This window comes from Nonomuraea sp. NPDC004186 (assembly GCF_053603495.1).
Window position 1 is genome coordinate 1 of record NZ_JBSGFQ010000037.1, and the last position, 55,677, is coordinate 55,677.

At 70.1% G+C, this 55,677-nt stretch carries 54 protein-coding genes (1 of these 54 only partly in view); 24 read left to right on the forward strand and 30 right to left on the reverse strand.

The window, feature by feature from the left end; translation table 11 throughout:
* Positions 1-689: 689 nt before the first annotated feature.
* Both ACWEPL_RS27955 and ACWEPL_RS27960 read right to left on the reverse strand, forming a co-directional pair.
* Positions 690-1,322: a TetR/AcrR family transcriptional regulator gene (locus tag ACWEPL_RS27955; protein WP_355190564.1), complete on the reverse strand. Its 633-nt coding sequence runs from the start codon at positions 1,320-1,322 to the stop codon at positions 690-692.
* 62 nt (positions 1,323-1,384) lie between these two features.
* A complete protein-coding gene (locus ACWEPL_RS27960; protein ID WP_452437888.1) occupies positions 1,385-1,678 on the reverse strand; it encodes a putative quinol monooxygenase in 294 nt (97 codons plus the stop codon).
* Between the two features lie 100 nt (positions 1,679-1,778).
* On the opposite strand from ACWEPL_RS27960, the gene ACWEPL_RS27965 reads away from it, so the two are divergent.
* Complete coding sequence (locus tag ACWEPL_RS27965; RefSeq protein ID WP_452437889.1) at positions 1,779-2,390, forward strand: NAD(P)-dependent oxidoreductase; 612 nt, start codon at positions 1,779-1,781, stop codon at positions 2,388-2,390.
* Positions 2,391-2,548: 158 nt separating this feature from the next.
* Here the strand turns inward: ACWEPL_RS27965 and ACWEPL_RS27970 are convergent, their stop codons facing one another.
* From ACWEPL_RS27970 to ACWEPL_RS27990, 5 genes are read right to left on the reverse strand one after another with little or no spacing between them, the layout of a single operon-like run.
* On the reverse strand, positions 2,549-3,544 hold the full coding sequence (locus ACWEPL_RS27970) for a quinone oxidoreductase family protein (RefSeq protein ID WP_452437890.1): 996 nt from the start codon (positions 3,542-3,544) through the stop codon (positions 2,549-2,551).
* Between the two features lie 44 nt (positions 3,545-3,588).
* Positions 3,589-4,419, reverse strand: coding sequence for a helix-turn-helix transcriptional regulator (locus ACWEPL_RS27975; protein ID WP_350731376.1), 831 nt, complete (start codon positions 4,417-4,419; stop codon positions 3,589-3,591).
* Positions 4,420-4,466: 47 nt separating this feature from the next.
* Entirely contained in the window at positions 4,467-4,799 is a 333-nt protein-coding gene (locus ACWEPL_RS27980; RefSeq protein WP_452437891.1) for a YciI family protein, read from the reverse strand.
* Between the two features lie 54 nt (positions 4,800-4,853).
* Positions 4,854-5,567: a helix-turn-helix domain-containing protein gene (locus ACWEPL_RS27985; protein WP_452437892.1), complete on the reverse strand. Its 714-nt coding sequence runs from the start codon at positions 5,565-5,567 to the stop codon at positions 4,854-4,856.
* 54 nt (positions 5,568-5,621) lie between these two features.
* Positions 5,622-6,770 carry an FAD-dependent oxidoreductase gene (locus ACWEPL_RS27990; protein WP_452437893.1) on the reverse strand — a complete coding sequence of 383 codons (1,149 nt, stop codon included), beginning with the start codon at positions 6,768-6,770 and terminating at the stop codon, positions 5,622-5,624.
* Positions 6,771-6,880: 110 nt separating this feature from the next.
* Between ACWEPL_RS27990 and ACWEPL_RS27995 the strand changes: the two genes are divergently transcribed.
* The 3 genes from ACWEPL_RS27995 to ACWEPL_RS28005 all read left to right on the forward strand — a co-directional run bounded on the left by ACWEPL_RS27995 (position 6,881) and on the right by ACWEPL_RS28005 (position 10,824).
* The gene (locus ACWEPL_RS27995) at positions 6,881-7,564 is read left to right on the forward strand and encodes a TetR/AcrR family transcriptional regulator (RefSeq protein ID WP_452437894.1); all 684 of its coding nucleotides are present in this window, start codon (positions 6,881-6,883) and stop codon (positions 7,562-7,564) included.
* Positions 7,561-7,761, forward strand: coding sequence for a hypothetical protein (locus ACWEPL_RS28000; RefSeq protein ID WP_452437895.1), 201 nt, complete (start codon positions 7,561-7,563; stop codon positions 7,759-7,761). Before ACWEPL_RS27995 ends, ACWEPL_RS28000 begins: the two co-directional genes overlap by 4 nt.
* Positions 7,762-8,013: 252 nt before the next feature.
* Positions 8,014-10,824 (forward strand): BTAD domain-containing putative transcriptional regulator, encoded by a 2,811-nt coding sequence (locus ACWEPL_RS28005; protein WP_452437896.1) that lies wholly within the window; start codon positions 8,014-8,016, stop codon positions 10,822-10,824.
* Positions 10,825-10,840: 16 nt separating this feature from the next.
* Here ACWEPL_RS28005 and ACWEPL_RS28010 read toward each other — a convergent pair whose 3' ends face one another.
* Both ACWEPL_RS28010 and ACWEPL_RS28015 read right to left on the reverse strand, forming a co-directional pair.
* Complete coding sequence (locus ACWEPL_RS28010) at positions 10,841-11,689, reverse strand: ABC transporter permease (RefSeq protein ID WP_452437897.1); 849 nt, start codon at positions 11,687-11,689, stop codon at positions 10,841-10,843.
* The gene (locus ACWEPL_RS28015; RefSeq protein WP_452437898.1) at positions 11,686-12,693 is read right to left on the reverse strand and encodes an ATP-binding cassette domain-containing protein; all 1,008 of its coding nucleotides are present in this window, start codon (positions 12,691-12,693) and stop codon (positions 11,686-11,688) included. The genes ACWEPL_RS28010 and ACWEPL_RS28015 overlap by 4 nt, the downstream gene beginning before the upstream one ends.
* Positions 12,694-12,757: 64 nt before the next feature.
* Between ACWEPL_RS28015 and ACWEPL_RS28020 the strand changes: the two genes are divergently transcribed.
* The 5 genes from ACWEPL_RS28020 to ACWEPL_RS28040 all read left to right on the forward strand — a co-directional run bounded on the left by ACWEPL_RS28020 (position 12,758) and on the right by ACWEPL_RS28040 (position 16,291).
* Positions 12,758-13,366: a TetR/AcrR family transcriptional regulator gene (locus ACWEPL_RS28020; protein ID WP_452437899.1), complete on the forward strand. Its 609-nt coding sequence runs from the start codon at positions 12,758-12,760 to the stop codon at positions 13,364-13,366.
* 145 nt (positions 13,367-13,511) lie between these two features.
* Complete coding sequence (locus tag ACWEPL_RS28025; protein ID WP_452437948.1) at positions 13,512-13,955, forward strand: RNA polymerase sigma factor; 444 nt, start codon at positions 13,512-13,514, stop codon at positions 13,953-13,955.
* 11 nt (positions 13,956-13,966) lie between these two features.
* Complete coding sequence (locus ACWEPL_RS28030; RefSeq protein WP_452437900.1) at positions 13,967-14,890, forward strand: hypothetical protein; 924 nt, start codon at positions 13,967-13,969, stop codon at positions 14,888-14,890.
* 353 nt (positions 14,891-15,243) lie between these two features.
* On the forward strand, positions 15,244-15,717 hold the full coding sequence (locus ACWEPL_RS28035; protein WP_363962356.1) for a nuclear transport factor 2 family protein: 474 nt from the start codon (positions 15,244-15,246) through the stop codon (positions 15,715-15,717).
* A 25-nt stretch (positions 15,718-15,742) separates the two neighbouring features.
* Positions 15,743-16,291, forward strand: coding sequence for a TetR/AcrR family transcriptional regulator (locus tag ACWEPL_RS28040; RefSeq protein ID WP_452437901.1), 549 nt, complete (start codon positions 15,743-15,745; stop codon positions 16,289-16,291).
* Between the two features lie 297 nt (positions 16,292-16,588).
* Here ACWEPL_RS28040 and ACWEPL_RS28045 read toward each other — a convergent pair whose 3' ends face one another.
* Complete coding sequence (locus ACWEPL_RS28045) at positions 16,589-19,237, reverse strand: cellulose binding domain-containing protein (RefSeq protein ID WP_452437902.1); 2,649 nt, start codon at positions 19,235-19,237, stop codon at positions 16,589-16,591.
* Between the two features lie 207 nt (positions 19,238-19,444).
* On the opposite strand from ACWEPL_RS28045, the gene ACWEPL_RS28050 reads away from it, so the two are divergent.
* A complete protein-coding gene (locus tag ACWEPL_RS28050) occupies positions 19,445-20,212 on the forward strand; it encodes an SDR family NAD(P)-dependent oxidoreductase (RefSeq protein WP_452437903.1) in 768 nt (255 codons plus the stop codon).
* Here the strand turns inward: ACWEPL_RS28050 and ACWEPL_RS28055 are convergent, their stop codons facing one another.
* The 6 genes from ACWEPL_RS28055 to ACWEPL_RS28080 form a co-directional block, all read right to left on the reverse strand.
* The gene (locus ACWEPL_RS28055) at positions 20,213-20,677 is read right to left on the reverse strand and encodes a DoxX family protein (RefSeq protein ID WP_452437904.1); all 465 of its coding nucleotides are present in this window, start codon (positions 20,675-20,677) and stop codon (positions 20,213-20,215) included. It abuts the gene before it with no gap.
* Positions 20,678-20,790: 113 nt separating this feature from the next.
* The gene (locus tag ACWEPL_RS28060) at positions 20,791-23,670 is read right to left on the reverse strand and encodes a glycoside hydrolase family 3 C-terminal domain-containing protein (RefSeq protein ID WP_452437905.1); all 2,880 of its coding nucleotides are present in this window, start codon (positions 23,668-23,670) and stop codon (positions 20,791-20,793) included.
* A gap of 13 nt (positions 23,671-23,683) precedes the next feature.
* On the reverse strand, positions 23,684-24,505 hold the full coding sequence (locus ACWEPL_RS28065; RefSeq protein WP_192790081.1) for a carbohydrate ABC transporter permease: 822 nt from the start codon (positions 24,503-24,505) through the stop codon (positions 23,684-23,686).
* Positions 24,502-25,365, reverse strand: a complete 864-nt coding sequence (locus ACWEPL_RS28070; RefSeq protein WP_363962350.1) for a carbohydrate ABC transporter permease — start codon at positions 25,363-25,365, stop codon at positions 24,502-24,504. Before ACWEPL_RS28070 ends, ACWEPL_RS28065 begins: the two co-directional genes overlap by 4 nt.
* On the reverse strand, positions 25,366-26,673 hold the full coding sequence (locus ACWEPL_RS28075; RefSeq protein ID WP_452437906.1) for an ABC transporter substrate-binding protein: 1,308 nt from the start codon (positions 26,671-26,673) through the stop codon (positions 25,366-25,368).
* A 17-nt stretch (positions 26,674-26,690) separates the two neighbouring features.
* On the reverse strand, positions 26,691-28,979 hold the full coding sequence (locus ACWEPL_RS28080; protein ID WP_452437907.1) for a TIM-barrel domain-containing protein: 2,289 nt from the start codon (positions 28,977-28,979) through the stop codon (positions 26,691-26,693).
* Between the two features lie 195 nt (positions 28,980-29,174).
* Here ACWEPL_RS28080 and ACWEPL_RS28085 point away from each other — a divergent pair, with 195 nt between their 5' ends.
* Both ACWEPL_RS28085 and ACWEPL_RS28090 read left to right on the forward strand, forming a co-directional pair.
* Positions 29,175-30,041, forward strand: coding sequence for an SDR family NAD(P)-dependent oxidoreductase (locus tag ACWEPL_RS28085; protein WP_363962347.1), 867 nt, complete (start codon positions 29,175-29,177; stop codon positions 30,039-30,041).
* Positions 30,038-30,934 (forward strand): RNA polymerase sigma-70 factor, encoded by an 897-nt coding sequence (locus tag ACWEPL_RS28090; protein WP_452437908.1) that lies wholly within the window; start codon positions 30,038-30,040, stop codon positions 30,932-30,934. Before ACWEPL_RS28085 ends, ACWEPL_RS28090 begins: the two co-directional genes overlap by 4 nt.
* Before the next feature lie 48 nt (positions 30,935-30,982).
* On the opposite strand, the gene ACWEPL_RS28095 is transcribed toward ACWEPL_RS28090, so the two are convergent.
* Positions 30,983-31,804, reverse strand: coding sequence for an NmrA family NAD(P)-binding protein (locus ACWEPL_RS28095; protein ID WP_452437909.1), 822 nt, complete (start codon positions 31,802-31,804; stop codon positions 30,983-30,985).
* 126 nt (positions 31,805-31,930) lie between these two features.
* On the opposite strand from ACWEPL_RS28095, the gene ACWEPL_RS28100 reads away from it, so the two are divergent.
* Entirely contained in the window at positions 31,931-32,362 is a 432-nt protein-coding gene (locus ACWEPL_RS28100) for a MarR family winged helix-turn-helix transcriptional regulator (protein ID WP_355190518.1), read from the forward strand.
* Between the two features lie 5 nt (positions 32,363-32,367).
* Here the strand turns inward: ACWEPL_RS28100 and ACWEPL_RS28105 are convergent, their stop codons facing one another.
* Positions 32,368-33,756, reverse strand: coding sequence for an NAD(P)H-quinone dehydrogenase (locus ACWEPL_RS28105; RefSeq protein WP_350731339.1), 1,389 nt, complete (start codon positions 33,754-33,756; stop codon positions 32,368-32,370).
* A gap of 227 nt (positions 33,757-33,983) precedes the next feature.
* Between ACWEPL_RS28105 and ACWEPL_RS28110 the strand changes: the two genes are divergently transcribed.
* Positions 33,984-34,475 (forward strand): gamma-glutamylcyclotransferase, encoded by a 492-nt coding sequence (locus ACWEPL_RS28110; RefSeq protein ID WP_313044612.1) that lies wholly within the window; start codon positions 33,984-33,986, stop codon positions 34,473-34,475.
* Here ACWEPL_RS28110 and ACWEPL_RS28115 read toward each other — a convergent pair.
* Complete coding sequence (locus ACWEPL_RS28115) at positions 34,472-35,773, reverse strand: MFS transporter (RefSeq protein WP_452437910.1); 1,302 nt, start codon at positions 35,771-35,773, stop codon at positions 34,472-34,474. The two genes, ACWEPL_RS28110 and ACWEPL_RS28115, sit on opposite strands and share 4 nt — an antisense overlap.
* 111 nt (positions 35,774-35,884) lie before the next feature.
* Here ACWEPL_RS28115 and ACWEPL_RS28120 point away from each other — a divergent pair, with 111 nt between their 5' ends.
* The 4 genes from ACWEPL_RS28120 to ACWEPL_RS28135 are packed head-to-tail and all read left to right on the forward strand — an operon-like array spanning position 35,885 to position 40,616.
* Positions 35,885-36,877, forward strand: coding sequence for an Lrp/AsnC family transcriptional regulator (locus ACWEPL_RS28120; protein ID WP_452437911.1), 993 nt, complete (start codon positions 35,885-35,887; stop codon positions 36,875-36,877).
* Positions 36,874-38,178: a M20/M25/M40 family metallo-hydrolase gene (locus tag ACWEPL_RS28125; protein WP_397371150.1), complete on the forward strand. Its 1,305-nt coding sequence runs from the start codon at positions 36,874-36,876 to the stop codon at positions 38,176-38,178. The genes ACWEPL_RS28120 and ACWEPL_RS28125 overlap by 4 nt, the downstream gene beginning before the upstream one ends.
* Positions 38,179-38,181: 3 nt before the next feature.
* Positions 38,182-38,985, forward strand: a complete 804-nt coding sequence (locus tag ACWEPL_RS28130) for a purine-nucleoside phosphorylase (RefSeq protein WP_363962342.1) — start codon at positions 38,182-38,184, stop codon at positions 38,983-38,985.
* Positions 38,982-40,616 (forward strand): phospho-sugar mutase, encoded by a 1,635-nt coding sequence (locus ACWEPL_RS28135; protein WP_452437912.1) that lies wholly within the window; start codon positions 38,982-38,984, stop codon positions 40,614-40,616. Before ACWEPL_RS28130 ends, ACWEPL_RS28135 begins: the two co-directional genes overlap by 4 nt.
* A 2-nt stretch (positions 40,617-40,618) precedes the next feature.
* Here the strand turns inward: ACWEPL_RS28135 and ACWEPL_RS28140 are convergent, their stop codons facing one another.
* Complete coding sequence (locus ACWEPL_RS28140; RefSeq protein ID WP_452437913.1) at positions 40,619-41,377, reverse strand: helix-turn-helix domain-containing protein; 759 nt, start codon at positions 41,375-41,377, stop codon at positions 40,619-40,621.
* Positions 41,378-41,622: 245 nt separating this feature from the next.
* Between ACWEPL_RS28140 and ACWEPL_RS28145 the strand changes: the two genes are divergently transcribed.
* On the forward strand, positions 41,623-42,852 hold the full coding sequence (locus ACWEPL_RS28145) for a serine hydrolase domain-containing protein (protein ID WP_363963093.1): 1,230 nt from the start codon (positions 41,623-41,625) through the stop codon (positions 42,850-42,852).
* Positions 42,853-42,894: 42 nt separating this feature from the next.
* On the opposite strand, the gene ACWEPL_RS28150 is transcribed toward ACWEPL_RS28145, so the two are convergent.
* Positions 42,895-43,380, reverse strand: a complete 486-nt coding sequence (locus ACWEPL_RS28150) for a GyrI-like domain-containing protein (RefSeq protein ID WP_452437914.1) — start codon at positions 43,378-43,380, stop codon at positions 42,895-42,897.
* Between the two features lie 52 nt (positions 43,381-43,432).
* The gene (locus ACWEPL_RS28155) at positions 43,433-44,248 is read right to left on the reverse strand and encodes a MerR family transcriptional regulator (protein WP_363962338.1); all 816 of its coding nucleotides are present in this window, start codon (positions 44,246-44,248) and stop codon (positions 43,433-43,435) included.
* 81 nt (positions 44,249-44,329) lie between these two features.
* Here ACWEPL_RS28155 and ACWEPL_RS28160 point away from each other — a divergent pair, with 81 nt between their 5' ends.
* From ACWEPL_RS28160 to ACWEPL_RS28170, 3 genes are read left to right on the forward strand one after another with little or no spacing between them, the layout of a single operon-like run.
* Complete coding sequence (locus tag ACWEPL_RS28160) at positions 44,330-45,034, forward strand: TetR/AcrR family transcriptional regulator (RefSeq protein ID WP_452437915.1); 705 nt, start codon at positions 44,330-44,332, stop codon at positions 45,032-45,034.
* Complete coding sequence (locus ACWEPL_RS28165) at positions 44,994-46,454, forward strand: AMP-binding protein (RefSeq protein WP_452437916.1); 1,461 nt, start codon at positions 44,994-44,996, stop codon at positions 46,452-46,454. The genes ACWEPL_RS28160 and ACWEPL_RS28165 overlap by 41 nt, the downstream gene beginning before the upstream one ends.
* On the forward strand, positions 46,451-47,179 hold the full coding sequence (locus ACWEPL_RS28170) for an enoyl-CoA hydratase/isomerase family protein (protein WP_452437917.1): 729 nt from the start codon (positions 46,451-46,453) through the stop codon (positions 47,177-47,179). Before ACWEPL_RS28165 ends, ACWEPL_RS28170 begins: the two co-directional genes overlap by 4 nt.
* Here the strand turns inward: ACWEPL_RS28170 and ACWEPL_RS28175 are convergent.
* Genes ACWEPL_RS28175 through ACWEPL_RS28190 form a run of 4 tightly spaced genes read right to left on the reverse strand, consistent with a single transcriptional unit; the run spans position 47,169 to position 49,813 of the window.
* Positions 47,169-47,780 (reverse strand): PH domain-containing protein, encoded by a 612-nt coding sequence (locus ACWEPL_RS28175; protein WP_363962334.1) that lies wholly within the window; start codon positions 47,778-47,780, stop codon positions 47,169-47,171. The two genes, ACWEPL_RS28170 and ACWEPL_RS28175, sit on opposite strands and share 11 nt — an antisense overlap.
* The gene (locus tag ACWEPL_RS28180) at positions 47,777-48,850 is read right to left on the reverse strand and encodes an adenosine deaminase (RefSeq protein WP_350731313.1); all 1,074 of its coding nucleotides are present in this window, start codon (positions 48,848-48,850) and stop codon (positions 47,777-47,779) included. Before ACWEPL_RS28180 ends, ACWEPL_RS28175 begins: the two co-directional genes overlap by 4 nt.
* 32 nt (positions 48,851-48,882) lie before the next feature.
* Positions 48,883-49,233, reverse strand: coding sequence for a cupin domain-containing protein (locus tag ACWEPL_RS28185; RefSeq protein ID WP_350731311.1), 351 nt, complete (start codon positions 49,231-49,233; stop codon positions 48,883-48,885).
* Positions 49,234-49,237: 4 nt separating this feature from the next.
* Positions 49,238-49,813 (reverse strand): AMIN-like domain-containing (lipo)protein, encoded by a 576-nt coding sequence (locus ACWEPL_RS28190; RefSeq protein WP_452437918.1) that lies wholly within the window; start codon positions 49,811-49,813, stop codon positions 49,238-49,240.
* An 89-nt stretch (positions 49,814-49,902) separates the two neighbouring features.
* Here ACWEPL_RS28190 and ACWEPL_RS28195 point away from each other — a divergent pair, with 89 nt between their 5' ends.
* Positions 49,903-51,717 (forward strand): hypothetical protein, encoded by a 1,815-nt coding sequence (locus ACWEPL_RS28195; RefSeq protein ID WP_452437919.1) that lies wholly within the window; start codon positions 49,903-49,905, stop codon positions 51,715-51,717.
* Positions 51,718-51,771: 54 nt separating this feature from the next.
* Here ACWEPL_RS28195 and ACWEPL_RS28200 read toward each other — a convergent pair whose 3' ends face one another.
* Positions 51,772-53,178, reverse strand: a complete 1,407-nt coding sequence (locus ACWEPL_RS28200; RefSeq protein ID WP_363962330.1) for an MFS transporter — start codon at positions 53,176-53,178, stop codon at positions 51,772-51,774.
* 87 nt (positions 53,179-53,265) lie between these two features.
* On the opposite strand from ACWEPL_RS28200, the gene ACWEPL_RS28205 reads away from it, so the two are divergent.
* On the forward strand, positions 53,266-53,652 hold the full coding sequence (locus ACWEPL_RS28205; protein ID WP_350731306.1) for a MarR family winged helix-turn-helix transcriptional regulator: 387 nt from the start codon (positions 53,266-53,268) through the stop codon (positions 53,650-53,652).
* A 140-nt stretch (positions 53,653-53,792) separates the two neighbouring features.
* On the opposite strand, the gene ACWEPL_RS28210 is transcribed toward ACWEPL_RS28205, so the two are convergent.
* The 3 genes in view from ACWEPL_RS28210 to ACWEPL_RS28220 are tightly spaced (each overlapping or abutting the next) and all read right to left on the reverse strand, a layout consistent with a single transcriptional unit that may run on beyond the window.
* Positions 53,793-55,073, reverse strand: coding sequence for a thymidine phosphorylase (locus ACWEPL_RS28210; RefSeq protein WP_363962329.1), 1,281 nt, complete (start codon positions 55,071-55,073; stop codon positions 53,793-53,795).
* A complete protein-coding gene (locus ACWEPL_RS28215; RefSeq protein WP_363962328.1) occupies positions 55,074-55,472 on the reverse strand; it encodes a cytidine deaminase in 399 nt (132 codons plus the stop codon).
* Positions 55,469-55,677: the 3' end of an ABC transporter permease gene (locus ACWEPL_RS28220; RefSeq protein ID WP_452437920.1), read on the reverse strand. 1,072 nt of this gene lie beyond the right edge of the window; only the last 209 of its 1,281 coding nucleotides appear in the window; the start codon falls outside the window, past its right edge; it ends in the stop codon at positions 55,469-55,471. Before ACWEPL_RS28220 ends, ACWEPL_RS28215 begins: the two co-directional genes overlap by 4 nt.

A 55,677-nucleotide genomic window follows, 5' to 3' on the forward strand; every position in this document is an offset into this window, starting at 1 on the left:
GGGTCTCGCGGCTTCGCCACGAGACCCCGGGCGAGAGGGCTTCCCAGCCCTCTCGTGCTCTCCCGGGCATTGGCCCGCATGAATTGCAGGGCCTCACCGGATGACCCGGCCCTGGAGTCGTACTGGACCGAGCGGCGTCGCAAGGGACCCCCTCCACCGGTCGACGGCACGGCCGTGCGCCTGCTTCAGACCCAGCACGGTCGCTGTCCGGCCGGTGGAGGACTCCTGCTGCACGCCGACCACCCGCCGAGAAGCCCCCAGGAATGAGCTGACGAGTCCAGCATCTTCTCCGGCCCGCGAGCCCTCGGGGCTTGCTTGAGCCGTGTGCGGTGAACAGCTGCTTGCACGGTTCTAAGGGGCGGGGACGCAGCGATGCGTCCCCGCTACCCGACTCGAGCGCCACGACCGGATGGCCCGGGTCCGGCAAGCGAGACGGGAAGGTGGACGAGAGGAACCAGTGCTGTCACGCCCCTTAAGTTTCCCGCCGGCTCGAAATCCGGTGGATGTGGGCTGGATCGCGGTGCGCCCGTCCCCTCATCACGGGGCGGGGAACTCCTGGGCCGGTATTGAGGTCGCCGGTCGGGAGGCCACGGTGAAGGTCTGCGGCGTAGCCGTGGGGAAACCGCAGGGGTATAGCTGGCCACCTGTTCCTGGAACCCCTGGTCAAGGCAGCGTTCGTGCTGGTTCCTTTAGGGTCGCGGGTGGGCGCGGAGCCCTTCGCAGATGATCGAAATCATGCGCTGCCGTGCAGTGTCGTCGATGCCGTCGCGTTCACGGGCCAGGCAGCCGACGACCAGCGCCTTGACGTCAGCGGCATCAACGTCCTGGCGTACCGCGCCGGCTTCTTGCGCCCTGGCGAGCAGACCGCCCAGGGCATTCCCGAAGTCCCGGCTCGCGGCCGATGCGGCGGCTTGGATGTCGAAACCTGCGTTGCTGAGCGCATCGCCGACTGAGTGGTCGGCTGCGCCTTCTTCCACCAGGACCGCGAAGAAGGTGAAGAACGCGGTGGCCGGGTCGTTGTCGGCGGCGAGTTCGTCGGCCCGCTGGACGAGTTGCCCGATGCGGTTGAGTACGACGGCCCTGAACAGCGCGTCTTTGGTCGGGAAGTGCCTGCTGAAGGTGCCGGTGCTAACGCCCGCTCGCCGTGCGATCTCACGCACGGAAACGGAGGCGCCGTGTTCGGCGAAGGCGGCGAAGGCGGCCTCCAGAAGCCGCGCCTGGTTGCGACGACCGTCGGCGCGCTGGCGCCTGACCGGGCTCAACGTGGCCTGCTCATCTGTCGCGCCCGATCCTGGCTCGCCTGAGTATCGTTCCTGTGCCATTGACGCCGATCATAGACACCGCGCTGCCCATCGACGGCGCCCACCGTCGATGGGCAGCGCGGCTATATCTGGACGGGCAAGGAAGCGGCGATCTCGTACTGCGTGATCTCGATGCCGAGTACGGCTGGGGTGGGCTGCGCCGGTCGGGCCATCGCTGCCAGGTGGGCTGCGAGGTGTTCCTTGGACTCCCACCGCTCGTACACGTTGACGCGGCCGGGTTCGACAGGATCGGCGGCTACTACGTAGTCCAGGCATCCCGGTTCAGCTCGTGCCTGTCGCAGAGACGCTTCCAAACCCGCGAGCAACGCTTCGCGGTGCTGCGGATCGACGTAGCCCTTGCCTGCGACGATCAACATGTTCGACCTCCGTTTTGCGTGGCGTTGCACGGCACGATAACACTTAAGCGGGACAGGTGTCCCGTATAATTGTGGCGTACCACCCCAGAGAGGCGACACCATGCATCTGGCCATCTTCGGCGCAACCGGTCGTACCGGTCGCGTTGTCCTCGATCAGGCTCTCGAACGTGGACATCAGGTAACCGCCCTGAGCAGGAGCCCGGCGACGATCCCGCAGCACGAACGCCTCCGCGTGGTGACCGGTGACGTGCGCGACTTCGCGCCCGTCGCGCAGACCATCGAGGATGCGCACGCCGTTGTCAGCACCCTCGGCAGGCAGCGACGCGGACCAGCGATCTGTACCGAAGGAACCCGCACGATCCTGTCGGCAATCGCCGCCGGCCGACCGCGCCGGCTCCTCATTCTCAGCAACTACGGCGTCGCCGAAAGCCGTCACCGCAGCCTCTACGTCGCCGTCTCCTGGCTCTTGGAACGGTCAGTGCTGCGCGACAAAGAACACATGGAAGCCCTGGTACGACCCAGCGAGACCGAGTGGACCCTGGTCCGGGCGCCGATCCTGACCAGCGGACCGCGGACCGGCCGCTACCGTACCGGTTCGGACCTCCGGCTGACTTTCACCTCCAAGGTGTCCCGCGCGGACATCGCCGAGTTCATGCTGTCCGAACTCGAAGACAACACCTACCTACGCCAAGGCGTCGCCATCACGTCCTGAAACAGACCCCGGGGGCGCACAAGTGTGCACTCGACGAGCGCGGCGAACGGATCGTGGTGTTCCTTACGGACCTGTCCGATCGTGCGGCCCAGGCGGAGACGTCCAGCGGCAGCCCTCAAAAGGATTCACCCCTCGAATACGCCCAGCTGTCCGAGCGGTCAGGCGACTGCCTCGTCAGCTCCGCTCAACTCCTGGATTCGTTCGACTTCGAGTACGAGCTTGCCGGTGGTCCGGCCGGACTCGATGCGGCGGTGGGCCTGCGCGGCCTGCTCCAGCCGTAGCGACTCGACCTGCACCCGAAGCTCCCCGCCGGCGGCCGCGGCCACAGCCCGACGCAGCGCCCGGCCTGCTTCCGCGGGGAAAGCGGCGGAGAAGGCCGCCAGGTTGAACCCGGACACCGTCTTGTTGGTGAACCACAGTTCGTTGGCCGAGATCCCGACATCTTCGGCGCCGGAGGCGTTGCCCATCACCACCATCCGGCCCATCGGCGCGAGCAGGTCCAGGCTGCCGCGCCGGGCCGGACCGCCGACCATGTCCACCACGACGTCGAACCGACCGGCCTCGGCCACCTGGTCGCGCAGGACGACCTCGTCGTAGCCGAACGCCTTGGCGGTCTCGATCTTGGCGGGGCTGCCCACGGTGCCCACCACGCGGCCCGCGCCCAGCAACCGGGCGGCCTGGCCGAGCTGGCTGCCCACGCCTCCGGCGGCGGCGTGCACGAGCACGCTTTCCCCGGGTTCGATGCGGGCCACCCGGTCGAGCACGAGGAACGCGGTGGTGCTGTTGGAGGGCAGCGCCGCCGCGATGCCCAGCCCCAGGTCGTGGCCGTCCAACGGGGCCACCAGGTCCGCGGAGGTGACCACCACCTCCGCGTAGCCGCCGCTGTCGACGATCGTCAGGGCGGCGACCGACTGGCCCACGCGCAGGCCCTCGACGCCGGGGCCGAGCGCCCGGATGCGGCCGGACACCTCGATGCCGGGTACGAAGGGCAGCGGTACGTCCACCACGCCCTGCCGGTAGAGGATCTCGGCGAAGTTCGCGCCCGCGTAGGCCACGTCGATGGAGACCTGCCCAGGCCCGGGCTCGGGGAGCTTGACCTCGTCGAGGCGGAGGACGTCCGCGCTGCCGAATTCGGGGATCGTGATTGCCTTCATGCCGTCCATCGTGGTGGGACGGCTTTCGGTAAGGCAGTGTCAGCTCATCCTGGGTGTGCCACCACCAGGCTCTCCACCTTCGCCTTGGTGTCGGTGTCGGGATGCGGCGTGTGCAGCACCACGTTGAGGTCCGTACGATCCGGCAGCCGGAACAGCGAGTACTCGAAGACGAGGTCCCCGGCTTCGGGATGGGTGATCGCCTTGATCCCCTGGGAGCGGGAGCGGACATCCGGCCGGGCCCACAACTCGGCGAACTCCGCACTGGCGCCGCACAGCTCTTCGGCGATCTGCCCGAAGAGCGGATCGTCGTGATAGCGGGCCGCACTGGCACGGAAGTCGGCCACCATGTCCGGGGCGAACTCGTGCCATGCGGTGAACCTGCCGCGGTAGATCGGATGGGTGAAGAACGCCACCATGCAGTTGCGGACCTCGCCGTCGAATCCGAACACCCACCTGGCCGCGTCGTTCATCGCCACCAGGTTGTAGTGCCGATCCAGCACGTGCGCCGGGTTGGGCATCCAGGCGTCGAGCACCGCGCGCAGCTGCTCGCTCACCGGCGCGCCCGGCCGGCCCGCGGGGTCCGGCGGGTTCAGCCCGGCGAGCACGTACAGGTGTGCCCGCTCCGCCTCGTCGAGCTGCAGCGCTCGGGCGACCGCGTCCAGCACGGCGTCGGAGACCTTGATGTCGCGTCCCTGCTCCAGCCAGGTGTACCAGGACACTCCCACCCCGGCGAGCACCGCCACCTCTTCCCGGCGCAGTCCCGGAGTGCGGCGGCGCCCTCCGGCGGGCATTCCGGCGTCGGCGGGGGTGAGAGCCTCCCGCTTGCCACGCAGGAACTCTTTGAGCTGGTCACGGCGGCCTTGGCTGGCAGTCACCAACACACCATAGGCGACCATAGACCGCCACCCCTCCTACTCGACTCCTACTCGACGACGGGGCGCACGTCCACGCTGCCGTAGCGGGCGGTGGGGATCCTCTCCGCCCACGAGGTGGCGGCGTTGATGTCCGCGACGTCGACGACGTACAGGCCGGCGACGATGGCCCCGGACGTCGGCGCGACCCCGTCGTCCACGACCGCGGCGCCGTCGCGCACGCTCACCGTCCGGCCGCTGCTGGCCTCGTGGAAGCCGGCCTCGTACGCGAGGACGCCGGCCTCTCGCACCTCCTTGTCATAGGCGAACCAGTCCGGCACCTCTCCCTCGGCCGGGCCCGTCGCGGCGGGGTCGTACTGGTAGATGAGGGCGAACTTGGGCATGGTCCCGCTCCTGTGCCAACTGAGGTGGGTAGGTGGTTGCACGCTATGGGAGATTCACTGCCCGGACTTGTACAGAAGCGACAGGGGCTCGTCCGGGTCCGGATGCTGCAGCTCGGTCGCCGTACGGCCCATGAACCGGGTGAGCGAGCGGGCAAGATGCGGCTGGTCGTAGTAGCCGAGCCGGTGCACCACGTCCAGCGGCGCGACGCCCTCGCCGAGGAGCATGGCCGCCTCCCGGGCGCGCTCGATCTGCCGGATCGCCCCCTGCGTCAGCCCGGTGGCGGCGACCACCCGGCGCTGCACCGAGCGGGCGCTCAGCCGCGGGGCGTCGTCGCCCGCGACGACGTCGGTCACCAGCGGGTCGCGCACCAGGATGCCGGAACGCACGAGCCGGTCCACGAAGACCTCGGCGTTGTCGAAGCCCGGCAGCTCCCACTCCTCCCCCTGCAGCACGAACGTGTCCGAGGTCACGTGCGGGGACAGCACGGCGGAGTCGACCAGGCCCTGGACGGGCAGGTGCGGCATGGCCGCACCGTGGGCGAAGATGATCCCGAACGCGGACCCATCGGGGCTCATGTCCACCGTGGTCGGCCTGGTCTCCGGCCCGCGGATCGCGACGTGCGCGCGCCCGCAGTGCTCCCAGATCACCAGCTCCCAGTTGGAGTTGGCGACCGAGTGCATCCGCTTGACCGGGGAGACGCCCTCGCTGCGGTAGACCCGCTCGATGTAGGGCGAGTCCGACATCCGGTCCTCGTTCTCCATCACCATCGCACCTCCCCCCGCCGGTCATCATTCTCGCCAGATCGCCGGAGAACGCGCCACTCAGGCGGGGAGGGGGTCCTGGCCGAGCAGGCGGTGGCCGTTCTCGGCGGAGGCGCGTACGGCGGCGAAGCCGTAGGCGGTCATCGCGGACTCGTACTCGGCCAGCGCCTGGAGGAGCGGCCGGCCCGCGGCGGCCGCGCCGAGGGCGGCGGTGAGCGCGCTCGCGTCGCGCAGGGCGGTGTTCGCGCCGATCCCGCCCGCGGGGCTCATCGCGTGGATGGCGTCCCCGAGCAGCGTGACGTTGGTGGCCGGCCAGGGCTCGATCGGCACGCTGGTACGGAGCACCAGGGCGAAGACCGTGGAGGTGTCCCAGTGGTCGATGATCGCCCGGACCCGGGGGTGCCAGTCCTCGATCGCCCGCAGGGTCAGGGCGCGCAGTTCGGTCCCCGGCATGGCGCGCAGTTCGTCGTCGGGCGGCAGGAGCTCGCGGCGGGCACCGAAGGAGCAGGTCATGTAGTCCTGGGTGACTCCTGATTCGGCCGGCACGGGCTCGGGGAACTCCACCGGGGCGACGCCGACGAAGCTGCCGTCCGGGCCGATGATCGGGGTGAACACGGCGAACATGTCGTCCAGGAACAGCTCGCGGGTCCGCGCCGTGAGCGGCACCTTGCCGTACAGCTGCCGCAGGCCCGTGTCCACCACGCGCGCGTGCGGCAGATACTGCCTGCGCACCGGGGAGTTGACGCCGTCCGCCGCCACGAGCACGTCGCCGGTCGCGGTGCTGCCGTCGGCGAAGTACGCGGTGACCCGGCCGTCGGCGCCGGTGCGGTAGTGCGTGAACCGCTTGCCGAACCGGACCGTGTCCGTCAGGCCGGAGAGCAGGATCCGCCGCAGCGTCAGCCGGTCGACCGCCAGGTGCACGCCACCGTCGGACGGCTCCAGGACCGTGAGCCGCTCAAGACGGTGGTCGAAGACAGGCGTGCTGGTACGCGGCCGTCCGGCCGTGGCGCGGAACAACCGGTGCAGCCGCTCGGGCAGGTTCGCGGCCAGGGCCCCGTCGCCGTGCTCGTCGATGTGGATGCGGTAGCCCTGCTGCCGCGAGGTCAGGGTTTCGTCGCTCTCGTACACGGCGACGCTGATGTTTTTCTGCCGGAGTCCCTGTGCGAGGCACAGCCCGCCCAGCCCCGCACCGATGACGATCACATGCATGTCCGCAGTCCTCTCGTCGGCCTTCCCTAGCAGTGCGAGGGAAACTCTAACATCGCTAGGGATTGCCTTGCACTGCTAGATTGGTGCGTGGCAGACGGAGGAGTTCGCGCATGGCACGTCAAGATCCCGGCTTTCCCGGCGGCATCGAGGAGACCGAGCCGAGGCTGGACCGCGCTCAGATCGCCCAGGCGGCCCTCGATCTCCTGGACGAACACGGTTTCGACGCGTTCAGCATGCGCAAGCTCGCCGTGGCGCTCGACATCAAGTCGCCGTCGCTCTACTGGCATGTACGCAGCAAGGACGAGCTGTTCGACCTGCTGATCGACGTGGTCCTGGGCAAGTGCCGGCTGCCGGCCGACGACGACGGCCCCTGGACCGAGCGGCTGGCCGGCATCGGGCTCGAACTCCGGGAGGTCCTCCTCGCCCACCCCGCGGCCACCCGGCTCCTGCCGGGCAGGGTGCCCTTCGGGCCGAACGGGCTGCGGCTGGCCGACCACATCATCGGCATCCTGCGCCAGGCCGGGTTCGACAACCGGCTGTCGAGCTACGGCTACCTGCTGCTGCTGTTCTACGTCACCGGTTTCGCCGGCCAGGAGATCGCCTTCGGCAAGGGCCCCGACAACCCCGCCCGCCTCGCCCAGATCACCCGTTTCCTGCGCGAGCTGCCCGCCGACCGCTATCCCCACGTGACGGCCGTGGCCGACGAGCTCACCGGCACCCCCGGCCTCACCCGCCGCTTCGAGCTGGGCCTGGCCGGGATCCTCAACGAGCTGGACCGCGAACGCCGTGAATGACCGCGGAAGACGAAGACCTGGCCATTTGCGGCCAGGTCGTCATCAGGTCTGAACTACGCCTCGCTCAACGGCGACGGCGGCTGCGGCGGCGGTTGGAACGGCTGCTGCTGTCGCTGTTGATCCTCTTCTTCGGCCCCAGCGGATTGGGCCCAGGAGGCTCCATGGCCACGGGCAAGATCCTCGCAGCTGACATGTAGCGCGGGAAGATCATGATTCGCTCCTTTCGAGAATGCAACGGAGCGGTCGAGGGACTGGAGCGCACATCCCCAACCAGCTATTCGGACATACCCCTCATACAGCCACATTACCCCGCAAAGCATTCCCCGGCTCTGACGCGTCCGAAGCATGAGCCTTGAGAGCCCTTGGGGCGTTCAGCCCGCTGCAATCCGATTGCATGGCCGGTTAAAAATACTCCCAAATGTCAGAGTCGGCGGAGGGGGATGCGACGGATGCGGTTCGCGGTGCTGGGGCCTGTGCGCCTCTGGCGAGGAGACGTCGAGCTGAACTCCGGTCCCCCGCAGCAACGAGCCCTGTTCGCCCTCCTGCTGGCGTACGCGGGACGGCCCGTGAGCCTGGACGAGATGGTCGACGTCCTCTGGGGGCAGGACCCGCCGTCCAGCTCGATCAACGTCGTCCACAGGTACGTGGGCAACCTGCGCAGGTTGCTGGAGCCGGGGCTGCCGCCCAGGGCGGAGGGCGATTGGCTGCTCCGGGGCGCGGGCGGGTACCGCCTGAAGGCCGACGCCGGCACGCTCGACCTGCTGCGCTTCCGCCACCTGGCCGGACAGGCCCGCTCGGCCGCCCCGGCGGAGGCGGTGGAGCTGTACGCGGAGGCGCTGGCCGTATGGCAGGGGGAGGCGGCGGCGGGCATTCCAGCCGAGGTGCGGTCCCTGCCCGTGTTCGCCGCTCTGGAGCAGGAGCGGATCATGGTCGCGCTGGAGGCGGCCGACGTGGCGCTGGAGCACGGCGGGATGGTCGGGCTGCTGCCCGCGCTGAGGGCGGCGGCCACCCGGCATCCGCTGGACGAGCGGCTCCAGGCCAGGCTGGTGCTCGGCCTGGCCACCACCGGCCGCCAGGCCGAGGCGCTGGACACCTGGCAGGCGGTCCGGGACGAGCTCGCCGAGGAGCTGGGCGTCGAACCGGGCCAGGAGTTGCGCGCCGCCCAGCAGCGCGTACTGACCGAGCCCGCCGACGGGCTCGCGACGGACACGGCGGACACGGTGGTGCGGCCCGCGCAGCTGCCCGCCGATCTCGCCGTCTTCGCGGGCAGGCGGGCCGACCTGGCCAAGGCCCTCGCCCTGCTCGACGGCGACGCGCTGAGAACGGTCGTGATCAGCGCCATCGGCGGCATGGCGGGCGTCGGCAAGACGACGCTGGCGGTTCACTGGGCACACCAGGTGGCCCACCGCTTCCCGGACGGCCAGCTGTACGTGAACCTACGCGGCTTCGACCGCCAGGGCTCCGCCATGGACCCCGCCGAGGCCCTGAGGAGCTTCCTGGAGGCGCTCGGCGTGCCGCCGCACCGGATCCCGGTCGCGGTGGACGTGCAGGTCGGGCTGTACCGGAGCCTGCTGGCCAAGCGCCGGGTGCTGATCCTGCTGGACAACGCCCGCGACGCCGAGCAGGTACGCCCGCTGCTGCCCAGCAGCCCCGGCTGCCTGGTGCTGATCACCAGCAGGGACCGGTTGCCGGGCCTGCTGGCGACGGAGGGGGCGCTGCCGATGACGCTGGACCTGTTCCCGGCCGAGGACGCCCGGGAGTCGCTGGCCCGGCGGCTCGGCGAGGAGCGCCTCGCGCGGGAGCCGCAGGCGGTGGACGAGATCGTCGAACGGTGCGGCGGCCTGCCGCTGGCCCTGGCCGTGGTGGCCGCCCGCGCCGCCGCCAACCCGGCCTTCCCGCTGTCCGCGATCGCCGCCGAGCTGCGCGGGACGCCCGCGACGCTGGACGCCTTCGCGGACGGCGATCCGGCCGTCGACGTGCGAGCGGTGTTCTCGTGGTCGTACCGGTCGCTCAGCGCGGAGGCGGCCCGCCTGTTCCGGCTGCTGGCGCTGCATCCGGGACCTGATATCAGTGCCGGGGCGGCCGCCGCCCTCGCGGGTGAGCCCGTACGGCGTGCGCTGAACGAGCTGACCAGGGCCAGCCTGCTCACCGAGCACGCCCCCGGCCGGTATGCCGCGCACGATCTGCTGCGCGCGTACGCGACCGAGCTCGTGGCGGACTCCGAGGACGATCGGGACGCGGCCATGGGACGGCTGCTCGACCACTACACGCAGCAGGCGCACGGGGCCTGCAGGAAGTTCGCGCCGTTCTGGGTACGGCCGGAGCTGGGCCGGCCCGTGCCGGAGTTCGATGACGACCGGCAGGCGCTGGCCTGGTTCACGGCCGAGCACCCCGTGCTGATGTCCGTGGTGGAGCTGGCGGCCCAGGGCGGGTTCGACACGCACAGCTGGCAACTGGCCTGGGCGCTGGAGCGCTTCCTCGACCAGCAGGGCCACTGGCGCGACTGCGCGACCGTACAGCGCCATGGACTCGCCGCCGCCCAGCGGCTGGGGCACCGGGGCGCGCAGGCGCACCTGCATCGGGCGCTGGCCCGCGCCTCCGCGCGCCTCGGGGACTATCACGTGGCCTGGCCCGGCATCCGGCGTTCGCTGGAGCTGCACGAGGAGCTGGGCGACCTGGCCGGGCTGGCCACCGCCCACCGCAGCCACGCGTGGCTGCTCGACCAGGTCGGCCGGTACGAGGAGTCGATCCAGCAGGCCGAACGGGCGCTCGCCCTGTACGCGGCCACCGGCAACCCCGCCGGCGAGGCCAGCATGCTGCACGCGCTCGCCTGGACCCACATCAGGCTGGACCAGGACTGCCGGGCCGCCACGTACCTCCAGGACGCCTTGATCAAGCTGAACGGCCTGAGCAACCGCTACGGCGACGCGGGTGTCCTGGACGGCCTCGGCTACGCCCTCCACCGGATGGGCGACTACGACCGGGCCATCGTCTACTACCGGCACGCCCTGACCCTCTACCGGGACGTCGGCGACCGCTACAACGAGATCGGCACCCTGCGCCACCTCGGCGACAGCCACCGCGAGGCCGGCGACCATGAAGCGGCCCGGGATTCCTGGCAACATGCCCTGGACCTGGTCGACGAGGTCGTCGACCCGTCGACGGCCGACGAGATCCGCTACAAGCTCCTCCGCCTCGACATGCCCGACCTGGTGGGCGCCGAGAGAGGCGTCAGACGCTCCTGCCGCGGCGGGCCCTGACCACGCGCCCGGCGCGTCAGCCCCGCTTGTTGTAGAGGTGGAGGGCGAGCGGCGCGCACACCGCGGCGATGGCAACCGTCGCGATGAGCGACCAGACGAGAGATCCCCCGGTGCCGGCGGCGTTGTTCATCAGGCCCCTGGCCGCGGCGGCGACGTGGCTGAGCGGGTTGACCTCGACGAAGGCCTGGAGCCAGCCGGGCATGGTGCCGGGCTGGACGAAGATGTTGCTGGCGAACGACAGTGGCATCAGCACGACGTTGGCGATGCTGATGACGACGGCCGGATCGGGCACGAGCAGGGCGACCGTGGCCCACAGCAAGGACAGGGAGAGCCCGAAGGCGACGATCAGGGCTACGGCGGCGAGCACGCCGGGCGCGCCACCTTCGGGCCGGTAGCCCATGATCAGCCCGAGGACCACCACGATGCCGGAGGCGAACAGGTAGCGGGCGGCATCGCTGAGCAGGCCACCGAGCACGAAGGCGCCGCGCCAGACGGACAGCGAACGGAAGCGGTCGAAGGCTCCGGTGGTCACGTCCTTGGCGAGCCGGGCACCGCCGTACATGGTGACGATGGCGATGCTCATGCTCAGCGTGCCGGGCAGGAGGAAGGTGAGGTAGTCGCCGGTCGAGCCGCTGACGGCGCCGCCGAACAGGTAGGTGAACAGCACGGTGAACAGGATCGGGATGGCGATCGAGTCCACGAGCTGTTTGGGGTCGTGCTTGATCTTGAGCATGGCTCGCCGGCCGAAGGTCGCGGAGGCGGCCAGCGCCCCGGCGCGGCGGTGTTGCCGGCCGGTGGCGAGCAGGATGTCGATCGGGGAGGTCCGCGCCGCGGCGGGGCGCGTGACGGCGGCCGGGGTGCTCATGCGTTCACGTCCTGGTGGTCGGTGGTGGCTGGGTGGCCGGTCAGGGCGAGGAAGGCCTCGTCCAGGCTGGGCTGGCCGAGAGCGACCTCGGCGACGCCCACCCGGGCGTCGGCGAGCCGGGTCATGGCGTGTCCGACCAGCCGGCTCACGTCTGTCGCGTCGGCCGGGGTGGCGAGCAGCATGGACAGGGAGAGCGGGTCGGCGGCGAGACGGACCGTCCCGTTCAGGGTGGCGGCCAGGATCTGCCGCGCTCGCGGACGCTGCTCGCCGTCGAGGAGCCGGACGCGCAGGGTGCCCGAGCCGACCCGGGATTTGAGCTGGGCGCTGGTGCCTTCGGCCACGACCCGGCCGCGGTCGATGACCACGATCTGCTCGGCGAGCCGGTCGGCCTCCTCGAGGTATTGGGTGGTGAGCAGCACCGTGGTGCCGGCCGCGGCGATCTGGCGGACCAGCTCCCAGACCTGGGTACGGCTGCGCGGATCGAGCCCGGTGGTCGGCTCGTCGAGGAACAGCAGGTCGGGGGTCACGATCAGGCTGGCCGCGATGTCCAGCCGGCGGCGCGTCCCGCCGGAGTATCCGCCCACCGGGCGGCCGGCCGCGCCGGTCAGGTCGAAGGCGGCCAGCAGGTCGTCGGCTCGCTGCCTGCCGGCGGCGCGGGGCAGGCCGTGGAGGCGGGCGAGGACGGTCAGGTTCTCGTACCCGGTCAGGTCCTCGTCCAGGGCGGCGAACTGGCCGGTCACGGCCACCCGGGCGCGGATCGCGTCCCGCTCGCCGATCACGTCGTGGCCGAGGACGCGGGCGGTGCCGCCGTCAGGCCGGGTCAAGGTGGCCAGGATGCGGATCGTGGTGGTCTTGCCCGCCCCGTTGGGGCCCAGGAACCCGAACACCTGACCGCGCCGGACCGTGAGGTCGATCCCGTCCAGTGCCCGGTTCTCGCCGTAGACCTTGACCAGGCCGTACGCCTCGATCGCCGGCTGCTCCTCAACCGCGCTTTTCTTTGACATGCCGTAAGACTTATTTATCTCTTACAGATTGTCAAGGTTATGCCGAGCCGATATCATCGCTGCGATGGCCGACACACTCGACCCCGCCAGGCCCGCCCGCCGTCGCCGGTCCGACGCCCGGCGCAGCATCGACGCGATCCTCAACGCGGCCCGCATCGCGCTCGGCGAGCGACCCGACGCCAGCATGGAAGAGATCGCCACCGCGGCGAACGTCAGCCGCCAGACCGTCTACGCGCACTTCCCCTCACGCGACGCCCTCATCGACGCCCTCATCGAGACGGCGGCCGCCGAATACTCCGCCCTGCTCGACGCCGCCGGCCTCGAGACCGCGCCGCCCGCCGACGCGCTGGCCCAGTTCCTCGACGCCGGCTGGCGGTTCCTGAGCCGCTACCCCCTCCTGCTCGACCCCACCACGACCTCCGTCCACCGGCCCAAGAGCAACGATCCCCACGACGTCGTGCCACCGCGCCTCGAACGGCTCATCCGGCGAGGCCAGGACACGGGCGACCTCGACCCGTCACCCCCGGCCGCCTGGCTCGCCGCCGCCGTCATCGGACTCCAGCACGCCGCCGCGGCGGAACTCGCCCACGGCCGCCTCACCGCCGATGAGGCGGCGGCTCTCTGCCTGGAAAGCACGCTGCGCCTCTGCGTCCGGCCGCCCGCGAGCCGCTAGGACGGGTGCGGTGGGTCGGTTCCGTACGGCGGATGGGCCGTGGAACCGGACTCCGGTCGGCAAGCCGTGTGACCATTCCCGCCCCGGTCGCGTCTGCATGTGACGTGACAATCGAAACCGTTCGGGGGGCGACATCATCGAGGAGCTGTACCGCGAGCACTGGCCGCTCGTGTGCGGGTTCCTCCTGCGCAGGACCCGCGATCCGCATCTCGCCGAGGACCTGGCGCAGGAGACGTTCATCAAGGCGACCAGGGCGCTGCTCGGCTGGCGTGGGGAGAACGCGGCGGCCTGGCTCCTCACGATCGCGCGCAACACCCTGCTGGATCACGTCCGCAGGAGCCGCCGCGAACTGGCCCTCCCGAACCCCGACGAACTGGGCGTACCACCGCTGCACGTGGAATCGCTGGACGTGCGCGACGCGCTCGAGCGGCTGCCCGAGCAGCAGTGCCGGCTGCTCAAACTGGTCTACTTCGAAGGCTTCTCGATGGTGGAAGTCGCCGCGATGACCGGCAGGTCCCACAACTCGATCAAGACCGCGGTGTGGCGGGCGAGGGCCGCCTTCGCCGACCTTTACCAGGAGAGCCCATGAACATGCCCGAGATGCCTGATATGCCAGACCTGCCGGACTTCGACCCCAAGCGCACCCGGCGCGCGGTGCGGCGGGGGCTGTTCCGGACGGTCGCCATCGTCCTGGCCGTGCTGGCGCTGCTCGCGGTGGCCGCGACCGAGGGCTCGTCCCTGGTGCAGACCCGCGGCGACCGGGAACAGCGCATGCAGGCCGTGCTCGGCACCGCCTTCCAGATCTACAACCCGGCCTATGCGGTGACGATCGGCTCCTGCTGCCAGACCACACCCGTCTCGATGTCGTTCGAGGTGGCCGCGCGTCCCCTGGGGCCGGTCGGGGCCTGGCCGGTCGGGAGCGAGTCGTACACGCTCAGCCAGGACTTCTTCGGCCGCGTGGGCCGCCTGCCGCTGGGCCACACCGCCAACACCAGGCTTTCCCAGTCCCTGTTCGACCTCGGCACCACGCTGACGACCAAGGACGAGGTGCGCGCGGTGCTCGCCCGGCTGCCCGCCGACCTCAGCGCGCTGGCGGTGGTGGAGTTCGAGCAGCCGCTCGGCGAGGCCGAGCTGAAGGCGTTCGTGAAGCAGTACGGCACCTGCGCCGAACGGGTCGTGTACGAGCGCAGACCCGGCTCCCTCCCGATCACCTGGAGCTTCGACTACTGGGCCGACGCGACGGACCTCGGCAAGGGCGGCGACATGACGGATGAGGCGTGCGGCGGCAGCCTGCCACGGTTCCGCAAATGGACCGGCCTGCTGCGTGACCACGACAACGCCAACCTGCGCTCCTTCGACCTGTCCCTGGACCGGCTGCGCAAGGCGGCCTCGGCCGGGCTCGCCTACGGCTATGTGGACCAGCTCAGCTCGGTCCGCGAGCTGCGGGAGCTGATCAAGGACCCGAAGGTGCGCACGATCCGCCTGGCCGGCGTGGCGTTCGACCTGGACCGGGCCCGCCCCTAGAACCTGGATCGAGGTCGATCGGACTTCGTGACGGGGGCCGGTCAGCTCTCCCCGAGAAGCTGCCCGCGTCAGCCAGTCGATCGCCGTCTCCGACGAGGACGCCCCGATCGCACCGAGCGCCGGCCACCGCATGCGGTGCGGCACGGACTCGTCGAACGCGGTCCGGGCGAGAGCGGCGATCAACTCCTCCGACTCGTTGCCTCCGGGCGGCAGCAGCTCAAGAAGATGGGCCGCGGCGTCACAGGCGCCTTCGAGGACCTCGGCGGTGTCGGCGGCGAGCCGGTTCTCTCCGGCTCCGACACTGCCGCTGCGTCCTGGTAGGTTATAGGTCAATCACTAACCTAGGAGTCTATATGACGGCCGAGAAAGACGACGCCGACCGCCGCGCCGCTGCCCAGCACACCGTGGCCGAGCACCTGCGCCTTACCGCCGCAGGACGCACGGACGAATGGGTGACGCTGTTCGCCCCGGACGCGGTGCTCGAGTTCCCGTTCGCGCCGGTCGGCGTGCCCCGACGGGTAACGGGGCGGGACGCACTGTTCGCGCACATGAGCAGCTTTCCCGAGACCTTCGACGTCGAGTTCGTCGACCTGGTGTTCCACGAGACGGTCGATCCGAGTCTCGTGATCGCCGAGTTCCGCTCGACGGGCACGGCACGGCCGACCGGCAAGCCGTACGAGCAGACGTGCATCTCCGTCGTCCGGACCGATGACGACGCGCTCATCACCCACTACCTGGACTACTGGAACCCGCTGGTGGCGATCGAGGCACTCACACCCCACGACGTGCCGTCCGACCCTGACCTCAGCGTGACTTTTGGAGGCTGAGAAGAGCCGTGTTTAACTGATGCCCATGCCCGCCGCCGGCACCAGCACCAAGAGCGACGAACGACGTCTGGCCATCATGGCCGCCGCGATCGATTGCTTCGCCCAGAAGGGCTTCTACGGTACGACGACGCACGAGATAGCCGAACGGGTCGGCATCTCTCAGCCGTATCTCTATCGCCTGTACCCGAACAAGGAAGCGCTGTTCGCGGCGGCGGTCGACCACGTGTCCGTCGTGATGAACGAAACGCTGGTCGCGCACTCGTCGGCGCCGGGTGGTGCCGGGCCGGCGCCCGAGGCGGCGTTGGATGCGGCGCGCGGCGCCTACGCCGCGCTCGTCGCGGACCGGACCATCCTGCGTTTCCTCATGCACGCGAACTGTGCCGCCGGCGAGCCGCTGGTAGGACAGGCCGTGCGTCGGTGCTACGCCAAGCAGGTTGACACCGTTCGGCAACTGCTGGACGACGACGACGCCGTGCGGCACTGGTTCGGCGCCGGGATGCTCGACAACGTGGTCGCCGTGCTGGGTCTGGCCGACATCGACGAGCCGTGGGCGCAGGTCCTCGCCGCTCGATGACCCGGCACCGGAGGATACGCCCCGCGCCGACTGGCCCGGCGGTCCCGCCACACCCTCATGCGGTCCTGGAGCCCTAAGAGCTGGGATCTTCAGCCGTCGCCGGCAGATGATGGCGCGGCCGAGGGACACGAGGGCCTGGTGGATGTCGTCGCGGATCTCCCAGCGGATACGCAAGCGACGGAACCAGCGCGAGCGTGCCGGCTCGGGACCGGGAGCGAGCGGGGGTTGAGGGGGATCGAAAGGGGGCGCCGGCTGGAATCCCGTGGCGCGCAGCGCCCCCCTCGTGGAAGGCCTTGCTTACGCCGGGGTGCAGGTGAGGGTTGCGGGTGGGGTGTTGGCGCCGGTGAAGGTGCCGGTGAAGCCGAACGACGTCGTCCCGTTCGGGGCCAGGGTGCCGTTGTAGCCGGCGTTGACGACGCTCACGTTGGCGCCCGTCTGGGTCGGGGTGCCGCTCCAGAGCTGGCCGATCTTCTGGTCACCCGGCCAGGTCCAGGTCACCTTCCAGCCCGTGATCTGCGCCGCGCCCGTGTTCTTGACGGTGACCTCCGCCTGGAAGCCGCCCGACCACTCGTTCACTCCCTTGTACGTCGCCGCGCAGCCCGACCCCGTGGTGGGGGTGACGGTCGGGGTCACGGTTGGCGTGACGGTGGGGGTGACCGTCGGGGTCACGGTGGGCGTGACGGTTACCGGCGGGCCCGTGCGGTCGCCGTACAGGATGCCGCGGCCGTTGGTGCCGACGTAGACGCGCCCGTACACCCTGGGGTCGCCCGTCAGGGCCTCTCCCATGTTGCCCCACTGGTGCTTGTCGTCGTTGATGCGCGCCCAGTTCGCCCCGGCGTCGTCCGAGCGGTACAGGCCCGTGACGCCGCCGATCGTGGCCACCGCGAAGATCGCCATGTACGTGCCGCCGGGCGCCGCCTTGCCGAAGCCGACGTTCACCGAATTGGTGATGCCCGACAGCTTCGTGAAGGACGCGCCGCTGTCGGTGGAGTGCCACAGGCCGCCGTCGCCGGCCAGCCACAGGTCGCCTTCCTTGCCCGGCACCGCCTTGATCTTGCCGCTGGTGGGCAGGCCCGAGGCGGCGGTGGCGGTGAAGGTCGCGCCGCCGTTGGTGCTGACGTAGAGGCGCCCGCCGTTGAAGCCGTAGAACTTCATGGCGTTGACGCGGTCCGACTCCACGATCGCCCCCGTGGGCAGGCCGGACGCCTGCTGCCAGGAGTTGCCGTACCCCACCGAGTAGACCGGCGTGACACCCTTGGGCGCCCAGACGAAGCGGGAGCCGTCGGCGGCGGCCGCCACCGTGCCGCCCTCGTCGATGCCGCCCGGCTCCGTGCCCTGGAACCAGTTGGCGCCGCCGTCCGTGGAGAAGGCCACGTGGCTGTCGTTCGGGCGGTCGGAGTCCTTGAAGCTGCCCGCCCGGACCAGGATCGACGGGGACTTCTCGGCGTAGTCCAGGCTGGTGGTCGTGGTGAAGACCGGGGCCGTGAACATCGTCGACGGCACGGCGTCCAGGTTCGTGTGGCGGAAGCCGCCGATGTCGCCCAGGGCGCTGACCAGGGACGCGCCGCTCGGTGGGCTGATCAGGTCCAGGACGGCCGTCTCCTCCAGGCCCTTGGCCATGGGTTTGATGGTGAACTGGGTGTTCGAGTCCCACTTGGCCAGGTCCTCGGTGCCGTAGATCGTGGCGCCGGTGCCGTACATCATCCTGTTGGAGTCGAGCGGGTCGATCTCCAGGGACTCCGTCATCCAGCCGAGCTTGGGCGTGACCTCAGGGGGCTGCGGGTTGGCGCCGAAGGTCAGCCACGGGTTCTCCGAGATGTCCTGCTTGTAGCGGAAGCTGCGGTTCGGGTACGAGGTCCAGTCCCACACGCGGGTCCAGGTCGCGCCGGAGTCCGTGGACCGGAAGAAGATCACGTCCGGCCACCAGGAGATCTGCGTGGCCACCATGATCGTGCCCGGCTTCTGCCGGTCGATGGTCAGGCCGCTGTAGCCGAAGTAGTCGTCGGAGCTGGACGACGGGATGGGGCTGATCTGGGTCCAGGTGCCGGTCGCGGTGGCGTAGCGCCACACGTCGCCCTTGGCGCCGTCGTACGGGCCGCCGGTGTCGCTCGTCGTGATGTAGAGGTAGCCGTTGGTGGTGTCCAGCACGCCCTTGTGGGCGAGGTAGCCGGTCGGCTGGCCGGCCACGCGCGACCAGGTGACGCCCGCGTCGGTGGTGCGGTAGACGGTGTTCTCCTTGTCGGCGACGCCCACGTAGATGGTCTTGGTGGCGGTGCCCTTGGTGGACGAGCGCGGGTCGTAGGTCACCCAGACCACGCCCGGCTTGTGGCTGAGGTAGCCGTTGGAATCGTTCGGGTCCTGGGCGTAGTTGCCCGGGTTCGGGAAGCTGGCCACCTTCGCCCAGGTGGCGCCGTAGTCGGTGCTGCGCCAGAGCCCGTTGCCGTTGGGGGTGCCGAAGTAGAGGACGCTGTTGTTGTTCGGGTCCACCGACAGCGCCTCGCCCATGCCGCGGCCGGGCATGTTCCCGCCCAGTTTGAAGGGGAGCGGGGTGATCTGCCAGTTGTCGCCCTTGTCCGTCGAACGCAGGATCGCGCCGTTGTTGGGGTCCCAGCTGTTGGTGTACATGCCGACGGCGGCGTACACCCGGTTGGTCTGCACGGGGTCGGTGGCGAGGCTGATCACGCCGTTGTAGCCCCACTTGTCCCAGCCTGCCCAGTCCAGCAACGGGGTCCAGGACTTGGTGGACTGGCTCCACCGGTACGCCCCGCCGATGTCGGTGCGGGCGTAGATGAGGTTCTTCTCCGTGGGGTTGAAGATGATGCCGGGTACGAAGCCGCCGCCGTCGATCCTGACGTTCTTGTACGCGTACGGATCCGAGGCGACGGCCGAGACCGGCGACATCCGCACGATAGCCGCCACGAGCAGCACGGCGGCGACCGTGAACATGACCAATAACCTTCTTCGCATGCGCGGCTCTCCCTTTCCAGGCACGCCAGCAGGCGCCCCAAAGGCTTCAGATGACCGCCATGCACGAGCAGAGTGCAGGGACCCTGACCGTCACCGCGCCTTCGCGCATGAGCTACTCAAGAAGGCTCACACACGGGCGCGCTGACGGTCAATAGTTTGGACACACAACGAATTAAGGACGGCAGCATGGAGTTTCCCGAATTCCGGGTCGACGGGAGGGTCGCCCTGGTCACAGGGGCGGCCAGGGGCCTCGGGCGGGCCATCTCGCTGGCGCTGGCCAACGCCGGGGCCGACGTCGCCATCGGCCTGCGGGACATCGGCGAGGACGGCGGCCTGGCCGGCGAGATCACCGGGCTGGGGCGCGCCGCGCTCCCCCTCCAGATGGACATGACGGTCCCCGGCCAGATCTCCCGGGCGGTGGAGGAGACGCTCGACCGGTTCGGGCGGATCGACATCCTGGTCAACAACGCCGGCATCGCCCCGGGCAACCCCGCCGAGGACGTCACGGAGGAGGACTTCGACCGGACGCTCGCGGTCAACCTGAAGGGCACCTTCCTGGCCGGCCAGGCCGTGGGCCGGGCCATGATCCGGCAGGGGTACGGCAGGATCGTGAACGTCGGATCCCAGGCCGGCGAGGTCGCCCTGCCCGGCGAGTCCGTCTATTGCATGACGAAGGCGGCCATCGCCCACCTGACCCGTTGCCTGGCGGTCGAGTGGGGCCCGCACGGCATCACCGTCAACAACGTGGCCCCGACCTTCATCCGCACCCCGGGGACCGAGCAGGCCCTGTCCGACCCGGCGTTCGAGGCGGACGTGGTCGAGCGGATCGCGGCGCTGCACCGCATCGGCGAGCCCATGGACGTGGCCGGCGCGGTGCTGTTCCTGGCCTCGCCCGCCGCCTCCCTGGTCACGGGGCACACGCTGGTGGTCGACGGAGGGTGGACCGTCCGATGATCACACGCGGCTGAGTTCGCGGCTGCGCGCGGCGGCCCACAGCGCGATCGCGATGTAGAGGACCTGCTCGGGGATCCGCTCCCAGAGCGGGGTCACGTCCTGGCCGGCGAGGGCGGCGAACACGTTGGCCGGCAGCAGGCCCACGAAGAGCAGCGCCAGGCAGATCCCGGCGGCCCTGCGGGTCCTTTCGAGCACGAGCCCGGCCGCGCCCGCCAGCTCCAGCACGCCCGTCAGATAGACCACGAAGACCGGGAACGGCACGAACGGCGGCACCATGGCCACCATGTCGGCCCGGTTGGGCATGAACGTCACGCCCTCCGGGACGAAATGCGCGCTGGCCGTCATCACCAGCATGACCGCCAGGCCGTGGGCGGCACTGACCCTCCAGGTGGCGAACCTGGCCACACCCAGCGCGCCCAGCAGCCGGAACGCCAGCATGGCGACCAGCAGAACGATCACGATCACCGGAGCCTCCATTGGATAGTCGAGTTATCTAGACAATAGATAGCACAACTATCCAATCGAGGCAAGGGATGTTCCGTGGCGGCCATGACCATGCTCATGGCCGCCACGAAACGTCATCGGGCGAGCGCGAAGTCCTTGATCCGCAGGTCACCCTTGAACACGAGGTACAGGCTCCCGCTGCCCGCCTTGACCGTGGCGGTCGCCGTACCCCACTGATAGACGCCGCCGGTGGCGGGCACCTGGACGGTGCCCAGCAGGGCGCCGGTCGGCGAGCCGGAGCGCAGCTCCAGCGAGCCGCCGCTCGCCGAGGACACGCCGGCCGTGAACTTGGAGCCGAAGGAGGCGCCGGTGAAGGAGATCCAGTCCCCCGCCGACCCCTCCACGGCCTCGCCGCCGGCCTTGGTCTCGTCCGCGAACGCCACGCCCGCGTAGTCGTCGAAGTCCATCGCCCGCGTGGTCTTCGTCAGGTCACGCACGGGGACGGTCTCGCCGGAGACCCGCAGCGTGGTGGACTGGCGGATCCGGTCGGACGCCGAGCCGACGAGGACGTCGTGGGTGGCGCTCTCCACGGCCCACTTGCCCCGGGTGTAGTCCCAGACCGCCAGGTCGGACTTCTTCAGGGTGAAGGTCACCGTTCGGGTCTCGCCCGGGTTCAGCGTGACCCGCTGGAAGGCGCGCAGTTGCTTGACCGGCTGCTTGAAGCGGGATTCGCGCTGGTGGGTGTAGAGCTGGACCACCTCGTCGCCCTTGACCTTGCCGGTGTTGGTGACCTTGACGCTCACCTTGTCGCCCTGGACGGTCAGGCCCTGGTAGCCGAACGTGGTGTAGCTCAGACCGTGCCCGAACGCGTAGAGCGGCTTGCCCTTTCCGTACAGGTACGTCATCCCGGTCTTGGCCAGGTCGTAGTTGTAGATGTCCGGCAGGCTGTCGCCGGCGGGCCAGGTCTGGGTGAGCCGGCCGGCCGGGTTGACGGCGCCGAAGAGCACGTCGGCGACCGCGTGACCGGTCTCCGCGCCCGCGTGGGTGGTCCACAGCAGGTTCGGGGCGTCCACGACGACCGGGTAGCTGGTCTCCAGGACGACGACGGTGCGCGGGTTCGCCTTGCGCACGGCCTCGATCAGCCGCCGCTGCCCGGCGCCGAGCTGCAGGTTGGCGCGGTCGTGGACCTCGCGCCCGGCCACGAACGGGTGGCTGCCCACCACCACGACCGCGACCTCGGCCTTGGCGGCCTGCGCGGCGGCCGCGGCGACGCCGTCCGAGACGACCTCCTTGCCGAACTTGGCGGCCTGCGCCTTGGGCGCCAGGCCGAGCGTGCCGTCGGCGGCGACGGTCACGTACGGGTCGGGCAGGCCGTACCAGCCCTCGGCGGTCTCGTAGCCGGCGTACCTGATCAGGTAGCTGCCGTCCGCCTGCGTTTCGAGGGCGAACTGCTGCTGGACGTACCAGCCGTCGGGGTCGGCGTCGTCGGTGTCGAGCGAGCGCCAGTCGCCGCCGAGCAGCTTGCCGTTGCCGGCGTTGCGCAGCGTGGACACGCCACCGGTCCAGTCGGTCAGGTCCCACTGGGAGGCCGCGGTCGGCGCCGCGTCGATCAGGGCGGCGTTGTCGTCGGCCCCGGTGCCGGTGGCGGTGAGGTACTTGCCGGAGGCCAGGTGCTTGAGCGCGATCCGCTCCAGGCCCGCGCCGGTGCTGACGTCTCCGACGCGCTCCTTGATCCCGTCCACCGGCGTGACCTGGTACGGCGCCTTGCCCCCGTACCAGTCGCGGTAGAGCGTCCCGGCCAGCGGGCCGACCACGGCCGCCGACTTCGGCGCCTTGAACGGCAGGGCGCCGGAGTTCCGCAGCAGCACCGCGGCCCTGCCGGCGGCCTCCCGGTTGAGCTTCTGGTTGGCCGGGCTGTTGATCACGTCCTTGGTGATCTTCTTGTACGGCCCGCCGTCCGGGTCGAAGTGCCCCAGCCGCGTCCGGATGGTCAGCACGTTGCGCACGGCCCGGTCCACGTCGGCCTGGGTGATGAGCCCCTGGTCGAGCGCGGCCGTCAGGTGCTCGGCCAGCGGCCCGGCGTTGCTGTCGTCGATGGTGTAGCTGTCGAGCCCTGCCTTGAGCACCGCGGCGAACGCCTCGGGCTTGTTGTCGTAGTACTTCTCCGTCTCCGTGAGCGCGTACGGCCCCCAGGCGTCGCTGACGTTGTAGAGCGTCTTGTCCGTCCACGACCTGACAGTGGTGGCGAGGTCGGGGTTGACGTGGTTGGGCCGCCCGTTGACCAGGTTGTACGACGCCATGACCCCGGTCGCGGCGTTGGCCGAGATGGCCGCCTTGAACGCCTGCTCGTAGTACTCGTGCTTGAGCTTCGGCGTCAGGTTGGAGGAACTGGTGCCGCGGTTGGTCTCGTTGTTGTAGGCCAGGAAGTGCTTCAGCACGGGCGCGGTCTTCAGGTAGACGGGGTCGTCACCCTGCAGGCCCTTGCCGTAGGCGGTGGAGATGGCCCCGGTCAGCAGCGGGTCCTCCGAGTAGCCCTCCTCGTTGCGGCCCGCCCGCGGGTCCCGCAGCAGGTCCACGACGGGCGCCCACACCTGCAGGCCCCACAGGACCGGGTCCGCGTCGTTGTAGCCGCGGACCTCGTCGCCGACCGCCGACCCGACCCGCTTGATCAGCTCGGGGTCCCACGTGCTGGCCAGCCCGACGGCCTGCGGGAACACGGTGCCGCTGGCGAACTTCTGGCTCCAGCCGTCGTTGAGGTGGTTGGACCAGCCGACGCCGTGCAGCGCCTCGGTGCCGTTCTTGTGGTACGCGATGCCCAGCCGCGGGATGGCCGCCTGCGACTGGTGCAGCAGGCCCAGCTTCTCCTGGAGCGTGAGCCGGCCGAGCAGGTCGTCGACCCGCTGCTCCACCGGCAGGGCCGGGTTCTGGAACGGGAAGCCGTCGGCCTGCGCGGGAGGTACGGCCAGCAGCGAGGCCGCCAGCGTGAGGGTGGCTAATAGCGGGGTTTTTCGCATCAATGGTTCTCCATCACTTGATGGCGCCGACCGTCACACCTCGGGTCAGCGTGCGCTGGAAGATCAGGAAGAAGGCGACCGCCGGCAGGAGGCCGAGCAGCGCCGAGGCGCTGGACATCGTGGCGTCCATGTACTTCTCGCCCTGCAGCACGGCGAGCGCGACGGGCACCGTCTGGGTGTCGTTCGAGATCAGGAAGATCAGCGGCAGGAAGAACTCGTTCCAGGTCCAGATGAAGAAGAAGATCAGCAGCACGTTGAGGGTGGGTCTGCTGATCGGCACCACGATCCGCCACAGGGACCGCAGCCGCCCCGCGCCGTCGATCGCCGCCGCCTCCAGGATCTCCTTCGGGAACTGGCCCAGGACCGCGCTCAGCAGGTACGTGCCGAACGCCGCCTGGATCACCGTCATGACGATGATCACCGACAGTTGCGTGTCGTACAGCCCGACCGCCTTGGCCAGGTAGTACAGCGGGTAGGCCAGCGCCTCCTGCGGCAGCGTGTTGGCCACCAGGAACAGCACGAGGATCGACAGCCGGCCCTTCACCCTGCCGATGCCCAGCGCGTACGCGTTGAGCACCGACAGCACGACGGCGAGCACGGCCACGGACGCGCTGATCAGGAGGCTGTTCCAGAGTTTCGTGCCGAACTCCACCCGGTTCCAGAAGTCGACGAGCCCCTGGAGGTAGAGCCCGTCGGGCAGGCTCAGCGGCCCGTCGGAGCTGTACTCGGCCGGCGACTTGACCGCGTTGATCGCCACGATCGCGAACGGGAACACCATCACGACCGCCAGCACGACCAGCGCGAACAGCACCGCCCAGCGTCCCGGGCCCCTCATTCCGCACGCTCCTGGACCCGCAGGAACAGGAACGTCACGACGATGATGATCAGGGCCAGCACCGTGGCGATCGCGGAGCCGTACCCGACGTTGCTCTTCTGGAAGAAGTTCAGGTACGAGAAGTACGACGGCACCATCGTCGCGTTGCCGGGCCCTCCGCGGGTCAGCACGAAGATCGGCCCGAACACCTTGAGCGCGGCGATCGTGCACGTCAGCAGCACCACGAAGATCTCCGGCCGGATCTGCGGGAGCGTGATGTGCCAGAACCTGCGCCACCACGAGGCCCCGTCGATCTCGGCCGCCTCGTAGTAGGCCGGGTCCACGCGCTGCAGGCCCGCCATGAAGATCACCACCGGGTAGCCGAGCTGGAACCAGACCATGACCGCCATGACCGTGGCCAGCGCCAGGTCGGGATCTCCGAGCCAGTCGAGATCGAGGCCGAAGATCTGGTTGATCGCGCCGTACGACGGGTGCAGCATCCAGCCCCACACCACGCCGGCCACGGCCACCGGCAGCACCTGCGGCAGGTAGTACATGGCCCGCAGCGCCGAGGCCGTGCGCGGCCCGAACTTCTTGCCGATGTAGTCGAACAGGGCGGCCGCCAGCACGAGGCCGATCGCGGTCGGCACGATGGCCATGGCCACGATCAGGCCCACGTTGTGCTGGAACGACTGCCAGAACCGCTCGTCCTTCAGCAGCCTGGTGTAGTTGTCGAACCCGATCCACCTGGGCGTGCCGACCCCCGACCAGCGGGTGAAGCTCGCTCCCACGTTCATGAGGAACGGCACGACGATGACGACCAGGAACAGCAGCAGACTGGGGGCCAGGTAGAGCCAGTACCCCCTCGTGCGCACCCTCATCTAATTACCGATGTCGGCGAGGTTGTCCTCGTACGGCTTGGCGATCTCGTCCAGCACCGCGGCCGGGGCCTTGCTGCCGTTGATGAGGTTCTGGACCCCGGCGACGAGGACGTCGTAGTAGCCGGGCGCGGGCCAGTCGGGGTAGAAGGCCAGGCCGTCCTGACTGGTGAGCTTGTTGAACGTCTCGATGAGCTCCTTGCTCTTCGCGTCGGTGATCGCGGCCGGGTCCGCGGCCACGGGGACGCCGCCGGAGTTGCCCAGGAGGTTCTGGATGTCCTTGCTCATCGTGATGTCGATGAAGTCGTAGGCCAGGTCCTTGTTCTCCGACTTCTCGGGCACGACCCAGATGTTGCCGCTGGAGCCCGGGGCCATCGTGGCGCCGGGGAAGAGAAAGTGGCCCCACTCGAACTTCTTGATCTCCGAGGCGAAGCGGCCGTACCACCAGCTACCGCTGATCATCATGGGGAACTTGCCGTTGATGAACGACACGCCCATGTCCTCGGCCTTGATCCCCGACGAGTTCTTGGCGATGTAGCCCCTCTTCACCCAGTCGGCGAACGTGTCGGCGCCGTAGGTGAACTCGGGACCGTGGAAATCGACCTTGCCCTTGTAGGACTGGAAGGCGTCCAGCCACGGCTTCTGCGCCTTGGTCAGCGCGAGCTGGTAGAAGATCTGCTGGGCCGGGTACTCGGCGCCGGCCGTGGCGATGGGGGTCACCCCTGCCTTGACGAACGTGTCCATCGCGGCCGTGAACTGCTCGAACGTCGTCGGCACCTGGACCTTGTGCTTGTCGAACAGGGCCTTGTTGTAATAGACCATCACGAACTCGCCGTAGTTCGGCACGCCGTACCACTTGCCGGAGCCCATGACGCCGCGGTCGTCGTACTTGGCGGTGGTCTGCAGGCCGCCGGGCAGCAGCTTGTCCCAGCCGCGCTTGGCGGCCTCCTCGCTCAGGTCGGTGAGCAGCCCCTGCTTGGACAGCAGACCGGCGGTGGCGTTGCCCTTGTTGTACTCCATGATGTCGGGCGCCTCGTCGGAGTTGAGGACCATGCTCGCCGTCTTCTGGATCTGCTCGAAGCCCTTGGCCTCGAACTTGATCTTCACGTTCGGGTGGGACGCCTCGAACTTCTTGATCGCCTCGGTCCACGCCTTGCCCATGGCGCTGTCGGCCGACTCGTAGTGCCAGAGTTTGAGAGTGCGCGGCTGACTGCTGCTCTGGGCGGACGGGGTCTCCGAGCCGCCCGAGCCGCACGCCGACAGGAGCAGGACCGCGGCGGCGAGCGCCGCCGCGGTTCTTGATTTCACCATGATCCCTCCAGGGGGTGTTACGAGATTTCGGCCCGCGCGGGAGCGCCGGCCACCGGGGCGATCTCGACCCCGGTGACGCGCTTCGGGCCGGTGACGGCGACGCGCAGCACATCGCCGTCCCTGGTGGCGACGGCGACCGTCACGCCGTCCGTGTCGTGGATTTCCGCAGTCCCGTCGCCGCCCCCGAAGGCGACGAGGGTGATCTCGGCCGGCACGTCCACCGTGTCCCCTGGGTCGGTGACCACCGGGATGAGCGCGCCGTGCCGGACGAAGAGGGGGATCTGGTCGAGCGGCTTGCCGACCGTGACATAGCGGGAGCCTTCGAGCACCTCGCCCGTCCAGTAGTCGACCCACGTGCCGCGCGGCAGGTACACCTGGCGGGAGCCCTCGGGCGCGGTCATGGGGGCGACGAGCAGGTCCCGGCCGAGCAGGTACTGCAGGTCGGCCTGCCAGGCCACCGGGTCGTCCGGGTGGTCCACGCACAGGGCCCGCATCATGGGCGCGCCGGTGCGAGCCGCCTCGACGGCCGCCGTGTAGATGTAGGGCATCAGCCGGTAACGCAGCTTCAGCGCGCCGACGGCCTGCTCCTCGACGGCCGGGAACTCCCACGGCTCGCGGGTGGTCGTGCCGTGCAGGCGCAGCAGCGGGGAGAGCGCGCCGAACTGGGTCCAGCGCACGTACAGGTCGTCGGTGGGCCGGCCGGTGAAGCCGCCGGCGTCGTGGCTCCAGAACGGCACGCCGGACAGGCCGTGCGCGAGGCCGCCCCTGATCGTGCTGCCCATGGCGGCGTAGCTGGTGTAGGTGTCGCCGCCCCACTGGGCGCTGTGGCGCTGGCCGCCGAGGTACGAGGAGCGGGCCCAGACCAGGTCGTGGCCGTGCACCTCGCGGGTCACGGCGGCGACGGCGTCGTTGAACAGCAGGGTGTAGACATTGTGCAGGTCGGTGCCGCTCATGCCGTTGAAGGCCACGGAGTCGGCGGGCACGCCCTCGGCGAAGTCGGTCTTGAACGTGTCCACACCCTGGCGCAGGAGGTCGCGCAGCAGGCCCTGGAACCAGGCGACGGCCTGCGGGTTGGTGAGGTCCACGATCCCGCACGCCGGGAACGACCCGTGCCAGCAGTCGGCGACGTATGTCTCCCCCGCCCGATTCTTCAAGAAATATCCGGCATCAGATGCCTGCGCGAAGGCGGGGCTCAGGTGGGAGATATACGGATTCATCCACAGGCAGACCCGGAACCCCATCCCCTTGAGCTCGGCCAGCATCGCGTCCGGGTCGGGGAAGTTCACGGGGTCCCACTGCAGGTCGGACCAGTGCCCGTCGCTCTGCCAGTAGGTGTCCAGGTGCAGCACGTCGCACGGGATGCCGCGCTCCCTGATCGTCCGCGCCCTGGCCAGTACCCGCTCCTGGCTGTCCACGCAGAACCCCGACGAGATCCACGTCCCGAACGCCCACTTCGGCGGCAGCGACGGGCGGCTGGTCAGCAGGTCGTAACGGTCCAGGACCTCCGGCGGCGTCGGCCCGGCGATCACGTAGTAGTCCATCACGTCGTCCGGCACGAGGATCTGCACGACGCTGTGCGTGGACTGGCACACGTCGAACTCCGTCGGGGCCCCGCTGTCGACGAGGACTCCGTAGCCCTTGCTGGAGACGTACAGGGGGATGTTCTTGTACGCGCGCTGCGACTCGGCGCCGAACGCGTCGAAGTTCCACATGAGCGGGCGCTGGCCGCGCTTGTCCAACCGTGTGAACGACTCCCCGAACCCGCTGAAGGCCTCGTCGGGCGCGGCGGCGAAGCTCTCGTGGTAGGCGACGGGGGCGCCGTTGACGCTGGAGCGGCCGAAGGGCAGCGTACGCAGCCGTCCGCTGATGTCGGTGTGCCCCCGATCCTGCTCGACCAGCGTCTTACCGGTCGCGTCCGTGAATCTCAGGTGCCACGGTGCCAAGCTGATCTCGGCCCGCAGCGAGCCCGCGTCGATCACGATCGGCTCGCCTGGCGCGACCCCGGCACGTGCCCCTGGATACGTACCGGGGGTCACCAGGGAGATGGCCCCTTCCGAGCGCGGCCGGGCGGTCGCGTCCTCCGACAACCGCACCCGGATGACTCCCTCACCGGCCACTCCCACCTGGACGACCAGCGTCTCCTCCGCCGTGGTGACCGCTTTCACCATCACCTCGGCGCCGTCGGCCGCGACCAGCTCCGCGGCGGTCACCGCCGACAGACCACCCTCGCCTCGTCCGCGAACCGGAAGCTCGGGCGGGTCCGCGACGAAGTACTCGTGCGTGACCAATGGGGGGCGATAGGGCATGGAAGCTCCTTACAAACGGCTGCGCCAACTCGTGAATTAGTTTGCTGTCCATACCAACAAACGTCAACGGTATGGCCCTGCCGCATCCGCGAGTCCGGGGGAGACACAGGTCACATCGGATAGGTGTTATGTCTCTGCCGCGCCGCGTGTCTTGGGGGTGGAACAGCAGACAGCGGAAAGAACGGAAAAGACATCATGAGCAAGGTCTGGTTCGTCACCGGTTCGTCGCGGGGCCTCGGCCGCAGCTTCGTCGAGGCCGCCCTCTCGCGCGGCGACAAGGTGGCCGCGACCGCGCGGACCACCGAAAGCCTTGACGAGCTGGTCGCCGCCTACGGCGACGCGGTGCTCCCGCTCGCGATGGACGTGACCGACAAGGCCGCCGTCTTCGAGAGCGTGAAGCGGGCCAGGGAGCACTTCGGCCGTCTGGACGTCATCGTGAACAACGCCGGCTACGCCCAGATCGGCGCGATCGAGGAGCTGACCGAGCAGGAGCTGCGCGACCAGATGGAGACCAACCTGTTCGGCGCGGTGTGGGTGATCCAGGCCGCGCTGCCCTGTCTGCGCGAGCAGGGCACAGGGCACATCATCCAGCTGTCCTCGGCGGCCGGGCTCGTCGCCATGCCGCTCGGCGGCGCGTACCACGCCTCCAAGTGGGCCCTCGAGGGCTTGAACGAAGCCCTCGCCGGCGAGGTCGCCGAATTCGGCGTCAAGGTGACCATCATCGAGCCCGGCGGCTTCGCCACCAGGGACGGCAAGAACCCCGACCCGCTCGCCAACGGCCACATGGCCCAGCCCGACCCGGCCTACGACGGTCTCCGCCGGCGCCTCGGCGCGGTCGCGGGAAAGCAGCCCGCCGGCGACCCGGCCGCCGCCGCCCAGGCACTCCTCAAGCTCGTCGACTCCGAGAACCCGCCCCTGCGGGTGCTCTTCGGGCAGGGCTTCTACCCGATGATCCAGCAGGCCTACGCCGACCGGCTCAAGACCTGGGCCGACTGGCAGGATCTCTCGGCACAGGCGCAGGGCACCCAGCGCCCTGCCACGCAGGAGAAGGACGACAGATGAGCGATCAGACCACCAACCCGGCGACAGAGATCTTCCTCTCCTACCGCAACCTGCTCTTCACCGTCGCCTACGAGATGCTCGGCTCGGCGGCCGACGCCGAAGACGTCCTGCAGGAAACCTGGCTGCGCTGGGTCAGGGCCGATCTGGATCAGGTGCACGACCGGCGCGCCTACCTGATCCGGATCACCACCCGGCAGGCGCTCAACCGCCTGCGCAGCATGAAGAGCCGCAAGGAGGCGTACGTCGGCCCCTGGCTGCCGGAGCCGCTGCTCACCGCGCCGGACGTGGCCGAGGACGTCGAGCTCGCCGAGAGCGTGTCGATGGCGCTCATGCTCGTCCTGGAGACGCTGTCGCCGACCGAGCGCGCCGTCTTCGTGCTGCGCGAGGCCTTCGCCGTCGGCTACGACGAGATAGCGGCCGCCGTCGGCAAGAGCCCCGCGGCCGTCCGCCAGATCGCCTACCGGGCCCGCCGGCACGTCGAAGCCCGCCGCCCGCGCGAGGCGGTCTCCGCGGACCAGACCCGGGCGGCGCTGGAGTCGTTCCGGCGCGCCCTCGAAGCCGGCGACCTGCAGGGCCTGCTGGACGTGCTCGCCCCCGAGGTCGTCCTGGTGAGCGACGGCGGCGGCGTCAAGCAGGCCGCGCCACGGCCCATCGCCGGCGCCGGCAAGGTGGCCCGCTTCATCGTCGGCGGCCCTGGCAAGGCCGGCGTCGCGCTCACCGGTGAGCCCACCGTGGTCAACGGCAGCCCGGCGCTCATCCTCCGGGTGGACGGCGAGGTCGACGGCGTCGTCGCGATCGGCGTCGGGGACGGCCGCATCACCGGCCTCTACTACGTCCGCAACCCGCACAAGCTGACCCGCATCGCATCCGAGACCCCGCTCACCCTGCAATGACGCCCCTCGGTGTTCAACCTGTTCGCGGAGCTGGCGCCCGCGCTGTCGTCAGGGCTTGAAGGCGGCCGCGTGCTCCTGCGCCCAGGTGGCGAACGTACGGCCGGGCCGTCCGATCAGCCGCTGGAGGTCCGTGGTGAGCTCGGTCGGAACGCCGTCGTTCGCGCGCTGCCAGTCCAGCAGCGCGTCGGCGACGGGTCCGGACACGTAGTCGGCCATCTCCGTCTTCCACTCCTCGCGGGTGACGTTCCGGATGGCGATGTCCTGGCCGGTCACGCGGCTGAGGATGTCGATCTGCTCGGCGCAGGTGATCGACTCGGGGCCGGTCAGCGTGTACGTCCTGCCGCTCAGGGCGGGGTCGGCCAGGACGGCGGCGGCCGCTTCGGCGAGGTCGGCCTCATGGACGGGATCGTTGTAGGACCCCGGGTAGGGCAGGCTCACCGGGGCACCGCTCTTGGCGGGCCAGGACCAGGCCAGGGCGTTGCCGGCGAAGGCGCCAGGACGCAGCAGCGTGCTCCGGACGGGGGCGGCGGTCAGGGCCCGCTCGACGTCGAGGTGGGGCCTGGCCAGCGGGTGGGTTTCGGCGTCCGGGGCGAGCACGGCGGACGACGAGAGCAACACGATGTGCTCCACTCCGGCGGTGACGGCCTCCTTCACGAAGGCGTCGATGTGCGAGGGCTCGGCGTACAGGAAAATCGAGCTGACGCCCGCGAGGACACCGGGGAAGGTGGCCGGGTCGGTGAGGTCGCAGGTGGCGATCGACGGGTCGGTGGGACGGCTTGAGACGGGGCGGACGGGCAGCCCGCGCTGACGCAGGAGGGCGATGAGCTCGGTGGCCACGGCGCCGCGAGCGCCGGTAACAAGGATGGTCATATCAGTACATGCCTTAAGATGTGAGCGTGACACAAAAAATGCATCACACAAAAGTTGTGTGACGCAAACAAATGTGAGGCATGGGACTGTCGGGTGTCAAACCGAGCCGAAACGCTGAAGCAGATCATGGATGAGAGCCAACGGCACTACGCGGCGTACGTGCTGTTCAACCAGGCATTGGCCGACCATCTGCAGATTCACTCCACCGACCTGCAGTGCGTGGCGCTGCTGGATCTGGAGTCGGGGCCGGTCAGCACCGGCGAGATCGCACGGCTGACGGGCCTGACGCCCGGCTCCGCCACCCGCCTGGTGGATCGGCTGGAGAAGGCGGGCCTGGTGGTGCGGCGCCCGGACCCGGCCGATCGCAGGCGGGCCCTGGTCGCTTTGGCGCCCTCGGCGCGGGAGAGGATCGGCGCGGCCTGGGCCCTACCGGGCAAGGCGTTCAGCGAGGTGCTGGAGCGGTACAGCGACCCGGAGCTGACCGTCATCGCCGACTACCTGCGCCGAGCCGCCGAAGTGGGCCGCGCGCAGGCCGATCGCCTCGCCAAGGAGAGCTGAAGGGGTCAGATGGCGTGGCCCGGCTGCATGAGGCGGCGGGCGGCCTCGGTGATGGAGCCCGAGAGCGACGGGTAGACGGCGAACGTGTGCGCGAGCTGGTCGACGGTCAGCCGCTGCTGCACCGCCACCGACACCGCCAGGATCAGCTCGGAAGCGCGCGGCGCCACCACCACGCCGCCCAGCACGATCCCGGTGTGCGGGCGGCAGAACAGCTTGACGAAGCCGTCGTTGAATCCCTGCATCTTCGCCCGCGCGTTGGTGGCCAGGGGCAGCTTGACGACGTTGGCCTCGATCTCGCCCGCCTCGATGGACCGCTGGGCGACCCCGACGGCCGCGATCTCCGGGTCGGTGAAGATGTTGGAGGCCACCGTGGCCAGCCGCAGCGGCTGGACGGCCTCCCCGAGCGCGTGCCAGACCGCGATGCGCCCCTGCATGGCCGCCACCGAGGCCAGCATGAGCACGCCCGTGCAGTCACCGGCCGCGTAGACGCCGGGCGCGGACGTGCGCGAGACCTTGTCGACCTTGATGAAGCCGCCCTTGTCGAGCTGGACCCCGGCCTCCTCCAGGCCGATGCCGGCGGTGTTGGGGATCATGCCGACCGTCATCAGCGCGTGGGTCCCCTCGGCCGTGCGGCCGTCCTCCAGGGTCACGACCACGCCGTCGGCCGTGCGCTTGACGGAGGCGGCGCGCGAGCGGCCCATGACGTTCATGCCGCGGCGGCGGTAGACCTCTTCGAGGACCTCGGCGCCGTCGGCGTCCTCGTTGGGCATCATCCGGTCACGGCTGGAGACCAGCGTGACCTCCGAGCCGAGCGAGCGGTACGCGCCCGCGAACTCCGCGCCCGTCACGCCCGAGCCGACCACGATCAGGTGCTCGGGCAGCTCCTCCAGGTCGTAAAGCTGGCGCCAGGTGAGGATGCGCTCGCCGTCGGGCTCGGCTCCGGGCAGCACGCGCGGCGTCGCGCCGGTGGCCACGATCACGACCTCGGCCTTGATCGTACGGTCGCCCGCCCGGACCACCTGCGGGTCGACCAGCCGCCCGCGCGCCCTGATGATCTCGACGCCCTCGGCCTCGACCCGGGTGGCGATGTCGGCGGACTGGGCCTGGGCCAGCTCCTTCACGCGCTTGTTGACCAGCGGCAGATCGACCCCGACCACGCCCGCGTCACCGTCGGGCCCGCCGGAGAACGCCACGCCCAGGGACGGCGCGTCGAGCAGCGCCTGCTTGCGGACCGAGGTCGCGATCAGCGTCTTGGACGGCACGCAGTCGGTCAGCACGCACGCGCCGCCCGGGCCGTCCTGCTCGATCATGGTGACTTGCGCGCCTAGCTGCGCGGCCACCAGCGCCGCTTCGTAGCCGCCGGGTCCGCCACCGATGATCACGATCCTCGTCACGTAACCCATTGTCCCGCATGGTCTCGGTAAGGCTGCAACTGGGCCGTTGCCACCCGCACACGCCTGATAAAAGACTCAAGATCATGATGGCTGGTATCATGCCGCTCGGTGACGGAGGGGTGACACGTCGTCCCCACATCCGTAGTGATGGACCGACTCGGCCGCCCAGCGTGACAGGATGGCGCGGTAGCTGGATGACGTGCAGCACCCGCCGAGAGGGGTGGACCGTGGCGTGGCTTTCAGGTCCTGCAGGAAAGCCGAATGAGCCCAGGCTTTATGCCGCGTACGGCTCGAACATGGACCCGGAGCAGATGGCCATGCGCGCGCCGCACTCCCCCATCTGGGGCGTCGGCTGGCTGACGGGCTGGCGGTTGACCTTCGGCGGCAGCGACCCCACCTGGGAGGGCGCGATCGCCACGATCGTCGAGGATCCCGACGAGCACGTGTTCGTGGTGCTCTACGACGTGCCCGACTGGGAGGAGACCTCGCTCGACCAGTGGGAGGGCGCGCTGCGCGGGGCGTACCACAAGGTGCGGCTGCGGGTGCAGACCCTCGACGGGGAGGTCGTGGCCTGGTTCTACGTGCTCGACGGCTACGAGGGCGGCCTGCCGTCGGCCCGCTACCTCGGCAGCCTGGCCGAGGCGGCGGAGCGGGCGGGCGCCCCCGACGACTACGTCAAGGAGTTGCGGGAGCGCCCCTGCACCTCGTACGGCGGTTAACGCAGCGGCTGGTCCTTGGTCTCCTTCAGCACGAAGATGTAGACCAGCGTCGAGATCAGCGCCAGCGCCGACATGTAATAGGGGAACACCCCGACGTTGCCGGCGTCCTTGAGCGCGGTGCCGATGAGCGGGGCGGTGCCGCCGAAGAGCGCCACGGTCAGCGAGTACGGGAAGCCCGCGCCGGCCGCGCGCACCCTCGTCGGGAAGAGCTCGGAGTTCACCGCGGCCGAGATCGAGGTGAAGCAGCCGAGGAACACCATGCCGATCAGCTGCACGAGCAGCAGGCTCCCGAACGAGTTGCCCAGCGTGCTGAGCAGCGGCACCGGCAGGACCACGAACGCGACGCCGAAGGTGATCAGCATCGGCTTGCGCCCGATGCGGTCCGACAGCATGCCGAGCAGCGGCTGCAGCAGCATGAAGAAGAACAGTGAGATCGTGCCGATCTCGAGCGACTCCGCCACGTCGAAGCCGACCGTGATCTGCGCGTAGGTCGGCAGGAAGGTCGTCCAGGTGTAGTACGCCACGGTGCCCGCGACGGTGATGCCGACGATCGTGGCGGCCTCCTTCGGGTGGCCCACCAGGAACTCGAACAGCCGCGGCCGCTTGACCTCACCGCGCTGGATCTCCTCCGCGACGGCCGAGGTCTCCTCCGCACCCTTGCGGATCCACAGGCCGACGAGGCTGAGCACGGCGCCCACGATGAACGGGATGCGCCAGCCATAGGAGGACAGGTCGGCCTTGTCCAGGTTGGCGGCCAGCAGTGCGGACAGCCCGAGGGCCAGCAGCTGACCGATGGTGGTGCTGACGTACTGGAAGCTCGAGAACAGGCCACGGCGGCCGGTCGGAGCCGACTCCACCAGGAACGTGGTCGCGGCGGCGAACTCGCCGCCCACCGACAGCCCCTGGATGAGGCGGGCCAGGGTGAGGAGGACCGGCGCCAGCAGGCCCACGGCCTCGTACGTCGGAGTCACGCCCACCAGCAGCGAACCGGCGCCCATCAGCACGATCGTGAACGTCATCGCGGCCTTGCGCCCGAACCTGTCGGCGAACGAGCCGACCAGCAGGCCGCCCAGCGGGCGCATGAAGAAGCCGACGGCGAAGACACCGTACGTGCTCAACAAGGGCACCAGGCCCCCGGCGTCCTTCGGGAAGACCTGGACGGAGAAGACGGTCGCGAGGGCGGTGTAGGCGTACCAGTCGTACCATTCCACGACGTTGCCGATGCTGGCCGCCGTCAGCTGGCGGACACGACTCTTGGGAATGCCGACCGGTGATTGTGCCACGGGGGAGGTCGCCACGGGGGGCTCCTTTGCTGCAAAGTGCGGAGATGGCTTACTGTGCAGTTGGACGACCGAAACAGTCAAATCTCTGGCCAGATATTTACAAACCCGACACAGAACAGGTTGCAGGTGGACGTTCTCGACCGGCGCCTCGTCGCCGCGCTCCAGGTCAGCCCGCGCGCCTCGTGGGGCGAGATCGGCAGGGTCGTCGGTGAGCACGAACGTACGGTCGCCAGGAGGCTACAGCGCCTGATCTCCGAGGGGATCGTCCGGGTCACGGCCATCTACGACGACCTGCGCACCGGTCACGGTCGGCCCGTCCACCTGCACGTCCAGGTGCGCCCCGGCACGGCGGGCAAGGTGGCCGAGGCGCTGGCCGACCGGCCCGACACGCGCTCGGTCTACGCGCTGACCGGCGCCGCCGACATCGGCTGTGAGCTGGTCTCCCCGTCCCGCGAGGATCTGCATCACGTACTGTCCACGCAGATGTCCGAAATCTACGGCGTGCGGCAGACGCAGGCTCAGGTCGTGCTCCACACGTTCAGGACCGTGGCCGAGTGGCACGCGCCGTACCTCAGCGAGGAGGAGGTGCTCGAACTGCGACCCGCGCCGCCCCCCGAGTGCCTGCCCGACGAGGAGGGCCTGTCGCCCCTGGAGGAGGAGATCGCCCAGCTGCTCGCCGCCGACGGCAGGATCGCCTTCACCACCGTCGCCGAGCGCCTCGACGTCTCCGTGCCGACCGCGCGCAGGCGGGTGACCTCGCTGATCGAACGGCGGCTGCTGCTGCCGCGGGCCGAGGTGGAGCCCGCGCTGCTCGGGCTCGAGGTCGAGGCCATGCTGTGGCTGAAGGTCCGGCCGTACGGGCTGGACCTGGTCGGGCAGCGGCTGGCCGGGCACCCGAGCGTGCGTTACTGCGCCGCCACCTCGGGCAGCCATTCCCTCATCGTGCAGGTCGTGGCCGCGCACGAGGCCGACCTCTACCGCTTCATGACCGGCGTCGTCGGGCAGTATGACGAGATCGCCGACAGCGACCTCACCCTGATCACCCGCGCCTACAAGCGCGGCCACCTCCACAAGTCCGGTTTGCTCACGTTGGATCATCGTTGGGAGAAGACGCCATGACACCTGCCGAGAACGAAGTCGCCGACCTTTGCGCAGAGCTGATCCGCGTGGACAGCAGCAACTACGGGGACGGCACGGGCCCCGGCGAGCGGGCCGCGGCCGAGGTCGTCATGGCCAGGCTGGCCGAGGTCGGGATCGACTCGAAGTACATCGAGAGCGAGCCCGGCCGCGGCAACGTGATCACCCGGGTCGAGGGCACCGACCCGTCCCTGCCCGCCCTGCTCGTGCACGGGCACCTGGACGTCGTGCCCGCCAACGCGGCCGACTGGTCCGTCGACCCCTTCGGCGGCGAGGTGCGCGACGGCTACATCTGGGGCCGCGGCGCCGTGGACATGAAGGACATGGACGCGATGATGCTGGCCGTGCTGCGCCAGCTCAAGCGCGACGGGCGCCGGCCGCGCCGCGACCTCGTGTTCGCGTGGGTGGCCGACGAGGAGGCCGGCGGCGTGTACGGCGCCAAGTACCTCACCGCGAACCACCCCGAGCTGTTCGAGGGTGTCACCGAGTCGATCAGCGAGGTCGGCGGCTACTCGCTGGAGGTGGACCCGTCTCTGCGGCTCTACCTGATCGAGACGGCCCAGAAGGGCCTGGCCTGGATGAAGCTCATCGCCGACGGCACGGCCGGGCACGGCTCGATGCTCAACTCCGACAACGCCGTGACCGAGATCGCCAAGGCCGTGGCCAGGATCGGCGACCACGACTGGCCGCTCACGTACACGCCGACCGTGCGGCAGTTCCTCACCGAGGTCGCGGACGCGTTCGGGATCCCGTTCGACGAGGACGACCCGCAGCCGATCCTGGACAAGATCGGGCCGCTCGTCCGCTTCGTCGGCGCGACGCTGCGCAACACCACCAACCCGACCCAGCTCGACGCCGGCTACAAGTCGAACGTCATCCCCGGCCAGGCCACGGCGGTGGTCGACGGGCGGTTCCTGCCCGGGTTCGAGGAGGACTTCTTCAAGACCGTCGACTCGCTGCTCGGGCCGAAGATCCGGCGCGAGTTCGTGCACCACGACATCGCGCTGGAGACCACGTTCGACGGGGCGCTGGTCGAGTCGATGATCGCGGCGCTCAAGGCCGAGGACCCGGCGGCGCGGGCGATCCCGTACTGCATGTCGGGCGGCACCGACAACAAGACGTTCTTCGCGGACCTGGGGGTGCGCGGGTTCGGCTTCGTGCCGCTGCGGCTGCCCGCCGACATGGACTTCGCCTCGATGTTCCACGGCGTGGACGAGCGGGTGCCGGTGGACGCCCTGCAGTTCGGGGTGCGGGTGCTGGACAGGCTCCTCCTAAACTACTGAGTTGTGACCAACGACGCATACACCCTGGCAGATGAGGCCGCCGCGGCTCTCAAGAGCGCGACCGGCCTCGGCACCTTCGACGTGGCTCTCGTCATGGGGTCGGGGTGGGTGCCCGCCGCCGATGCCATCGGCGAGACGGTGAGCGAGGTCCCGTTCACTGATTTGCCCGGTTTCCGCGCGCCCGCCGTGGCGGGGCACGGCGGCAAGATCCGCGTCGTGCGCACCTCGGCGGGGCGGCACGCGCTGGTGTTCCTCGGGCGCACGCACCTCTACGAAGGGCTCGGGGTGGACGCGGTCGTCCACGGAGTGCGTACGGCGGCCGCGGCCGGCGTACGCACGCTCGTGCTCACCAACGCCGCCGGCGGCCTGCGCCCCGAGACGCAGAACGTCGGCGACCCGGTCCTGATCAGCGACCACATCAACCTGACCGGGGCCAACCCGATCACCGGCACCACGTTCATCGACCTCACCGAGGTCTACTCGCGCCGCCTGCGCGAGCTGGTGCGCGAGGTCGACCCGAGCCTCTCCGAGGGGGTCTACGTGGCCTTCCGCGGGCCCACGTACGAGACGCCGGCCGAGATCCGCATGCTGCGCACGCTGGGCGGCGACATGGTGGGCATGTCCACCGTCCTGGAGGCCATCGCCGCCCGGGAGGCGAAGCTGGAGGTGCTCGGCGTCTCCCTGGTCACCAACCCCGGCGCGGGGCTGGCGGGCGAGCCGCTCAACCACGAGGAGGTCCTGGAGGTCGGCCGGTCCACGGCGGCCCGCATGGGCGTCCTGCTGGCCAAGGTGGTGGACCGGCTGTGAGCGAGGATCTGGTGCTTGCGGCGCGGGAGTGGCTGGCCCAGGACCCGGACCCGGAGACCCGTGACGAGCTCTCCCGGCTCCTGGACGGCGGCGACCTGGAGGCCCTGCGCGACCGGTTCGGGGCCAAGCTGGAGTTCGGCACGGCGGGCCTGCGGGGAGAGCTGGGCGCGGGTCCCAACCGGATGAACCGCGTCACCGTCATGCGCGCCGCCGCGGGCCTGGCCCGGGTCCTCGGGCCGGGCAAGCACGTGGTCGTCGGCTACGACGCCCGCCACAAGTCCGACGTGTTCGCCCGTGACACGGCCGCCGTCCTGACGGGCGCCGGGCTGCACGCGTCCCTCCTGCCGGGTCCGCTGCCCACGCCCGTGCTGGCCTTCGCCGTACGCCACCTCGACGCGGACGCCGGGGTCACGGTCACCGCCAGCCACAACCCGCCGCGCGACAACGGCTACAAGGTCTACTGGGGCGACGGCTCCCAGATCGTGCCCCCGGTCGACGGCGAGATCTCGGCGGCCATCGACGCCGTCGGACGGGTGGACCGGCTCCCGCTGAACGGTCCCGGCACGCTCACCGAGCTCGGCGAGGGCATCGTCGACGACTACCTCGCCGCCGTGACCGCCCTGCCCCTGGGTGAGGCCCGCGACCTGCGCGTGGCGTACACGCCCCTGCACGGTGTGGGCGCCGCCACGCTCACCGGCGCCTTCCTGGCCGCCGGCTTCGAGACCCCGGTGGCCGTCGAGGAACAGCGCGACCCCGACCCCGACTTCCCGACGGTCTCCTTCCCCAATCCGGAGGAGCCCGGCGCGATGGACCTGGCCATCGCCCTGGCCGCCAAGCTGGACGCCGACCTGGTCCTGGCCAACGACCCCGACGCCGACAGGTGCGCGGTGGGGGTCCCGCTGCCGGACGGGACGTGCCGCATGCTGACCGGCGACGAGGTCGGCGGCCTGCTGGCCGAGCACGTGATCACGCAGACCGCCGGCGACCGCATGGTGGCCACCACCATCGTCTCCTCGACCCTGCTGGGCAAGATCGCCCGGGCGCACGGGGTCCGCTACGGCGAGACGCTGACGGGCTTCAAGTGGATCATCAAGGCGGGTCCGGGGCTGGTCTTCGGCTACGAGGAGGCCATCGGCTACAGCGTCGGCTCCGACGCGGGCCTGCCGGTCCGGGACAAGGACGGGATCGGGGCGGCCCTCACGGTCGCGGCCGTCGCCGCGGCGGCCAAGCGCTCCGGCCGTACGCTGCTGGACCTCCTGGACGACCAGGCCCACCGCTACGGGCTGCACGCGACGTCCCAGCTCTCCTTCCGGGTGTCCGATCTGTCGCTGATCGCCGACGCCATGACCCGCCTGCGCGCCCACCCTCCCACCGCGCTGGGCGGCCGGGCGGTGACGCGTACGGACGACCTGGCGAAGGGCGACGGCGGCCTGCCGCCCACGGACGGGCTGCGATACCTGCTGTCGGGGGACGGCCGCGTGGTCGTCCGCCCTTCGGGCACGGAGCCCAAGCTGAAGTGCTACCTGGAGGTCGTGGTGCCGGTGACGGGGGAGGTCGCGCAGGCCCGCGAGCAGGCGGCCCGCGATCTCGCAGCCCTGAAGGCCGACCTGGCCGCCGGCCTGGGCCTCTGAAGCTATCGCGGACCTGGAGGAGTTTCGTCCCGTGGGGTCAGGGTGCCCGGCTGCCGGGCGGCCTGGCCCTGCCGCCACTGCTCCATGACCTGCCGGAAGGCCTCGCTCACGAGGTGAAGGAGCTCGGCGGAGGACTCGAAGCGCAGGCCCGCCGGGGTTGCGGCCCCGAGGATCTCGGCTCCGCGCCGCGACGCGGCCGCGAGGGCCTCGTTCATCTGCAGGCCGGCGAGCATGGACCGGAGCCAGATCTCGTCGTCGATGACATAGCGTTCGCGCCGCCTGCCGGGGACCCGTTCCCGCCTGAGCATTCCCTGCTGTTCGAGGAAGGCGACGGCGTGCGAGACCGACGCCGGGCTGACGCGTAGCCGCTGGACCAGGTCGGCGGCGGTGAGGGTGCCGGAGTCGGTGATGTACAGGCAGGCCAGCACCCTCGCCATCATCTGGGGCAGCCCCTGCTGGACGAGGAGGGCGGTGAAGGACTCCGTGAAGTCCCGCACCTCTTGCGGGTCACGCCCGTGGCCGCCCTCGGGGATCGGCGACGCCGGAGGCTGAGCCTGCTTGTTACGGCGCGCGCGATGCCGGGTGGCCTCGTGCGCCCGCTCCGCCCCGTAATCGTCGGGTCCGCCGTTGCGGGTGACCTCCCGCATGATGGTCGAGGCGGGCCGCTCCAGACGCCGGCCGATCTCCGCGTATCCGAGCCCCTCGGCCAGCCCCGCGGCGATGTGCTGACGGTCCTCGTTGGTGAGTCTGCCTCCGGGCATCGGTGCTCGTCTCCTGTCGCTCGCCGTGCGGCCCCGCTGCACAGTATGCATTCGCGCGGATTCTCATTGCAATCCACTTCTTGATCAGCTTTTGCGTTCAGCTCCATAGTCATTGCAAAGCAGCTCCGCATTTACCGCTCTAGCTAGCCAAACAGTCTGCCTTTGTGTGTTGACCGATCAGTGAACGCAATGTAATGTCGCAGTCGTTCAGAGATCCCCGAACAATGTGCGCGAGGAGATTCATGATGGAACACAGCAACGGCGGCTTCTCCGAAGCGGGGCTGCGCAGGCTGCGTGAGGTGCTGACTCGGCATGTCGAGTCCGGGAAGATCCCCGGGCTGGTCGCCCTGGTCGGCCGCGGCGACGAGACGCACGTCGAGGCGATCGGGACGATGCGTCATGACGGTGGCGCGCCGATGCGCCGGGACACGATCTTCCGGATGGCCTCCACGTCCAAGCCGGTCTCGATCGCGGCGGCGATGGTGCTCCTGGACGAGTGCCGGTTGCGGCTGGACGACGTGGTGGACGCGTGGCTGCCGGAGCTGGCCGACCGCCAGGTGCTCAAGCGGATCGACGGGCCGCTGGACGACACCGTGCCGGCGCGCCGGCCGATCACCGTGCGGGACGTGCTGACCTCCACGTTCGGGCTCGGCATGGACATGACGGCGCTGGGCACGCCGATCCTGAACGCGATCTTCGAGCGGGGGCTCACGCCCAATCTGCCGGTGCCGGTGCCCGAGCAGGATGAGTGGATGCGCCGCCTGGGCGAGCTGCCGCTGATGCATCAGCCCGGCGAGTGCTGGCAGTACCAGATCAGCAGCGATCTGGTCGGCGTGCTGGTCTCCCGGGTCACGGGCCGGTCGTTCGAGGAGTTCCTGCGCGAGCGCATCTTCGAGCCGCTGGGCATGACCGACACCGGCTTCCACGTGCCCGACGACAAGATCGACCGGCTGCCGGACCTGTACGCCCCCGACCCGCAGACCGGCGAGTTCCTCGTGTGGGACGAGGCCAAGGGCGGACGGTGGAACCAGGCTCCGGCGTTCCAGGGCGGCGGCGGCGGGCTGGTCTCCACCGCCGACGACTACCACGCCTACTTCCGGATGCTGCTCAACGGCGGCATGCACGGCGGCGAGCGGATCCTGTCGCGGCCCGCGGTGGAGTTGATGACCACCAACCGGCTCACGGCCGAGCAGCAGGCCGCCCGGCACGCGCTGGCGGTCAACAACGTCCACGTGTCCTTCGGCCAGGGGCAGCAGGGCGGCTGGGGCCTGGGGATGGCGGTGCGCACGTACCGGGGCGACTACGCCTCCGTCGGCCAGTTCGGCTGGGACGGCGGAAGCGGCACCTCGACCTACGCCGACCCGGCCAAGCGGCTCACCGGAATCCTGCTCACCCAGGTCGGGTACACCGTCCCGGACCCGGCGCGGGTGATGAACGACTTCTGGACCACGCTCTACCAGGCCATCGACGACTGACCGCAGCACCGGGTCCTCTCCGGCCCTGCTTTCCCTCGAAGGTCAGGCCAGGCGGAACTGGAGGTCGATGTCCCAGTTGTTCAGGTCGGGCTCGACCATGGGGTTGGTCTTGTAGAACTCCAGGCGGCAGCCCCAGTGCTCCGTCCCGTCCTTCTCGGTCATGTCCCAGGTCAGGGCCTGCTCCTCGGCCCACTTCAGCATCCCGGCGATGACGCTCCTCAGCTGGTCCGGGTGGCCGTGGTGGGAGGTGGTGACGTAGCGGCCCGCGGGCAGGACGTCGGCGAAGATCTCGCCCTCACCCGCCACCGGCGCCGGAACGGGCACTCCCGCCTGCACCACCAGCCGGTCCTCCGGCATGTTGATGCTGTCGTACCTGAAGAACGGGGCGTCGGCCGGGGACACCCCGCGCTCGGCGAGCCAGCCGATGAGCCCACCGATGCGGTCCCCGACCAGGCCGAAGCTGGTCATGGTGATGGTCTTGCGGATCCCGATGTAGGGGCGCTCGGGAAATTCGACGATCCGTGGCATGTCGTGTTCCTCCTTCGTCCTTCAGACCAGGCGCGCGGTCGAAACTCATCGGCTACGCCGACGTCACTTCGATCTGGAGCTCGGTGACCCACTCGTCCGGGTCTTCCGGGCAGTGCAGGGAGATCTCCCTGGCCAGGCCCAGGGAGCGATAGCCGTTCTCCTCGATCCAGTGGGCCAGCGCCTGGAACGTCGGACCCACCGCCTCCATCGGCCCCTCGTGGATGATCGCGGCCGCGGTCTCGATGGGAGGCAGGTCGACGATCTCGAAGTCGTAGGGGCCGGGCGGTACGGAAACCGGCAGGCACGTGTGCACCATGACGGAGCCGTCGTCGTCGGGCACGTAGTAGGCCAGGCCGGGAGCCACGACGCTCACCCCGGCGGCCTCCACCCGGCGGCAGATCTCCCGGAACAGCGGCTTGATGACCGGGCCGATGTCCTCCCCCTCGTAGCTGGCCGCCCTGGCGCTGAGCTCGGCGACCCGGACCGGGTCCACCCTCTTGAGCACGACTTCGGCTGTCCTCATGTGCCCTTCCGTCTCGATGGTGCGCAGTCGCGCCTCGACGCCCCGGAGCCTGGCCAGGTCGGCGCTGATCTGGGCTTCGAGCTGGGCGCGGCGCAGCCGTACCATGCCGTGCAGTTCCTCCGTGCTCACCTTCTCGTCGAGGATGGCGCTGACCTGCTCCAGCGTGAAGCCGAGGTCCTTGATCGCGACGATGCGGTTGAGCCGGGACAGCTGCGCGGCCTGGTAGGACCGGTAGCCGCTGACGGGGTCCACGTGCGCGGGGCGCAGCAGGCCGATGGCGTCGTAGTGACGCAGCATGCGTACCGAGACCAGTCCGAGCCTGGCGAAATCTCCGATGCTGAACATGACGGCTCCAGGTCTACGGCCTGACACGGTGTCAGGGTCAACCTATGGCGATTTCGTAAGACATGGGGTATTTTTCCCATCATGGGCGACCGAACGTTCGGTAGGACTGCCAGCGAGGATGCGAACCGGCGGATCAGGACGGCGGCGGTGCTGCTGTTCGCCCGGCAGGGCTATGCAGCCACGAGCATCCGCGACCTGGCCAAAGCGGTCAGCATGACCAATGCCGGGATATATCACCACGTGACGAGCAAGGAGTCCCTGCTCGCCGACCTCATGCGCGTCGCCCAGCAAGGGCTGATCGACGCCACGGAACGCATGCTGGAAAACGTCCACAGCCCCACCGACCGCCTGGCCCTGCTGATCGGCTCCCTCACCTCCGTCCACGCGCTCAGCCCCATGACCAGCCGCGTCATGGACGGCGAACTCCGCTCCCTCACCCCCGGCTCCGCCGCCCACGACGAGATCATCGCCCTGCGCGACGCGTACGAGGCCCACTGGAAGGACGCCCTCGCGGACGGCGTCGCCCAGGGCGTGTTCCGCGTCGCCGACCAGAAGCTGACCCGCCTCGCCCTGATGTCCATGTGCACCGGCACCAGCGAGTGGTACCGCCCCGACGGGGACTCCACGCTGGAGCAGGTGTGCGCCGAGTTCGTCACGATCGGCCTGGCCGCCGTCCGCGCGCCCGCCCCGGCCGGGGCCACCCTCGACCTCTCCCTGCTGCCCGACTTCCCGTGGGAGCCGCCGGATGCACGCAACGATCCCCGACCTGATGAGGCACGCCGCTAGCACGTACGGCACGCGCGAGTTCCTCCGCTTCCCCGACACCTCGCTCACCTTCGCCGAGGCCGACGCCCGGTCCGACGGCCTGGCCGCCGCGCTGATCGACAAGGGCGTCCGGCCGGGCGACCGGGTGGCGATCATGATGGACAACGTCCCCGGCTGGCCGCTGAGCTGGCTGGCCGTGCTCAAGGCGGGCGCGGTCACCGTGCCGGTGAACGTCCGCTACCGGGCCGCCGACCTGGAGCACGTCCTGCGCGACTCGGGCGCCGTGGCCACCCTGACCACCGACGAGCACGCCCCGCACATCCCGGGTACGGTCTACGTCCTCGACGCTGAACCCCGTGACAAGCGTCCGGTTTTAGCCCACGAAATCGCGAATTTTCAGTACACGTCGGGGACCACCGGCTTCCCCAAGGCCTGCATGCTCACCCACGACTACTGGCTCAGGACCGCCCGGCTCATCGCCGACCAGGTCCGCCTGCGCGACGACGACGTCATGCTGATCGCCCAGCCGTACTCGTACATAGACCCCCAGTGGGCCACCCTCTTCTGCCTCGTCGGCGGCATCCCCCTCGTCGTGCTCCCCCGCTTCTCCGCCTCCGGCTTCTGGGCCTCGGTCCGGGAGCACGGGGCGACGCTCACGTACGTACTCGGCTCGATGCCCCTCCTCCTGCACAAGCAGCCGCCCCACCCCCACGACCGCGACAACCGGATGCGCCTCGTGCTCTGCTCGGGCATCCGGCCGGACCTGCACCGGGCGTTCGAGGAGCGCTGGGGCGCGCCATGGCGCGAGTTGTACGGATCCACGGAGAGCGGCCCCGACCTGGGGGTGCCCATCGACGCCGTGGAGACGGTCGGCACCGGCGCCATGGGGCTCGCGTACCCGGGCAAGGAGGTCACGCTGGACGAGGAGACCGGCGAGATCCTGGTCAGGGGCACGCCCATGATGAACGGCTACTGGAACCACCCGGAGGCCACCGCCCACGCGTTCAGGGGCGGCTGGTACCACACGGGCGACCTCGGCTTCCGCGACGAGCACGGCTACATCCACCATTCCGGGCGGTTGAAGGACATGGTGCGCAAGGGTGGCGAGAACATCTCGTGCGCCGAGGTGGAGGGCGTGCTCACCGAGCACCCCGCGGTCCTCCAGGCCGCGCTGGTGCCCGTTCCGGACGACCTGTTCGGCGAGCTGCCCAAGGCGTTCATCCAGCTCCGCCCGGGACACGTCCCCGACGCCGGGACGGCCGGGAGCATCATCGGCCACGCCAGGGAGCGGCTGGCCCGCTTCAAGATCCCGGAGTACGTGGAGTTCGTGGCGGAGTTCACGCTCACCCCGTCGTCCCGCATCGAGAAGCGCCACCTCCTCGATCCCAAAAAGGACCAACGCGCAGCCCCCGCCATCGCGATCCCCAAGGAGAGAGCATGATCGAAGTGACCGACCGCGACGGGGTGGCCCTCATCACGCTCGCGCGCCCCGAGAAGCTCAACGCCCTCACCGCGGGCATGCGCCGCGACCTCGCGACCGCGATCCGCGCGTGCGGCGAGGACGTCAGGGGCGTCGTGGTCACCGGCACCGGCCGGGCGTTCTCGGCCGGGGAGGACATCCACGAGGCCGCCGGAAAGTCGCTGGTCGAGGAGGTGGAGCTCTTCCACGACATGACCAGGGCGGTGCTGGAGACGCGGGTCCCGGTCGTGGCGGCGGTCAACGGCCTGGCCGTGGGCGGGGCCGCCGAGTGGACGCTGTGCTTCGACACCCGCATCGGCACCCTGGCGACCGAGTACTTCCTGCCGGAGAACCACATCGGCCTGTCCGTCTCGAACGCCGCCAGCTACCTGCTCCCCCGCCTGGTGGGCGCCAGGGCGCTGAAGCTGGTGCTCGACTCGACCCGGATGACCGCCGAGCAGGCCCTGGCCACGGGCCTGCTGGACGAGATCGTCCCCCAGGAGCGGCTGCTGGACGCGGCGATCGAACGCGTACGCCACTGGACCCGGCCGGGCACGGCCACGGCGGTCCACCTGACACTTCTCAGGCCGTCCCGGGACGAGGTCGAGCGCGCCTTCGCGAGGGAGACGGAGGCCGCCGAGCAGGTCGAGGAGTCGGGCATCGCCCAGGAGGGCATGTCCCGCTTCGTCAACCGGGCTAGGCGATGACGATCGCCACCACCAGCAGGACCACGGCCGCCGCCAGCACCGCGATGGAGTCGTAGGACCACGTGACCCGGGCCGGCGCCGCCTCTTCCTCGCGGCGCCTGGCCGACTCGGCGCGGTCGCGGATCTGGTCGCCCACCCAGTCGGCGTGCGTCTTGCCCGCGAACGCCTCCACGGCCGCCTGCTCGGCCTTCGACAGCGTGGGCTCGGTGCTGAAGCGTCCGCGCTGCTGCCTGGGCGCCCCGCGCCGCTGCGCCCTGGCCCGCTCCCGCGCGCTGCTCATCGGCGTCCACAACCGCAGCACCCGCTCCTCGCCGTGCTCGACGTTGATCGAGTGGGACACCGTCACGTCCTCGATCGATGCCCACGGCAGGAACGTCGTGCGCAGCGGGTTGCGCCCGATCAGCCCCGCCTCCGTGAACACGGTGGCGGGGCGCATCGCGATCACGTAGACCAGCGCGGTCAGCGCGCCGAGCACGGCCAGCGCCACCAGCGACGACTTGCCGGTGTAGTGGGCGATCAGGTCCCAGACGTTGAACGCGACGAAGGCCAGCCACACCCAGGCGAGCACGAACGCCGTCTTGGACCGGTAGGTCTGTTTCACGGCTGCCACTTGAGCTGCGCGAACCCCGGCTTGATCACGCCGTTGATCAGCGCCAGCCGCTCGTCGAACGGCAGGAACGCCGACTTCATCGCGTTGACCGTGAACCACTGCAGGTCGTCCCAGCCGTAGCCGAACGCCTCCACCAGCTTGGCGAACTCCTGCGACACGCTCGTCGAGCTCATCAGCCGGTTGTCGGTGTTGACCGTGACCCTGAAGTGCAGCCGCCGCAGCAGCCCGATGGGGTGCTGGGCGATCGACGGGGCGGCCCCGGTCTGCAGGTTGGAGGTGGGGCACATCTCCAGCGGGATGCGCTTGTCACGCACGTACGCGGCCAGCCGCCCCAGCTTGGCGGAGCCGTCCTCGGACACGGAGATGTCGTCGATGATCCGTACGCCGTGGCCGAGCCGGTCGGCGCCGCACCACTGGATCGCCTGCCAGATCGACGGCAGCCCGAACGCCTCGCCCGCGTGGATGGTGAAGTGGGCGTTCTCCCGCTGGAGGTATTCGAACGCGTCGAGATGCCGCGTGGGCGGGTAGCCCGCCTCGGCCCCCGCGATGTCGAACCCCACCACGCCCACGTCGCGGTAGCGCACGGCCAGCTCGGCGATCTCCATGGACCGCGCCTGGTGCCGCATGGCCGTCAGGAGCGTGCCGACCCGGATCCCGCGCCCCTCCGAGCCCTGCTTGAACCCTTCGAGCACCGCTTCGACCACCTGGTCGAGGCTCAGCCCGCGCGTGGTGTGCTGCTCGGGCGCGTACCGCACCTCGGCGTAGACCACGCCGTCGGCCGCGAGGTCCTGAGCGCACTCGGCGGCCACGCGGACAAGCGACTCGCGCGTCTGCATGACCCCCACGGTGTGGGCGAACGTCTCCAGGTAGCGCTCGAGCGAGCCGGAGTCGGCCGCCTCCTCGAACCAGTGGCGCAGGCGGTCGGGGTCGTCGGTGGGCAGCCGATCGTAGCCGGTCTCCCTGGCCAGCTCGACGATCGTCTCGGCGCGGAGCCCGCCGTCGAGGTGATCGTGCAGCAGCACCTTGGGAGCCCGCCGGATCTCGTCAAGCGTGGGACTCATCTGGCCATGATAGGGCGTCCCTCGCGTACGGCTCAGTCGCGCCCTGCGCTCTCGGCGGAGAAGGCCGGCAGGCACACCGCGATGTACTCGGCACCCTCGGGACCTGCGCTGTAACGGACCCTCTCCCCCGGCGACGTCACCACCGACTGCCCGGCCGCGACCTCGGTCGTGCCCTCGGCGTGCTCCACCATCACCAGGCCGCGCAGCACAACCGTGTACTCGATGAACTGCGGCCGCTGAGGCGGCTCCTCCCAGCCGGGCGGGGCGGTCATGTGCGCTATGGAGATCCCGTCGTCGCCGCTGCTGACGCGGCCGATGTGCTCGTCGATGAGCTTGCCGCCGGGTACGGGTATGCGGGCCGGGCCCTCGATCTTTCTCACCACGACGTCAGTGTGCCACGTCGATGATCAGGCGGCTGGGACCGCCCTGCTCCTTGACCTGGAACGCGGCCTTCCTGGCCAGCACCATGCCGATGCCGACGTGTCCCTCGAAGTCGCCGGTCCTGACGACGTCGGTGAGGTTGAGCAGGCCGGTGGGGAAGACGGGGCCGCCCTTCCAGGTGGGCTTGCCCTTCGTGTCGTGGGCGTTCGCGGGGACGAGCGTGACCTGGAGGTACGCGCCGCCGTTCACGTCCATGGGCTTGCCCGAGCCGTCCTCGACGAATTCGTCCACCCACTCGACGCTGTAGCCCGGGACCTTGCCCTTGAGGTCGATGACCAGGCGGTCGTACGTGTCGTGACCGGCGAACCGGACGCCCGTGACGACGGCGGGCTCGATCCCGTCGCGCTGGACGTCCACCTCGGCCGTGCTCGTCGGCGTGTCGGGCCCCGGCCGGTCCGTCCGGGTGGCGGCGGGCTGCTGCGGCAGGGCGGTCTGGACGGCCTGGCCGCAGGCGGTGAGCAGGGCCAGGCAGGCGAGCGAGGCGAGAAGCCGGGAGCCCGCTCGCGGGGATGACGGGCGCATACCTCCAAGATGCCCGGCCTGCGGTCCCGCATGCGACCGGGCTTCCCGCCCTGCCGAGTACCCTGATCACCCCACGAGGAGTTATATACGTGAAAAAGTCTGGCGATTTACCGATCTTTCTGACCAACTACTCGCCGTCGTTCGCGCGAACCGCGTACCTGCTGACGGGTGACGCGGACCGGGCCCGCGAGCTGGCGGTCGAGGCGCTGGTCACGGCGTGCCGCCGCTGGTCCACCATCCGCTGGGGCCAGCCGGCCGTGGAGGTGTTGCGTGAGTTGTACGCGCGCTTCCTGGCCGCCGCGCCGCCGCCCGCACCCGAGGACCACGCGCTGGCCACGCTGCCGCCCACGGCGCGAGCCGTGCTCGTGGCGCGCTACCACGACGCGCTGCCGCCGGACCAGGTGGCCATGGTGACGGGCCTGTGGACCGCCGCCCTGGACGAGGAGGCGCACCAAGCCCTCGCCCTCCTCCGGGCCGCGCACCCCGACCTCTTCACGCGCGCCGAAACGCCGGCGCCCCCGGAGCCCCCGGAGCCAGGCGTTGCCCCGTCCCCGGAGCCGGATGACGCCCCGTCTCCGGAGCCGGATGGCGACGCACCCTCGGAGCCGGACGGTGACGCACCCTCGGAGCCGGACGGTGACGCGTCTCCGGAGCCGGACGGTGACGTGCGGGAGGCGGCGGACCAGGCGCCGTGGGTCGCCCCGGAGGATCCGCCGGGCACCGCTCATGAGGCGGCAGCCACCCCGTGGGCAGTCCCCACCCAGGGGTCGGACACCGACGAGCCAGGCCTGCGTGCCGCCCTGGTCCGGATCGCGGCCGGCATGCCGCACATCAACCTCTCCGAGCCCGTCCTGACCCGCATCGGCAGGCGGCGCAGGCTCCGCGTCACCCTGTGGGCGGCCGCGTCGGCAGGGGCCGTCGGCGCGCTCGCGGCCCTGGTCGTGATCGCGGCGAGCACCCTGGCGGGCAACCTGGAGAAGGCGGCCGATGACGGCAGCACCGCCCTCACGCCGCCGGACGAGGTCCCCATGGCGATGCCGGACAAGCTGGGCGACCCCATCCGGTACGCGTACACGGACTACTGCGAGGGCGCCTCCTCCGACTCCAGCGACCCGCAACCCTGCGGCCAGTGGCGGCTGACGACCCTGTCGGGCAAGGAGTGGCGGCTGCAGGCCGCGCGGGCCGGCTACGACGAGGACACGCTCGTCGCCCTGCCCCTCGCCATCAGCCAGGACGGCCACCGCCTGGCCTACCGGCACCGCGACGGCTCGTACGTCGTGCACGACCTGCCGACGGGCGTCGTCAAGAAGATCGACATCAAGCACGAGGAGACGCTCCCGCACATCACCTCCTCGCCGAACGGCCGGTACTTCGCTCTCGACTTCGGAGCCGCCGACGGCGCGATGCTCGACTTCGACACCGGCGCGACCCGGCACGTCAGCGGAACGAAGATCAAGATCCTGGCCGTGGGGAACGACGGCAGGCGGGTGGTCAGCGACGAGGTGGACGTGGACGACGTACCGGGCCACGCGTCGGTCGCCACCCTCACGCTCCAGGGCGCGAGGGGCCGCGCGGGCGGTTACCGCGTCGACCCCGGCCTCCTCGAGTACGGCGCCGCGCTCTCCCCGGACGGCCGCACGCTGGCCCTGGTGTCGGCCGACGAGCGGCTCGTCACCATGAACGCCCGCACCGGCCGCGTCTTCGGCTCCCGTACGGCGCTCGACGACTACGGCGTGATCGCGGTCGAGCGCTGGCTCAGCGCCGACGAGGTCCTCGTACGCCAGCCCGACGATGACGACGAGGACGCCTACCTGACCAAGGTGAACGTCCGGTCGGGCAAGAGCGCCGACTTCGGGGGCGAGGAGTGGATCGGCTACGACTCCCCGCTCGGCGCGCTGAAATGACGAGAAAGGGCCCCGCCGGGACGACGGAGCCCTTTCTGTGACAAACGCCGCTGGTCAGACGGTCTCGTAGACCTTGACGCTCTCGCCCTCGACGGCCTGGGCCTTGCGGGCGCGCAGCCCGGTCGCCGAGATCGCCAGCCCGACCAGGGCCAGCACCAGCGAGACCACGATCGCCGAGCGCAGCGAGCCGATCGAGAGCGTCTCACCGCCGCCCGAGGTGAGCACGGCGGTGACCACGGCCAGCACGATCGCGCCGCCCACCTGGCCGGAGGTGTTGAGCAGCCCGGAGGCCAGCCCCTGCTCGTCGTCGTCCACGCCGGTGGTGGCCTGGATGTTCAGCGAGGGGAACGACAGCGCGAACGCGATGCCCATCAGGAGCATGCCCGGGATCACCATGCCGCCGAGGCTGGGAGTGCGGTCGATGCCGAGGAACATCGCGTACCCGCCGGCCAGCGCGGCGGAGCCGATGACGATCAGCTTGCCGGTGCCGAACCTGTCGGCGAAGTCACCCATCTTGGTCGAGGTGAGCGCGACCAGCAGGCCGGCGGGCAGGAACGCCAGGGCGGTGCCCAGGGCCGACCAGCCGAGGAGGTTCTGGAAGTACTGCATCGCCACGAACTGGAAGGCCACGTACGAGCCCATGAGGATGAGCAGCCCCAGGTTGGCGCGGACGATGTGGCCGGAGCGCAGGATGCCGAGGCGCACCAGCGGGTGCCGCATCCGCCGCTCGGTGAAGACGAACAGGCCGAGCAGCACGGCCACCGCCACCAGCGAGCCGATGGTCTGCAGCGAGGCCCAGCCGGCCTCCGGCGCCTGCACGACCGTGAACACCAGCAGCAGCATGGACGCGGTGATCAGCGCGGCGCCGATCAGGTCGTGACCGCCTTCGGCCCGCTCGTCACGGCCGCGCAGCACCCTCGGCGCGACCAGCAGGGCGAGGATCGCCACGGGGACCGGCATCAGCAGCGTCCAGCGCCAGCCGATCTCGGTGAGCAGGCCGGACAGCACGAGGCCGAGCGAGTAGCCGCTGGCGCCACAGGCGGTGAAGATGCTCAATGCCTTGTTGCGCTCGGGCCCCTCAGGAAAAGTCGTCGTGATGATCGACAAGGCCGCGGGGGCGGTGAACGCGGCGGCCACACCCTTGACGAACCGGGCCGCGATCAGCAGCCCGCCGTCGTCCACAATGCCACCGAGCAACGACGCCACGGCGAAGACACCCAAAGCGACCAGGAACACCCTGCGCCGCCCGAGCAGGTCGGCGGTCCTGCCCCCGAGCAACAGAAGACCGCCGTAGCCGAGCACGTAGCCGCTGACCACCCACTGCAGAGATGACGTACTCAGGCCCAGATCGTGCTGAATGGCAGGTAGGGCGACACCGACCATCGAGACGTCAAGGGCGTCAAGGAAGATCACTGCGCAGAGCACGGCGAGCGCGCCCCAACGGGATGAGGAAGAGGACATGGGACAGAACGATACATGCGGTTGCATCTAATGCAAACGCATTTAATGCCGTTGCATAAGTTTTAGCGAAGTGGTAACCTCCGCGACATGGACGAGGAGTTCGTGGTCGACACCTGGCATTACGTCCTGGCCAAGCACGCCAAGGGCATGTGCGCTCTGGAGCGCGAGCTGGGGGATCGACATGGGCTGGGGCCCAGCGAGTTCGAGGTGCTCGACCGGATCGTCCATCATGACCGGAAGCTGCGCATCCAGGAGCTCTGCGACGAGGTCCACCTGAGCCAGAGCGCCCTGTCCCGGGTGGTGGCTCGCCTGGAGAAGGCCGCGCTCGTGTCACGCGGGGTCTGCGACGCGGACCGGCGGGGTGTGTTCGTGTGCATCACGGACGAGGGCCGCGCCCGCCACGCCGAGGCCCTCCCCACACAGCGCGCCGTCCTCGCGGAGATCTTCGCCGACGCCCCGGCCCTGGCCCGCTGACCACCGCAGAGCCCGACGCCCTGTCCCCCGAAGGACCTCAGGGACGACCCCGCCGACCGTGGCCGGTGTCCTTCGAACAGGGGGTTGGATGCGCGGCGAGGCGGCCGCGACGGTAGGGCGTGCGCCGGGGATGGGGGTGGTCAGGAGGCGGTGATGCGGTCGATGACCAGGGGGAGGTGTTCCTCGCCCGCCGAGCCCACCGCGTAGCCGCCCTCCAGCGCCTCCAGAGCGCGCTCGAACCGAGCCGTCTCGTCCGCGTGCAGCGTCATCAGCGGCTGCCCCTCCCGCACCAGATCTCCAGGCTTGGCGTGCAGGGTGATCCCGGCCCCGAACGACACCGGGTCCTCCTTGCGCGCCCGTCCGGCGCCCAGGCGCCAGGCGGCCAGGCCCACGGCATACGCGTCCAGCCGGGTCACCACCCCGGACGCGGGCGCCTCCACGGTCAGGGTCTCGGCCGCCCGGGGAAGCAGGGCGTCCGGATCGCCGCCCTGCGCCAGGATCATCCGCCGCCACGCGTCCATGGCCGACCCGTCGGCGAGGGCCTTGGCGGGGTCCTTTCCGGACGACACCCCGGCCGCCTCCAGCATCTCGCGCGCCAGCCGTACCGTCAGCTCCACCACGTCGGCGGGCCCGCCTCCGGCGAGCACCTCGACCGACTCCGCGACCTCCAGCGCGTTCCCCACGGCCAGGCCCAGCGGCCGGTCCATCGCGGTCAGCAGGGCCACGGTGCGCACCCCGGCGTCCGTCCCCAGGGCCACCATGGTCTCGGCCAGTTCCCGAGCCGTCTCGGGGGTCTTCATGAACGCCCCCGAGCCCACCTTCACGTCGAGGACGAGCGAGCCGGTGCCCTCGGCGATCTTCTTGGACATGATCGACGAGGCGATCAGCGGGATCGACTCGACGGTGCCGGTGACGTCGCGCAGCGCGTACAGCTTCTTGTCGGCGGGTGCCAGCCCCGACCCGGCCGCGCACACGACCGCGCCCGCCGAGCGCAGGACCTGCAGCATCTCGCCGTTGGAGAGCGAGGCCCGCCAGCCGGGGATCGACTCGAGCTTGTCGAGCGTGCCGCCGGTGTGCCCGAGGCCGCGGCCCGAGAGCTGCGGCACGTACGCCCCGCACGCCGCCACCAGGGGCGCCAGCGGCAGCGTGATCTTGTCCCCGACGCCGCCGGTCGAGTGCTTGTCGGCGGTGGGCCGGTCGAGCGCGGACCAGTCCATGCGCTCGCCCGAGCGGATCATGGCCTGGGTCCAGTCGGCGATCTCGCGGCGGTTCATGCCGTTCAGGAGGATGGCCATGGCCAGCGCGGACATCTGCTCGTCGGCCACGCCGCCGCGCGTGTAGGAGTCGATCACCCAGTCGATCTGGGCCGTGGTCAGCTCGCCGCCGTCACGCTTGGCGCGGATGACCTCGATCGCGTCCATTCAGGCGCTCCGGCTGAGGTCCTGGGGGCCGAACGCGTACGGCAGGATCTCCGCCATCCGCTTCGGCCCGTCCACGGTCTCGACCAGCAGGTCCTCGCCGCCGAACTCGTACAGCAACTGACGGCAGCGCCCGCACGGCATCAGCAGCTCACCGTGCCCGTCCACGCAGGTGAAGGCCACCAGCCGGCCGCCGCCCGTCGCCTGCAGCGCCGACACCAGGCCGCACTCGGCGCACAGGCCCACGCCGTAGGAGGCGTTCTCGACGTTGCAGCCCGTGACGATCCGCCCGTCGTCCGCCAGCGCCGCCGCCCCCACGGGGAACTTCGAGTACGGCGCGTACGCGTTGTGCATGGCCTGCGTGGCCTCGAAACGCAGGCCGTCCCAGTTGATGGTGCTCAATGTTGTTCTCCCCGGCGGTAGCGCACGCCGTCGGCCTTGGGCATTCGCAGCCGCTGCGAAGCCACCAGAAGCACGATCAGCGTGAGCACGTGTGGTGTCATGTAGACGAACTCGTTCGGCAGCTGGTCGACGGTCAGCCAGAGCCAGAAGAGCACGACCATGCCCGCGGCGGCGACCGCCATCAGCGTATATTCCCTGGCGCTCC

Bases quoted from the DNA above. Each gene is read 5' to 3' on its own strand.
- ACWEPL_RS28015 (WP_452437898.1), bottom strand. From the start codon at position 12,693: ATGTCAAAGAAAAGCGCGGTTGAGGAGCAGCCGGCGATCGAGGCGTAC.
- ACWEPL_RS28020 (WP_452437899.1), top strand. From the start codon at position 12,758: ATGGCCGACACACTCGACCCCGCCAGGCCCGCCCGCCGTCGCCGGTCC.
- ACWEPL_RS28065 (WP_192790081.1), bottom strand. From the start codon at position 24,505: ATGAGGGGCCCGGGACGCTGGGCGGTGCTGTTCGCGCTGGTCGTGCTG.
- ACWEPL_RS27990 (WP_452437893.1), bottom strand. From the start codon at position 6,770: ATGCATGTGATCGTCATCGGTGCGGGGCTGGGCGGGCTGTGCCTCGCA.
- ACWEPL_RS28030 (WP_452437900.1), top strand. From the start codon at position 13,967: ATGCCTGATATGCCAGACCTGCCGGACTTCGACCCCAAGCGCACCCGG.
- ACWEPL_RS28180 (WP_350731313.1), bottom strand. From the start codon at position 48,850: ATGAGTCCCACGCTTGACGAGATCCGGCGGGCTCCCAAGGTGCTGCTG.
- ACWEPL_RS28190 (WP_452437918.1), bottom strand. From the start codon at position 49,813: ATGCGCCCGTCATCCCCGCGAGCGGGCTCCCGGCTTCTCGCCTCGCTC.
- ACWEPL_RS27985 (WP_452437892.1), bottom strand. From the start codon at position 5,567: ATGGTGATGGAGAACGAGGACCGGATGTCGGACTCGCCCTACATCGAG.
- ACWEPL_RS28100 (WP_355190518.1), top strand. From the start codon at position 31,931: ATGGATGAGAGCCAACGGCACTACGCGGCGTACGTGCTGTTCAACCAG.
- ACWEPL_RS28040 (WP_452437901.1), top strand. From the start codon at position 15,743: ATGCCCGCCGCCGGCACCAGCACCAAGAGCGACGAACGACGTCTGGCC.
- ACWEPL_RS28150 (WP_452437914.1), bottom strand. From the start codon at position 43,380: ATGCCACGGATCGTCGAATTTCCCGAGCGCCCCTACATCGGGATCCGC.
- ACWEPL_RS28035 (WP_363962356.1), top strand. From the start codon at position 15,244: ATGACGGCCGAGAAAGACGACGCCGACCGCCGCGCCGCTGCCCAGCAC.
- ACWEPL_RS28050 (WP_452437903.1), top strand. From the start codon at position 19,445: ATGGAGTTTCCCGAATTCCGGGTCGACGGGAGGGTCGCCCTGGTCACA.
- ACWEPL_RS27995 (WP_452437894.1), top strand. From the start codon at position 6,881: ATGGCACGTCAAGATCCCGGCTTTCCCGGCGGCATCGAGGAGACCGAG.
- ACWEPL_RS28200 (WP_363962330.1), bottom strand. From the start codon at position 53,178: ATGTCCTCTTCCTCATCCCGTTGGGGCGCGCTCGCCGTGCTCTGCGCA.
- ACWEPL_RS28060 (WP_452437905.1), bottom strand. From the start codon at position 23,670: ATGCGAAAAACCCCGCTATTAGCCACCCTCACGCTGGCGGCCTCGCTG.
- ACWEPL_RS28155 (WP_363962338.1), bottom strand. From the start codon at position 44,248: ATGTTCAGCATCGGAGATTTCGCCAGGCTCGGACTGGTCTCGGTACGC.
- ACWEPL_RS27955 (WP_355190564.1), bottom strand. From the start codon at position 1,322: ATGGCACAGGAACGATACTCAGGCGAGCCAGGATCGGGCGCGACAGAT.
- ACWEPL_RS28205 (WP_350731306.1), top strand. From the start codon at position 53,266: ATGGACGAGGAGTTCGTGGTCGACACCTGGCATTACGTCCTGGCCAAG.
- ACWEPL_RS27980 (WP_452437891.1), bottom strand. From the start codon at position 4,799: ATGCCCAAGTTCGCCCTCATCTACCAGTACGACCCCGCCGCGACGGGC.
- ACWEPL_RS27960 (WP_452437888.1), bottom strand. From the start codon at position 1,678: ATGTTGATCGTCGCAGGCAAGGGCTACGTCGATCCGCAGCACCGCGAA.
- ACWEPL_RS27965 (WP_452437889.1), top strand. From the start codon at position 1,779: ATGCATCTGGCCATCTTCGGCGCAACCGGTCGTACCGGTCGCGTTGTC.
- ACWEPL_RS28000 (WP_452437895.1), top strand. From the start codon at position 7,561: ATGACCGCGGAAGACGAAGACCTGGCCATTTGCGGCCAGGTCGTCATC.
- ACWEPL_RS28095 (WP_452437909.1), bottom strand. From the start codon at position 31,804: ATGACCATCCTTGTTACCGGCGCTCGCGGCGCCGTGGCCACCGAGCTC.
- ACWEPL_RS28080 (WP_452437907.1), bottom strand. From the start codon at position 28,979: ATGCCCTATCGCCCCCCATTGGTCACGCACGAGTACTTCGTCGCGGAC.
- ACWEPL_RS28145 (WP_363963093.1), top strand. From the start codon at position 41,623: ATGGAACACAGCAACGGCGGCTTCTCCGAAGCGGGGCTGCGCAGGCTG.
- ACWEPL_RS28125 (WP_397371150.1), top strand. From the start codon at position 36,874: ATGACACCTGCCGAGAACGAAGTCGCCGACCTTTGCGCAGAGCTGATC.
- ACWEPL_RS28160 (WP_452437915.1), top strand. From the start codon at position 44,330: ATGGGCGACCGAACGTTCGGTAGGACTGCCAGCGAGGATGCGAACCGG.
- ACWEPL_RS28085 (WP_363962347.1), top strand. From the start codon at position 29,175: ATGAGCAAGGTCTGGTTCGTCACCGGTTCGTCGCGGGGCCTCGGCCGC.
- ACWEPL_RS28010 (WP_452437897.1), bottom strand. From the start codon at position 11,689: ATGAGCACCCCGGCCGCCGTCACGCGCCCCGCCGCGGCGCGGACCTCC.
- ACWEPL_RS28075 (WP_452437906.1), bottom strand. From the start codon at position 26,673: ATGGTGAAATCAAGAACCGCGGCGGCGCTCGCCGCCGCGGTCCTGCTC.
- ACWEPL_RS28170 (WP_452437917.1), top strand. From the start codon at position 46,451: ATGATCGAAGTGACCGACCGCGACGGGGTGGCCCTCATCACGCTCGCG.
- ACWEPL_RS28090 (WP_452437908.1), top strand. From the start codon at position 30,038: ATGAGCGATCAGACCACCAACCCGGCGACAGAGATCTTCCTCTCCTAC.
- ACWEPL_RS27970 (WP_452437890.1), bottom strand. From the start codon at position 3,544: ATGAAGGCAATCACGATCCCCGAATTCGGCAGCGCGGACGTCCTCCGC.
- ACWEPL_RS28140 (WP_452437913.1), bottom strand. From the start codon at position 41,377: ATGCCCGGAGGCAGACTCACCAACGAGGACCGTCAGCACATCGCCGCG.
- ACWEPL_RS28070 (WP_363962350.1), bottom strand. From the start codon at position 25,365: ATGAGGGTGCGCACGAGGGGGTACTGGCTCTACCTGGCCCCCAGTCTG.
- ACWEPL_RS28165 (WP_452437916.1), top strand. From the start codon at position 44,994: ATGCACGCAACGATCCCCGACCTGATGAGGCACGCCGCTAGCACGTAC.
- ACWEPL_RS28005 (WP_452437896.1), top strand. From the start codon at position 8,014: ATGCGGTTCGCGGTGCTGGGGCCTGTGCGCCTCTGGCGAGGAGACGTC.
- ACWEPL_RS28045 (WP_452437902.1), bottom strand. From the start codon at position 19,237: ATGTTCACGGTCGCCGCCGTGCTGCTCGTGGCGGCTATCGTGCGGATG.
- ACWEPL_RS28210 (WP_363962329.1), bottom strand. From the start codon at position 55,073: ATGGACGCGATCGAGGTCATCCGCGCCAAGCGTGACGGCGGCGAGCTG.